This window comes from Streptomyces sp. NPDC036822 (assembly GCF_055609145.1).
Map to the genome: position 1 here is coordinate 459766 of NZ_JBVJPY010000002.1, position 57671 is coordinate 517436.

Consider the following 57671-nt stretch of genomic DNA (forward strand, 5'->3'; position numbering starts at 1 on the left):
GTCGCCCCGGCCCTCGACCTCCGGCCAGCCGTAGTTCCCGCCCGGCCGGACGAGGTTCAGCTCGTCCCAGGTCGTCTGGCCGAACTCGGCCGCCCACAGCCGTCGGTCCGCGTCCCAGGCCAGGCCCTGCACGTTGCGGTGCCCGTACGAGTAGACCACCGAGCCGGGGAAGGGGTTGCCGGGCGCGGGGTCGCCCTCGGGCGTCATCCGCAGGATCTTGCCGCCCAGCGACTCGCGGTCCTGTGCCAGGCCGGTCTCGCCGCGCTCGCCGGTGCCGGCGTACAGCATCCCGTCGGGGCCGAAGGCGATCCGCCCGCCGTTGTGCACGTTCCCCTTCGGGATGCCGGTGAGGACCTCCTCGGGCGGCCCGAGCCGGTCCCCTGCCCCGCCGCCGTACCGCATCCGGACGATGCGGTTGTCCGACTCGGCGGTGAGGTACGCGTACACGAACCCGTCCCGCACGGCCAGGCCGAGCAGCCCGCCCTCTCCACCGGGGACCACGCCCGGCACCACACCGAGCGGCGTCTTGGCACCGGACCGGCCGTCGACGCGGGTGACCGTCCGCTCGTCGCGGGAGGCGACCAGCAGATCGCCGTCCGACAGGACGGCGACGCCCCACGGTGACTCCAGGCCTTCGGTCAGCGTGCCGGCGACCGTCACCCCCGCCGGCGGAGGCGACGAGGCGGAGGGCGACGAGGCGGAGGGCGACGAGGCGGAGGGCGACGAGGGCGCCGCTTGCTGTCCGCCGCGCGCGTCCCCGCCCGAGGAGCATCCCGCCCCCGCCACCAGGGCGAGCGCGGCGGCGGCCCACAGGCTCTTCACGGTTCGGCTCATGGTCCGGCTCACGGCTCGGTCCCCTCTCGGAGCGGCATCCCCTCCACCCTTGATACACCGCCCGGCCCACACGCGTGCGCGATCGCACCTCCCGACCCGGCGGCCCGCCTCGCGACGGGAGCCGGCCGCCCCGCGCCCCGGCCGCCGGCGCGCGGGCAGGGCCCAGGGCCCCGGCCGACGCCCGGTCTCCACGACCCGGTCCGACGAGGCCCGGCCGTGCGTCCCGGCCCGGCCCCACGCGGCCCGTCCTGCCCCGCCGCGTTCGCGATCCGCCCCGCTCCCGCGCCCTCCCGCCCCGCTCCCGCGCCCCCCCGGCTCAGTCCCACGACCCCCGGGGCGGCGGCAGTCGCGCGATCTCCGCCAGGTCCGCCGGCGTCAGGACCAGCTCGGCCGCCCGCGCGTTCTCCACCGCCCAGCGCTCCCGTTTCGCGCCCGGGATCGGGACCACGTGCGGCCCCCGGCCCAGCGCCCACGCCAGTGCCACCTGCGCCGGCGTCACCTCCGCGCCGTGCCGCGCCGCCACTCGCCGCAGACCGGCCACCAGGGGCTGGTTGGCGGCCATCATCTCGGCCGTGAAGCGGGGGTGCCGGGCGCGAGGGTCGTCCGGCTCGAAGCCGCCACCGGGCGTCAGCGTCCCGGTGAGGAAGCCGTTCCCCAGCGGCATAGCGGCGAGGAAGCCCACGCCCCGCGCCTCACACCACGGCAGCAGCCGCTCCAGCGCCTCCGGCGACCACACCGACAGCTCGGCCTCCACCGCGCTCACCGGGAACACCTGCTGGACCCGCTCCAGCTGCCGAATCGTTCCCTCGTACAGATCGGCGCCCGCGCCCCGCCGTGGCGCCCGCGCGCCCACCGCACACAGGCCGAGCGCCCGCACCTTGCCCGCCGACACCAGCTCGGCCATGGCCCCCCAGGTCTCCTCGACCGGCACCTCCGGGTCCGCGCGGTGCAGCTGGTAGAGGTCGATCACATCCGTCTGCAGCCGCCGCAGCGACGCGTCGCAGGCCCGCCGTACGTACCCGGGACGGCCGTTGGCCACCACGTGCTGGTCGCCGACGAGCAGACCGCACTTCGTCGAGACGAACGCCTCGGCCCGGCGCTCCTTCAACACCCGCCCCAGCAGGAGCTCGTTGGTGAACGGCCCGTACATGTCGGCGGTGTCGAGCAGGCTCACCCCGGCGTCCAGCGCCGCGTGCACCGTGCGCAGCGAACGGTCACCCCGCTGCTGCGAGCCGCTGTAGGCCCAGTTCATCGGCATACAGCCCAGGCCCACCGCGCCCACGTCGAGCGCCGCCGCCCCGATAGTCCTGCGCTCCACCTGCCGGTACCCCTCCCTGTGCCGTCCCCCAAACTAACCAATGGGGCCCCGAGTTCTTCGCATAGCCTCGCGGTCATGACCTTCGACAAGACGACCCCTGACGTGTGGCTTCCCCTTCCGGCGCAGGAGATCGACGGACTTCCCGTACCGGGCGCGTCCGGGCCGAACTACCGCTTCTGGGACGGCGGACCCGACTTCCCCGCCGACCCGGCGCACTGTGCCTTCTACGTCGTGCCGTACATGAAGGGCTCCGAGATCGCCGTCCGGCCCCTCGCCGGGATGACCTCCCTGCGGGCCGTGCAGACGCTCTCCGCCGGGACCGACCACGTGACCCCCGGCCTCGCCTCCCTGGGGCCCGGCGTCGAGCTGTGCAACGCCAAGGGCGTGCACGAGGCCAGCACGGCCGAGCTGACGCTCGCCCTGATCCTCGCCTCGCTGCGCGGCATCCCCGGCTTCGTCCGCGGCCAGGACGCCGAGGAGTGGCGCTCCGGCTTCTACCCGGCGCTCGCGGACAGGACCGTCCTGATCGTGGGGTACGGGTCGATCGGCGCCGCCATCGAGGACCGGCTCGTGCCGTTCGAGTGCGCGCGGGTCGTGCGCGTCGCGCGCTCCGCGCGTGCCACAGAGCGCGGGCCGGTGCACCCGCTCTCCGAGTTGCCCGCCCTGCTGCCGCAGGCGGACGTGGTGGTCCTCTCCACTCCGCTCACCCCCGACACCCGGCACCTCGCCGACGCGGTCTTCCTCGGGCGGATGAAGGACGACGCCCTGCTGGTGAACGTGGCCCGGGGTCCGGTCGTGGACACGGCCGCGCTGCTCAAGGAGGTCGAGAGCGGCCGGATCACCGCGGCGCTCGACGTCACCGATCCCGAACCGCTGCCGGCCGGACACCCCCTGTGGCACGCTCCCGGTGTCCTCGTCAGCCCTCACGTCGGGGGCTCCACCTCGGCGTTCATGCCGCGCGCCAAGCGGCTGATCGCCGCCCAGCTGACCCGGTTCGCGGCGGGGGAGCCCCTGGAGAACGTGGTCCTGACGACCTGACCCCCGCGCCCGCGAGTGCCCCGGGGCGCGCCGTTCCGCGGTGCGCCCCGGCCGAGCGCCGCCCAGTCACGGAGAGTACTGCACCCCTGTCCCTGAGTGACCGTCCTGGTGTATCGTCCCGATGTGGGGGACTGCGTCGAGTACGGGCTGACGCTGGGGAGCGACGTGACGGGACATGAGATTCCGAGGGGGGTGACGGGTGACGTACGGCCGACGGACCGACGATCCGACGCGGCGGGACCGCCGTCGACGACCCTCGCACGCGACGCGGGACGACCACCCGCGCCGGCGGGCGGTCCGGACGGAGCACGGGCCACCGCCCCACGTGACGCGGGACGACCACCCGCGCCGGACGGCGGTCCGGACGGAGCACGGGCCACCGCCCCAGGCGACGCGGGACCGCTTTCCGCTCCGCGCGGACGTCCGCGCGGAGCGCGGGACACCGCCACCCTGCCGGCCCGGGCCGACCGGCGCACCGCCGAGGCGGGCGGCGGCCGCGGCGCTCTCCCGCCGGGTGCCGGCGGCACCCCCGCCGCCGTGGACCCCGCGACGCGGGAGCACGTCCGTGCCGACGAGGCGCCGGGAGCACCGATGACCACCCCCGGCGCCCTGATCGACCGCGACCACTCCAGGGGGGCGGACCACGCCCCCGCGTCCGGCTCCGCGCCCCCGGGAGCGGGCGCCCGTCCCGGGTGGCGCCGCCCCGCCCCGCCCCGGCACGGCGCCGGCGGGCTCCTCCCGCAGATCGTCCTCGGGCTGATCTGCGGGGGATACGCCACCGGCGCGGCCCTCGGCTGGGGGTCGGAGCGGCTGGCCCTCGTCATGGGGGACTTCGGACTCAGCGCCGCGGCCCTCGCCGCCGGCGTCTCCTGCTTCCTCTACGGCCGGGTCCGCGAGAGCCGCTTCCGCCCGGCCTGGCTGCTCTTCGCCTTCTCCTCCGTCATGGCCGCCGCCGGGAACGCCGTCTGGGGGTGGTACGAGGTCGTGCTCGACCAGGAAGTGCCCAGCCCCTCCATCGCCGACCTCTTCTTCCTGCTCTTCGCCCCGCCCGCCATCGTCGGCCTGCTCGTGCTCGCCAAGAAGCCCGTCACCCGGGCCGGCTGGGTCTGCCTCGCACTCGACGCCTGGCTCATCGGGGGCTCCCTGCTGACCCTCTCGTGGAGTCTCGCCCTCGCCCACACCGCGCACTTCGAGGGCGAGAGCGTCGCCCGGGCCGCGCTGACCCTGGCCTACCCCCTGCTCGACATCGTTCTCGTCAGCATGGTCCTCGTCCTCCACTTCCGGCGGGCCCACGTGAACCGCTCGGCGATCAACACCGCCATCGCGGCCCTCGCCCTCACCGTCCTGTGCGACGCCCTGTTCACGTCCCCGCTGCTGCGCGAGAACTACGCCTCGGGACAACTCCTCGACGCCGGCTGGTTCGCCGGTTCGCTGCTCCTCGCGTACGCCCCCTGGGGGGTGCGGCGGCCGCCCGACCCGGTGCCCCCTCCCCCCGCCCCGCGCGGCCAGCGCCCGCACAGCCGCCCGGTGGCCGGCTCGCTCGCCGCCCTCACGCCCTACCTCGCCGCGGCCGTCTGCACGCTCGGCATCCTGTACAACGTCGTCGAGGGACGCAGAGTGGACCGCGTGGTCGTCTTCACCGGCTGCACGGTCGTGCTCGCCCTCGTGGTGCGCCAGGGCATCATGCTGCTCGACAACATCGCCCTCACCCACGAGCTGGCCCAGAAGGAGAACCACTTCCGGTCCCTGGTGCAGGGCTCCAGCGACGTCATCATGATCGCCGCGCCCAACGGCATACTCCGCTACGTGAGCCCCGCCGCCTCGGGGGTCTACGGCCGGGAGGCCGAGGAGCTGATCGGCTCCGAGCTGGCCTCCCTCATCCACCCCGACGACCTCGGTGGCGTGGTCCACGAAGTGCGCCGGTTCCTGGCCGCGTCCCCCGCGCAGGAGCCCACGACCCGTATCGAATGCCGCTTCCGCTCCGGCCGGGGCGACTGGCTCAACGTCGAGTCCACCGTCAACCGCCACCAGGGCGGCCTGATCTTCAACAGCCGGGACGTGACCGAACGGGTCCGCCTCCAGGCCCAGCTCCAGCACAACGCCGAACACGACCCGCTCACCGACCTGCCCAACCGCGCCCTCTTCACGAAGCGGGTCAAGGGCGCCCTCAGCGGCCGGCGCTCCTCCGACCCCGGCACCGCCGTGCTCTTCATCGACCTCGACGGCTTCAAGGGCGTCAACGACCGGCTGGGCCACCAGGCCGGCGACGAACTGCTCGTCCAGGCCGCCCGGCGCCTCCAGGACTCCGTACGGGCCGGGGACACCGCCGCGCGCCTCGGGGGCGACGAGTTCGCCGCCCTGATCCTCGGCGACGGAGGGCGGGACAGGGCGGCGCGCGAGTGCCAGGTCACCGAGATCGCCGACCGGCTGCGCCTCACGCTCTCCCAGCCGTACCGCCTGGAGGGAGGTGACGACGTGCGGGTCGCCGCCTCCATCGGCGTCGCCTTCGCCGAGCCCGGCATCGGCGCCGGGGACCTGCTGCGCAACGCCGACCTCGCCATGTACCGGGCCAAGGCCGGCGGCAAGGACCGCGTGGAGCTCTACGCCCCGCAGATGCAGGCCGAGGTCGTCCGCCGGACGGAACTGGCCACCCGGCTGCGCACCGCGCTGCACGAGGGCGAGTTCGCCCTGCTCCATCAGCCGGTCGTCGACCTCACCACCGGCCGGATCGCGGCCGTCGCCGCCCAGGCCCGCTGGCGTTCCGCGCAGGGGATCCTCTTCACCCCCGCCGAGTTCCTGCGGGTCGCCGACGACGACGAGCGCACCGCCGCACTGGGCCGCTGGCTCCTCGAGGAGGCCGTCGAGCAGGCCGCCGAACGGGCCGGACTCGGCCACCGCACGCCGGTCTCCATCCGGCTCTCCGCCCGCGGACTGCTCGACCGCTCCCTGCCGCTCGGCTCCGTCGAGGCCCTGCTGACCCGCCACGGGCTGCCGTCCGGCTCCCTGATGATCGAGCTGGCCGACAGCGACCCACGCGTCTCCTTCGACGACCTCGAACAGCGCCTCGTCGCCCTGCGCCGGCTCGGCGTACGCATCGCCCTGGACGGCTTCGGCAGCGGGTACGGCGCCATCACCGCCCTGCGGCGGCTCCCCGTCGACGTCCTGAAGCTGGACAGGAGCCTGGTGGAAGGCGTGGTCGAGTCCGCCCGGCTCCGCAAGATCACCAGCGGGCTGCTTCGGATCGCCGGCGACCTCGGCCTCCAGTCCGTCGCCGACGGTGTGGACGTACCCGAGCAGGTGCTCGCCCTGCGCGGAATGGGCTGCACGCACGGCCAGGGCGTGGCCTTCTCCGGCCCGCTCGACGAGTACCGGCTGCGCCGGGCGCTGGTGCGGGACGGCTATCCGCTCCCCGGCCGCAGCGTCGAGGCGGTCCCGGTCCCCGCCGGGAATCATCCCCCGATCGGCTCACATAATGAGACGCCTGTCCCACCCACTTGACACTGACAGTGCGTCGGGGGGAGGGTCAGTGCCATGCGCACCCGAATTCTCGTACTTGGAAAGCGCGTCGGCTGAAGCAGGGCCCGTACACGGCCCGGCTTGAACGCTCCCGACGCGCTCCCCTCGCTTGCCTCCCGGCACGAGGGGTTTTTTGTTGCACCGGCTCCCCCCAAACCCTCGCAAAAACCCTCTGCTTCGAGAAGAGAATGCTGATGACCGAGCAGGCCACCGGGCACCATCCGCAGCCGCGGGCCCGTAACGGCGGACAGACCGCCACCACCGTCGAGCACGTCACGGGTGCGCAGTCCCTCATCCGTTCTCTCGAGGAAGTGGGGGCCGACACCGTCTTCGGTATTCCGGGCGGCGCCATCCTCCCCGCGTACGACCCGATGATGGACTCCAAGCGGGTCCGCCACATCCTGGTCCGCCACGAGCAGGGCGCGGGCCACGCCGCGACCGGCTACGCCCAGGCCACCGGCAAGGTCGGCGTCTGCATGGCGACCTCCGGCCCCGGCGCCACCAACCTGGTCACCCCGATCGCCGACGCCCACATGGACTCCGTCCCGCTGGTCGCGATCACCGGCCAGGTCGCCTCCAAGGCCATCGGTACGGACGCCTTCCAGGAGGCGGACATCTGCGGCATCACGATGCCGATCACCAAGCACAACTTCCTGGTCACCAAGGCCGAGGACATCCCGAGGACGATCGCCGAGGCGTTCCACATCGCCTCCACGGGACGTCCCGGCCCGGTCCTGGTCGACATCGCCAAGGACGCCCTCCAGGCGAAGACCGTCTTCAGCTGGCCGCCGCAGACCGACCTGCCGGGCTACCGCCCGGTGACCAAGCCGCACGCCAAGCAGATCCGCGAGGCCGCCAAGCTGATCACCGGCGCCAAGCGCCCGGTCCTGTACGTCGGCGGCGGCGTCCTGAAGGCCGGCGCCACCGCCGAGCTGAAGGTCCTCGCCGAGCTCACCGGCGCCCCCGTCACCACCACCCTGATGGCGCTGGGCGCGTTCCCCGACAGCCACCCGCTGCACGTGGGAATGCCGGGCATGCACGGTGCGGTCACCGCCGTCACCGCGCTGCAGAAGGCCGACCTGATCGTCGCCCTCGGAGCCCGCTTCGACGACCGTGTCACCGGCAAGCTGGACAGCTTCGCCCCCTTCGCCAAGATCGTCCACGCCGACATCGACCCGGCCGAGATCGGCAAGAACCGCACCGCCGACGTCCCGATCGTCGGTGACGCACGCGAGGTCATCGCCGACCTGGTCCAGGCCGTCCAGGCCGAGCACAGCGAGGGCAACAAGGGCGACTACACCGCCTGGTGGAGCGACCTCAACCGCTGGCGCGAGACCTACCCGCTCGGCTACGACCTGCCCGAGGACGGCAGCCTGTCGCCGCAGCAGGTCATCCAGCGCATCGGCCAGCTCGCCCCCGCCGACACCATCTACGCCGCGGGCGTCGGCCAGCACCAGATGTGGGCCGCCCACTTCATCGACTACGAGAAGCCGGCCACCTGGCTGAACTCCGGCGGCGCCGGAACGATGGGGTACGCGGTCCCGGCCGCGATGGGCGCCAAGGCCGGCATGCCGGACCGCCCGGTCTGGGCGATCGACGGCGACGGCTGCTTCCAGATGACGAACCAGGAGCTCGTCACCTGCGCGCTCAACAACATCCCGATCAAGGTCGCCATCATCAACAACGGCGCCCTCGGAATGGTCCGCCAGTGGCAGACCCTCTTCTACAACCAGCGCTACTCCAACACGGTGCTGCACTCCGGCCCGGACGCCACCGGCCTTGAGCCCTCCAAGGGCACCCGCATCCCGGACTTCGTCAAGCTGTCCGAGGCCATGGGCTGCGTCGCGCTGCGCTGCGAGGACCCGGCCGACCTGGACAAGGTCATCGCCGAGGCCAACGCGATCAATGACCGCCCCGTCGTGGTCGACTTCATCGTCCACGAGGACGCCCAGGTGTGGCCGATGGTCGCCGCCGGCACCTCCAACGACGAGGTCATGGCCGCCCGGGGCGTCCGCCCCGACTTCGGCGACAACGAAGACGACTGAGACAGAGAGCCGTAGGAAGAGGAACGACGCACATGACTAGGCACACGCTCTCCGTCCTGGTGGAGAACACCCCCGGCATCCTCGCGCGGATCGCCGCCCTGTTCTCCCGCCGCGGCTTCAACATCGACTCGCTCGCCGTCGGTGTCACCGAACACCCCGACATCTCCCGCATCACCATCGTGGTCAATGTCGAGGACCTGCCCCTGGAACAGGTGACCAAGCAGCTCAACAAGCTGGTCAACGTCCTGAAGATCGTCGAACTCGAGCCCAGCGCCGCGATCCAGCGCGAGCTCGTCCTGGTGAAGGTCCGCGCCGACAACGAGACCCGCTCCCAGATCGTCGAGATCGTCCAGCTGTTCCGCGCCAAGACCGTGGACGTCTCGCCCGAGGCCGTCACCATCGAGGCCACCGGTTCGAGTGACAAGCTCGACGCGATGCTCAAGATGCTGGAGCAGTTCGGCATCAAGGAACTCGTGCAGTCCGGCACGATCGCCATAGGGCGTGGTGCCCGGTCCATCACGGACCGCTCCCTGCGCTCCCTCGACCGCAGCGCCTGACCCCTCACGCACCGCCGGACGGTCGACCACCGGTCCGTCCGGCGGTCCGCCTGGCGAGACCCGACAACCTTCCTTCCGCCGACCGCCGTACGGTGGGAAGCAACACCAGCACTTCAAGGAGATTCCCAGTGGCCGAGCTGTTCTACGACGACGACGCCGACCTGTCCATCATCCAGGGCCGCAAGGTCGCGGTGATCGGATACGGCAGCCAGGGCCACGCCCACGCGCTGTCGCTCCGTGACTCGGGTGTCGACGTCCGCGTCGGTCTGCACGAGGGCTCCAAGTCCAAGGCGAAGGCCGAGGAGCAGGGCCTGCGCGTGGTGACGCCCGCCGAGGCGGCCGCCGAGGCCTCCGTCATCATGATCCTGATCCCGGACCCGATCCAGGCTCAGGTCTACGAGGAGTCCATCAAGGGCAACCTTCAGGACGGCGACGCCCTGTTCTTCGCCCACGGCTTCAACGTCCGCTTCGGCTTCATCAAGCCCCCGGCCAACGTGGACGTCGCCCTGGTCGCCCCCAAGGGCCCGGGCCACCTGGTCCGTCGCCAGTACGAGGAGGGCCGCGGCGTCCCCGCGATCGCCGCCGTCGAGCAGGACTCCACGGGCAACGCCTTCGCCCTGGCGCTCTCCTACGCCAAGGCCATCGGTGGCACCCGCGCCGGCGTCATCAAGACGACCTTCACCGAGGAGACCGAGACCGACCTCTTCGGCGAGCAGGCCGTCCTCTGCGGCGGTGCCTCCGCGCTGGTGAAGGCGGGCTTCGAGACCCTGGTCGAGGCCGGCTACCAGCCGGAGATCGCCTACTTCGAGTGCCTCCACGAGCTGAAGCTCATCGTCGACCTCATGTACGAGGGCGGCCTGGAGAAGATGCGCTGGTCGGTCTCCGAGACCGCCGAGTGGGGCGACTACGTCACCGGCCCCCGCATCATCACGGACGCCACCAAGGCCGAGATGAAGCAGGTCCTCACCGAGATCCAGGACGGCACGTTCGCCAAGAACTGGATGGACGAGTACCACGGCGGCCTGAAGAAGTACGACGAGTACAAGACCCAGGACGAGAAGCACCTCCTGGAGACCACCGGCAAGGAGCTGCGCAAGCTCATGAGCTGGGTGAACGACGAGGAGGCGTAAGCCTTCGGTGGGGATCCCCCCACGCCCCCGGGCGTAGGGGGAGGGGCCGGACACAGCGTCCGGCCCCTTCCCACATCGTTGGCCAGCCCGTCCAACCACGGACGGGTGATCCTTCCAACGAGGCGCATGATGCGCACCGGCGCACCACTACACTCTCAACAACATTCGCGTTCAGGCCCACAGCGTCGTGCGCTTTCACGCGGCAAGCCCCCTCCACCGCCTGCGGCCGTCGGGACGGCCGTCCGCACTGGATCTGTGAGGACTCACGTGAGCTCGAAACCTGTCGTACTCATCGCTGAAGAGCTGTCGCCCGCCACCGTGGACGCGCTGGGACCGGACTTCGAGATCCGGCACTGCAACGGCGCCGACCGCGACGAGCTGATTCCCGCCATCGCCGACGTGGACGCGATCCTGGTCCGCTCCGCGACCAAGGTCGACGCGGAGGCCATCGCCGCCGCGAACAAGCTCCGCGTCGTCGCCCGTGCCGGTGTCGGCCTGGACAACGTGGACGTCTCCGCCGCCACCAAGGCCGGCGTGATGGTCGTCAACGCCCCGACGTCCAACATCGTCACCGCCGCCGAGCTCGCCTGCGGCCTGCTCGTCGCCACCGCCCGTAACATCCCGCAGGCCAACACCGCCCTGAAGAACGGCGAGTGGAAGCGGTCGAAGTACACGGGTGTCGAGCTGAGCGAGAAGACCCTCGGTGTCGTCGGCCTCGGCCGCATCGGCGTCCTGGTCGCCCAGCGCATGTCCGCGTTCGGGATGAAGATCGTCGCCTACGACCCCTACGTGCAGCCGGCCCGCGCCGCCCAGATGGGGGTGAAGCTGCTGGCCCTGGACGAGCTCCTGGAGGTCGCCGACTTCATCACCGTCCACCTCCCGAAGACCCCCGAGACCCTCGGTCTCATCGGCGACGAGGCGCTGCACAAGGTCAAGCCCACCGTCCGCATCGTCAACGCCGCGCGCGGCGGGATCGTCGACGAGGCCGCCCTGTTCTCCGCCCTCAAGGAGGGCCGGGTCGCCGGCGCGGGTCTCGACGTGTACGCCAAGGAGCCCTGCACGGACTCCCCGCTCTTCGAGCTCGACCAGGTCGTCTGCACCCCGCACCTCGGCGCGTCCACGGACGAGGCCCAGGAGAAGGCCGGTATCGCGGTCGCCCGTTCGGTGCGCCTCGCGCTCGCCGGCGAGCTGGTGCCGGACGCGGTCAACGTCCAGGGCGGCGTCATCGCCGAGGACGTCAAGCCGGGTCTGCCGCTCGCCGAGAAGCTCGGCCGCATCTTCACCGCCCTCGCGGGCGAGGTCGCGGCGCGGCTCGACGTCGAGGTGTACGGCGAGATCACCCAGCACGACGTGAAGGTGCTCGAACTCTCCGCGCTCAAGGGCGTGTTCGAGGACGTGGTCGACGAGACCGTGTCGTACGTCAACGCCCCGCTGTTCGCGCAGGAGCGCGGTGTCGAGGTGCGGCTGACGACCTCCAGCGAGTCCCCGGACCACCGCAACGTGGTCACCGTGCGCGGCACGCTCGCGAGCGGCGAGGAGGTCTCGGTCTCCGGCACCCTGGCCGGCCCCAAGCACCTCCAGAAGATCGTCGCCGTCGGCGACTACGACGTGGACCTGGCGCTCGCCGACCACATGGTCGTGCTGCGCTACGAGGACCGTCCGGGTGTGGTCGGCACGGTCGGCCGGATTCTCGGCGAGGCCGGTCTGAACATCGCGGGCATGCAGGTCTCCCGCACGGAGGAGGGCGGCGAGGCGCTCGTCGTGCTCACCGTGGACGACACGGTTCCGGCGAACGTCATCGCGGAGATCTCCGAGGAGATCGGCGCGAACTCGGCCCGTTCGGTCAACCTGGTCTGATCGACCGCACAGCCACGCCCGCACCCGGCTTCTGGACCGTCGTCTCGGTCCGGACGCCGGGTGCGGGCGTTCGTGCGTGGCCCGTGCCGACGGGGCTCTCTAGAGGCGGGCCGACTTCAGGGACATGTGGAGCAGCAGGCGGTCCTCGCCGTCGTCCAGGTCCAGGCCCGTGAGCTGCTCGACCCTGGAGAGCCGGTAGTAGAGGGTCTGACGGTGGATGCCGAGGGCGGCCGCCGTCCGGCCCGCCTGGCCGGCGTTGTCGAGGAACACCTCCGCCGTCCGGGCCAGCTCGGCGTGCGCGGGGGCGAGCAGCGGCGCGACGACGGGGTCGATCTCGGGGTGGTACAGCGCCGCGAGGAGGCGGTACGGCCCGATCCCGGCCCAGTCGGCGACCGGCCCGAGCTTCGGCTGAGCCGCCGCGGCGCGGGCCGCCGTGCTGGCCTCCCGCCAGGCCGCCGGGAGCTCCGCGAGACCGCGCCGGGGGGTGGCGATACCGGCCGGGGCGTTCGCGCGCAGCCGTTCCGCGGCCGTACGGGCGGGGGAGAGGTCCTCGGCCGTGCGCAGCCGTACGAGGGCCGCGAGGGATCCGCCGTCCGGGAGCGCCGTGACCGCCGCCGCGCCGGGGACCGCCCGGATCGAGGGGGCCTCGCCCTGCCAGGGGGTCACGCAGACCACGGTGTGCAGACCGTCCGCGCCGGGCCCCAGAGCCGCGCGCAGCGCCGCCAGGGCCATGTCGCCCTGCCAGCCCCGACCGGCGGTCAGGACGGCGGCGAACTCGCGTGAGAGGTCGGAGCCCGCGCGCTCCTCGTCCGCGAGGAGGCCGCCGATCCGGGTGGCGACCTCCATGGCCGCCGCGAGCTGGGCGGGCGTGGGGTGCGGCTCGGCGTCGAGCAGCCAGACGTACCCGAGGACGACCCCCCGGTGCCGTACGGGAAGGCAGATGCGGTCCCGGAAGACCCCGGCGTCGGGGGCGGCGGGGATGCGGACCGGGCCCGTCGCCCGGGTGATGCCGAAGCCCTCGAACCAGGCGCGGACGGCCGGGGTCGACTTCCGCGTCAGGATCGACCGCGTCCTGACCGGGTCCATCGCGCTGTCGTCGTCGCTGTCGTGGGCGCCGAAGGCGATCAGCCCGAAGTCACGGTTCTCCAGCGTCGCCGGGGCTCCGAGCAACGCCGAGATCTCGTCCACCAGCTCCTGGTAATCGCCCTTCACGGCCCCATTCTCGCACCCTTCAGACATATGTATGAGATGCCGCGCACGGATGCGTGACAGCTGTCGATGGCAGAGGATCGGAGCGATCCTTAGGTTTCACGGTGGTTCTCCGTGCTGTTCCCGGTTCCTTACGAAAGACCGGCTACGGCACGCTTCGTCACCCTGCCCTTCTGGAGGTCCCCGTGCTGGGTCCCGTGATCCTCGCCGCGTCCCGCAGCGACAAGATGCGCCGTTTCGTGTCGGCCGCCCCGGGGACCAAGCAGGTCGTCGACCGGTTCATCGCCGGTGAGACCGTCGACCACGTCATCCCGATCGTACGGGACATCACCGGCCGCGGCCTGGAGGTCACCCTCGACGTCGTCGGCGAGGACATCACCACCGTCGAGCAGTCCCATGCCGCCCGTGACGCCTACCTGGAGCTGATCGGCCGCCTCAAGGAGCTGGGCCTGGGCGCCCGCGCCGAGATGTCGGTGAAGCTGTCGATGTTCGGACAAGCGCTGGAGATCGAGGGGGGCGAGCCTGCGGGGTTCTCGGTCGAGGGTGGTGGTGGGCGACGGGCGGGCGGGCACGAGCTGGCCCTCGCCAACGTCCGGCCCGTCGTCGAGGCCGCCGCCGAGATCGGCACCACGGTCACGCTGGACGCCGAGGACCACACCACCCTCGACTCGATGTTCGCCATCCACCAGGAGCTGCGGAAGGACTTCCCGCAGACCGGCTGCGTCATCCAGGCGTACCTCTTCCGCACGGAGGAGGACGCCCGCCGCCTCGCGGCCGACGGCTCCCGCGTCCGGATCGTGAAGGGCGCCTACAAGGAGCCCGCGTCCGTCGCCCTCCAGGACAAGTCCGAGATCGACAAGGCCTACGTCCGGATCATGAAGATCCTCATGGACGGCGAGGGCTACCCGATGATCGGCTCGCACGACCCGCGGCTCATCTCCATCGGCCAGGAGCTGGCCCGCCGCGCCGGGCGCAAACTGGACGAGTACGAGTTCCAGATGCTCTACGGCATCCGCGGCGAGGAGCAGAACCGTCTCGCCGCCGAGGGCCACCGCATGCGCGTCTACACCGCCTTCGGCACCGACTGGTACGGCTACTTCATGCGCCGCCTCGCGGAGAAGCCGGCCAACCTCCTCTTCTTCGCCCGCTCCATCCTCACCAAGGGCTGAGCCCACCTCTCACAAGGAGTAACGAGACTCATGGACGCTGTCACCCAGGTCCCCACTCCGGTCAACGAGCCGGTGCACAGCTACGCCCCCGGTTCCGCCGAGCGCGTCCGCCTCGAGGCCAAGCTCAAGGAACTGGCCGAGAACCCGCGCGAGCTTCCGATGACCATCGGCGGCGTCAAGCGCATGGGCGGCGGCGAGCGCTTCGACGTCGTCCAGCCGCACAACCACAAGGCCGTCCTCGGCACCTTCGCCGCGGCCACCGAGCAGGACGCCCAGGACGCCATCGACGCCGCCCTGGCCGCCGCCCCGGCCTGGCGCGCGATGTCCTTCGACGACCGCGCCGCGATCATCCTGCGCGCGGCGGAGCTGCTGGCCGGCCCCTGGCGCGAGACGCTCGCCGCCTCCACCATGCTCGGCCAGTCCAAGACGGCCCAGCAGGCGGAGATCGACACCCCCTGTGAGCTGGTCGACTTCTGGCGCTTCAACGTGGCCTACGCCCGCCAGATCCTCGCCGAGCAGCCGCCGGCGAACTCCCCGGGTGTGTGGAACCGCCTCGACCACCGCCCGCTGGAGGGCTTCGTCTACGCGATCACGCCGTTCAACTTCACGGCCATCGCCGGCAACCTGCCGACCGCCCCCGCCCTCATGGGCAACGTGGTGGTCTGGAAGCCGTCCCCGACGCAGACCCACTCCGCCGTGCTCCTCATGGAGCTCCTGGAGGAGGCCGGCCTGCCCAAGGGCGTCATCAACCTGGTGACGGGCGACGGCATCGCCGTCTCCGAGGTGGCCCTGAACCACCGCGACCTGGCCGGCATCCACTTCACCGGCTCGACCCGGACCTTCCAGCACCTGTGGAAGACGGTCGGCAACAACATCGAGAAGTACCGCTCCTACCCGCGGATCGTCGGCGAGACCGGCGGCAAGGACTTCGTCGTCGCCCACCCGAGTGCCGACCGTGCCGTCCTGAAGACCGCGCTGACCCGCGGCTCCTTCGAGTTCCAGGGCCAGAAGTGCTCCGCGTCCTCGCGTGCGTACGTCCCGGCCTCGATCTGGAACGACGGCTTCAAGGAGGAGTTCGCGGCCGAGGTCGACGGCATCCGGATGGGTGACGTCACCGACCTGACCAACTTCATCGGCGCCGTGATCGACGAGCGCTCCTTCGCCAAGAACAAGGCCGCGATCGACCGCGCGAAGGCCGACCCGACCTGCACCGTCATCGCCGGCGGCACCTACGACGACTCCGAGGGCTACTTCGTCCGCCCGACCGTCATCGAGTGCTCCGACCCGGCGAACGAGGTCTTCACGACCGAGTACTTCGGCCCGATCCTCGCGATCCACGTGTACGAGGACGAGAAGTACGACGAGATGCTGACCCAGATGGAGTCGGTCTCGGACTACGCCCTGACCGGCTCGGTCATCTCGGGCGACCGCGCCGCCGCCGCGTACACGATGGACAAGCTCCGCTTCGCCGCGGGCAACTTCTACATCAACGACAAGTCGACCGGCGCCGTCGTCGGCCAGCAGCCCTTCGGCGGCGGCCGCGCCTCCGGTACGAACGACAAGGCGGGCGCGCCGCAGAACCTGATGCGCTGGACGCTGACCCGCGCGATCAAGGAGACCCTGGTCCCGCCGACCGAGTACGGCTACCCCCACATGGGCTGACGCCCCTCACGGGCCGTCCGGCCCGTCCCCGACACCGCCCCCTTCCTTGGTCCCCCAACCGAGGACGGGGGCGGTTCCCCTGAGGGACCTGCCCCTCACGGTCCCGCCGCGGCACACTGGGGGCGTGACCGACTCCGTACACCTCGCCCCCACCCACGAACTGGGCCCCGAACGGACACGCGCCGTACGGGAGATGCTCGTCGCCGCGTTCGACGGCGACTTCTCCGACGAGGACTGGGACCACACCCTGGGCGGTCTCCACGCCTGGGTGGAGGACGAGCGCGGCCTCGCCGCGCACGGCAGCGTCGTGATGCGCCGTGCGCTGCACGGCGGCCGCTCGTTCCGGGTGGGGTACGTCGAGGGCGTCGCCGTGCGCGGTGACAGGCGACGCCAGGGTCTCGGCGGGATCGTGATGGCCGAGCTGGAGCGGGTCATCGACGGGGCCTACGCCTTCGGGGCGCTCTCCGCGTCCGAGGAGGGGACCGTCTTCTACCGGGGACGCGGCTGGGAGCCGTGGCGGGGCCGGATCGAGGCGACGGGCCCCGAGGGGATCGTCCCGCTGCCCGGGGAGGAGGACGCCCTCCATCTGCGGGCCGCCGGGGGCCGGGGGCTGCCGGCACCGGACGCCGCCGCGCTCGTCTTCGACTGGCGCGACGGGGACGTGATGTGACCGGCGGTCGGCCGTGAGGCGACCGGCTCAGCGGCCACGGGCGGGAAGCGCCTGCTTCGTCTCCTGGTGCGCCATGTACGTGGCGGCGGCCGCCCAGCCCATGCCGGAGAGCGGGAAGACGTACCCCGGCAGGCCGAGACCCGCGACGGCCACCACCAGGCACGCCACCACGCTGACCGCCCAGATGCCGAGGGCCACCGCGCCCCGGCGACTCAGGAACAGCCACCCGCCGGGGCGCGCAGGGCGGGCGCCCAGCTCGCCCGCCGGCCCGGCGCTCGCCGCCTTCGGGCGCTTGAAGTAGCCGTACATCATCCAGACGCCGCACAGCTCCCAGCCCTCGGGCTCCAGCTCGGCCAGGACCTGCTCGCGCCGTCTGCCCTTGATCACCTCGCGCCGGTACTCCCAGCGCAGCGCCGCCCCGGGCGCGCGGCGGCACACGAACCGGCCGAGCGCGTCGAGCGACTCCACCTCCCAGCCCTGGTCACCGTGGACCGCGAGCATCCGCCGGTCGTTGAAGAGGTCCGCGGTCCAGGTCCAGGTCTCGGCCGCCTCGTCCGGCTCGCCGGGCAGCGGTGCCAGACCGCCGAGCCGCGCCGCGAAGGCGGCGGCCGGGCCGAACTCCTCCTCGGGGCCCGCCCCCGTCTCGGCGAGGTGACCGCGCAGATCGGCGACGGTCGACTCGATCTGGTCGTCCCGCACGCCCGCGGTGCGCAGCGCGGTGGCGAGGTCGGCGAAGTAGGTGTCCGTGGTCATGGTGTCGATCCCCCTGGGTGCAGCGTGGTCCGTACGGCCCGGTGGAATTCCAGCCAGGCGGCGCTCTCGGCCGCGAGGTGTTCGCGCCCCCGCTCGGTGAGGCGGTAGTAGCGGCGTCCGGGGCCGCGTTCGGCGGCCCGGAACTCGGCGTCCAGCAGCCCCGCTTCCTCCAGCCGGTTGAGCACCGGATAGAGCGTCCCGCCCTTGATCTCCCCGAGTCCCGCCTCGGCGAGGGCCTTGGCGATCTCGTACCCGTAACTCTCGCCGCCGGTCAGGCGGGAGAGGACGAGCAGGTCGAGGACTCCCTTGAGCCAGCTGGATCTGCGGTCTGCGGCCATGGCTGTATTCCATCACTAGCTAGGTAGGAAAACAACCTAGCTAGGAAAACCGAAAGGAGGGGGCCGTCTCAGATAGTAGGAAGTCCGAGTAGTTGTGGAGACAAGTGCGCTGCCCTGCCCTAGCTTTGTAGGAGCCGAACGTCTCGCTTCATCAGCGAATGGCGGTCGAGAGCGCGACGCCCTGTGCAGGCCACCCCTGCGGCGGCGCTCCCCGCCCCCTCCGGCGCCTTCGATCATCACTGATCTCGGATCATCACTGATCTCAAGGAGTCGATCCCTCATGGCCACTCAGACCGCCCGTCGCGTCCGTCACTCCGCCTCCCGCCCCAGCGACGACGCCCGCAAGAACGCCGCCGCGGCCCTCCAGCGGGCCCTCGACCGCCGCGACAACGGCGGCGAGTCCGGCCACTGACCCCTGCCGGGCCCCGGGCCCCGCCGGTCCGGGCCCGGACCCCGCGTACGTCCGTATGGTGGACATCGCGTGTCAGCCGCTGGGACGAGGAGTAGGGTGCCGACATGTCTCACAGCATCGATCTCGCAGTCATTCCCGGCGACGGCATCGGCCAGGAGGTCGTGGCCCAGGGCCTCAAGGTCCTCGCCGCCGCGCTCCCGCAGGATGTGAAGCTGGAGACGAAGGAGTACGACTTCGGCGCCAAGCGCTACCACGCGACCGGTGAGACCCTCACCGACGCGGACGCCGAGGCGCTGAAGCAGCACGACGCCATCCTCCTCGGCGCGATCGGAGACCCGTCGGTCCCGTCCGGCGTCCTGGAGCGCGGCTTCCTGCTGAAGCTCCGCTTCCTCTTCGACCACCACGTGAACCTGCGTCCCTCGAAGCTGCTCCCCGGCGTGTCGACCCCGCTCAAGGGTCAGCCCGAGATCGACTTCGTCGTGGTCCGCGAGGGCACCGAGGGCCCGTACACCGGCAACGGCGGCTCCATCCGGACCGGCACGCCGCACGAGGTCGCCACCGAGGTCTCCGTGAACACGGCCTTCGGTGTCGAGCGCGTGGTCCGCGACGCCTTCGCCCGCGCCCAGGCCCGCCCGCGCAAGAAGCTGACGCTGGTCCACAAGAACAACGTCCTGGCGTACGCCGGTCACCTCTGGACCAACATCTTCAACAAGGTGGCCGAGGAGTTCCCCGAGGTCACCACCGACTACCTGCACGTGGACGCGGCGACGATCTTCCTCGTCACGCAGCCCGAGCGGTTCGACGTGATCGTCACCGACAACCTCTTCGGCGACATCATCACCGACCTCGCCGCGGCCGTCTCCGGCGGCATCGGCGTCGCCGCCTCGGGCAACATCAACCCGAGCGGCGAGTTCCCCTCCATGTTCGAGCCCGTCCACGGCTCCGCGCCGGACATCGCGGGCCAGGGCAAGGCGGACCCGACGGCCACCGTCCTCTCCGTCGCGCTGCTCCTGCGCCACCTCGGCTACGAGACCGAGGCCGGCCGCATCGAGGACGCCGTCGCGGCCGACCTGACCGAGCGCGGGGACTCCGTCCGCACGACGGCCGAGATCGGCGACGCGCTCGCGGTACGCGTAGCGAGCTGACCCGCCGACTGATCACTCACACAGCCGCCGGGTCGCCCTCAGCGCCCGGCGGCTGTCCCCTTTTCGCGGTCGCCGGGTGCCCCCTCTCACACTCCGGACCGCGCGCACACCGTTTCCCGCACCGCTTTCCACGGGCGATAATCGAACGTGGGGCCGCGGCATGCGGGCAAGCTCGGACGTCCTAGCAGAGCACTGGTAGCGGCGTCGGCGCGGTCCGTCACACACAACCGGTGAAGGACACGCAACGATGACGACGCCCACGATCGAGCTCAAGCCCTCCTCCAGCCCGCTGTCCGAAGCGGAGCGGGAGGCGATCCTGGCCAACCCCGGGTTCGGCCGCCACTTCACCGACCACATGGTGACGATCCGCTGGACCGAGGGCCGGGGCTGGCACGACGGCCAGCTCGTGCCGTACGGTCCGCTCTCCCTCGACCCGGCCACCAACGTCCTGCACTACGCGCAGGAGATCTTCGAAGGACTGAAGGCGTACCGCAGGCCCGACGGCTCCGTCGCCAGCTTCCGCCCCGACGCCAACGCCCGGCGCTTCCAGTCCTCCGCGCGCCGTCTGGCGATGCCGGAGCTGCCCGTCGAGACCTTCATCGAGGCCTGCGACCTGCTCGTGCAGCAGGACAAGGCGTGGGTCCCGCCGCACGGTGGTGAGGAGTCCCTCTACCTGCGCCCCTTCATGATCGCGACCGAGGTCGGGCTCGGTGTGCGGCCGGCCAACGAGTACCTCTTCGTCGTCATCGCCTCGCCCGCCGGACCGTACTTCCCCGGCGGCGTGAAGCCGGTCTCCATCTGGCTCTCCGAGGACCGTGTCCGCGCCGTCCCCGGTGGCGTCGGCGACGCCAAGACCGGCGGCAACTACGCCGCCTCCCTGCTGGCGCAGGCCGAGGCCGCGCAGAAGGGCTGCGACCAGGTCGCCTACCTCGACGCCGTGGAGCACAAGTGGGTCGAGGAGCTCGGCGGCATGAACCTGTACTTCGTGTACGGGAACAGGATCGTCACGCCCACCCTCACCGGCTCCCTGCTCGCCGGCATCACCCGTGACTCCCTCCTCCAGCTCGCGAAGGACCTCGGGTACGAGGCGGAGGAGGGCCGGGTCTCGATCGACCAGTGGCACGCCGACTCCGAGAACGGCAGCCTCACCGAGGTCTTCGCCTGTGGCACGGCCGCGGTGATCACCCCGGTCGGCACGGTGAAGGCGGCCCGTGGCGAGTGGCAGCAGTCGGGCGGACAGCCCGGCGAGGTCACGATGCGCCTGCGCGACGCGCTGCTCGCCATCCAGACCGGCAAGTCCGAGGACGTCCACGGCTGGACGCACCAGCTGGCCTGAGCCGCCGGAACGTGATCGACGGGGGCGCCCCTCGGGGCGCCCCCGTCGTCATGCCCGGGCCCAGTCCGTTGGAAGGGCCACGGCGGAAAAGCCCGTTGGAAGGGCCACGTCGGAAGAGCCGGTCGCGAGGACCCGTCGGAAGAGCCGGCCCGGAGGACCGGTCAGGAGACGGCGACCGCCTCCGCGTCCGCCTTCGCCTCGGTGTCCGTCCTCGGCGTGAGCACCGCGTAGAGCAGGGCGCCCACCACGCCCGACAGGACGAAGCTGCAGTCGACCCCGCCCGTCAGGGCCAGCAGCGGACCCTCGTAGAGCGGCGTGGAGACCGACGCGAGTCCCACGGCGGCGCCCAGCGCCCAGGAGACGACGGCCCGCGCGTGCCAGCCCCCGGCGAACCAGTACACGCCGCCGCGCGCCCGCCGGTTGTAGACCTGGAGCGCCTCCGGGTCGTACGTCCCGCCGCACCGCCTGTGCCCGATCAGCGTGATCACGGCCCAGGGCGTGCCGACCGCGGTGAGCAGCAGCACGAACGACGTCATCGCCGTCTGCGCGTCCGAGGCGAAGTGGCCGAGGAAGACGAAGGCCGTCGCCACCGCCGCGACGACCAGCGTCGCCCGCGCCCGGGTCGCGCGCGGCAGGATCGCGTCCAGGTCGAGGCCCATCGAGTACAGCATGAGGCCGGCGTTCCCGACCGAGCCCGCCGTCGCCGCGAGCAGCAGCGGGACCAGGTACCAGACGGGGGAGGCGTCGACGAGCGGCCCCGCGTAGTCCAGGCTCCCGCGCGCCGCCAGGGCCGTGTACGTACCGAAGAGCTGAGGGATCAGCAGGCCGGCGAGGAGGCCGAGACAGGTGGTGCGCCAGACGGTCTTCGAGCTGTACCGGGCGGGGGAGACGTAGCGGGTGTAGTCGCCGAGGAGCGTGATGAACGCGACGGGTCCGCTGAGTCCGGCGGCGACCGCGGACAGCGCCCACGTCGGCCAGAACGAGCCCAGGAGGTACGGCGTGTCCGGCGCCGGCGCCGCGGTGAAGTCGCCCGCGTAGGCCACCAGGCCGGCCGCGAGGAGCACGACCATGCCGATCGCGAGCGCCTTGCTGAGCTGGAGCAGCAGCCGGTAGCCGTACACGGCGGCGACGACCGTGCAGGCGGCGAGCAGGGCGTAGACGGCGGCGTGGGTGGCGTCGCCGGTCGGCAGGCCGGTCAGGCGGGCGAGCGTGCCGACCATCACGTCCCCGCCGATCCACAGCGTCAGGGCCGTGTAGCCGAGCGAGAGCAGCAGCCCCACGACCGAGCCGACCAGCCGTCCGCGTACGCCGAAGAAGGCGCCGCTGGAGGTGGAGAGGTTGGTCGCGGTGCGCAGGGACACGAGCGCGAGCGGGGCGGTGAAGGCGACTCCGACGAGGGTGCCGGCGACCACGGAGGTCACCGACGCCCACAGGCCGAGGCCGAAGGAGACCGGCAGCCAGCCGAAGACGATGACGCCGAGGCAGAGGTTCGAGCCGAGCAGGATCGACAGCAGGTCGCGGGGGCCGCTGGTGCGTTCCGCTTCGGGGATGGTGTCGACTCCGCGCTGTTCTATCGGCATGGGGGCTCCCTGCGGGGGCTAGAGTCCGGACGAGGTTTTAGAGCGACGCTCAATGTGACCCATGCCCGGCGGGTCAGTCAATGCTTGGAAGCAGCGGATTCTAGGTTTAGAGTGTCACTCAAACAGGAGGTGTTTCTGACGTGCGACTGACCCCCACGGAACGCGACCGGCTGCTGCTCTTCGGCGCCGCCGAGCTCGCCCGGGCCCGCCGGGCGCGGGGCCTGCGGCTCAATGTGCCCGAGGCGACCGCCCTCATCGCGGACACCGTCTGCGAGGCGGCCCGCGACGGAAGGCGACTCGCCGAGGCGATCGCGGCCGCCCGGTCCGTCCTCGGCCCGGACGACGTGCTGCCGGGCGTGGCCGATGTCGTCACCGAAGTACATGTCGAGGCCGTTTTCGACGACGGCTCGCGGCTCGCCGTCGTCTCCGACCCGATCGGCGGCGGCGCCCTCGGTGACGGGGCCCCCGGCGCCCTGCTGCCGGGCCCCACCCGGGAGGAGGAGCCGCCCGCGCTCACCCTGACCGTCCGCAACACCGCGGCCGTCCCCGTCAGCGTCACCTCCCACTTCCACTTCTTCGAGGCCAACCCGCGGCTCGACTTCGACCGCGCGGCGGCCTACGGCATGCGGCTCGCGGTCCCCGCCGGATCCTCGTTCCGCTTCGACCCGGGCGGCGAGGCGGAGGTGGGGCTGGTCCCCATCGGCGGCGCCCGCGTCGCCATCGGGTTCGCGGGCCTGGTCGACGGTCCGCTGGACGGACCCGGCGCGAAGGAAGAGGCCCTGCGGCGCGCGGCGGCCTGCGGCTACCTGGGAGCGGAGGCGTGATGGATCCCTACGAGTACGCGTCGGTGCACGGCCCCCGTGCGGGCGACCGGGTCGTCCTGGGCGACTCCGGTCTCGTCGTCCGGGTCGAGTCGGACTCCCAGAAGCCCGGTGACGAGTTCCTCGCCGGATTCGGCAAGACCGCCCGCGACGGGCTGCACCTCAAGGCCGCGGCCGTCCGCGAGACCTGTGACGTCGTGGTGAGCAACGTCCTTGTGATCGACGCCGTCCTGGGCATCCGCAAGGTGTCCATCGGTATCCGCGAGGGCCGCATCCACGCCATCGGACGGGCCGGCAACCCGGACACCCTCGACGGCGTCGACGTGGTCGTCGGCACCGGCACCTCCATCGTCTCCGGCGAGGGGCTCATCGCCACCGCCGGAGCCGTCGACACGCACGTCCACCTCCTGTCGCCGCGGATCATGGAGGCCTCGCTCGCCTCCGGTGTCACCACTGTCATCGGCCAGGAGTTCGGCCCGGTCTGGGGTGTGGGCGTCAACTCGCCGTGGGCCCTCCGGCACGCCTTCGGCGCCTTCGACGCCTGGCCCGTCAACATCGGCTTCCTCGCCCGCGGCTCGTCCTCCGACGCGGCCCCGCTGGTGGAGGCGCTCGCCGAGGGCGGCGCGTCCGGGTTCAAGGTCCACGAGGACATGGGCGCGCACACCCGCGCCCTGGACACCGCCCTGCGGGTCGCCGAGGAGCACGACGTCCAGGTCGCCCTGCACAGCGACGGCCTCAACGAATGCCTCTCGGTCGAGGACACGCTGCGGGTCCTGGACGGGCGTACGATCCACGCCTTCCACATCGAGGGCTGCGGCGGCGGGCACGTGCCGAACGTGCTCAAGATGGCGGGCGTGCCGAACGTCATCGGCTCCTCCACCAACCCCACGCTGCCCTTCGGCCGCGACGCGGTCGCCGAGCACTACGGGATGATCGTCTCCGTCCACGACCTGAAGACCGACCTGCCCGGCGACGCCGCCATGGCGCGCGACCGCATCCGGGCGGGGACGATGGGGGCGGAGGACGTCCTGCACGACCTCGGCGCGATCGGTATCACCTCCTCCGACGCGCAGGGGATGGGAAGGGCCGGCGAGACCGTACGCCGGACCTTCGCCATGGCCGGCAAGATGAAGGCCGAGCTGGGCCCGCTGGCGGGCGACGGCGCGCACGACGACAACGCGCGCGTGCTGCGCTACATGGCCAAGCTGACCATCAACCCGGCGATCGCCCACGGCCTCGCGCACGAGATCGGCTCCCTCGAGGTCGGCAAGATGGCCGACATCGTGCTGTGGCGGCCGGAGTACTTCGGCGCCAAGCCCCAGATGGTGCTGAAGTCCGGCTTCCCGGCGTGGGGAGTCGTGGGCGACCCGAACGCCGCCACGGACACGTGCGAACCGCTCGTCCTCGGACCGCTGTTCGGCGGCCACGGAGCGGCCCCCGCGGACATCTCGGTCGCCTTCGTCGCCCAGGCGGCCGTCGACCTCGGCTCCGACCGGATGCCGACCCGGCGCAGGCGCGTGGCGGTCCGCGGCACGCGCGGCATCGGGCCGGGCGACCTGCTCCTCAACTCCCGTATCGGAGACGTCGCGGTCGACGGCAGGACGGGTCTGGTGTCGCTGGACGGCGACCCGATCCGCTCCGAACCGGCCGAGTCCATCTCCCTCAACCGTCTCTACTTCCTCTGAGGACTCCTCTCATGACCTTCCGTATGCCGCCCGAGTGGGCCCCGCACGAGCGCACGTGGATGGCCTGGCCCGGCCCCAACCCCACCTTCACCAACGAGGAGGAGCTGGCGGAGGCGCGCGGGGCCTGGGCCTCGGTGGCCCGTGCCGTACGCCGCTTCGAGCCGGTGACGATGGTGGTCGGCCCCGGCCAGCTGGACTCCGCGCGGAAGCTGCTCGGCGACGCGGTCGAGCTGGTCGAGCGGGACCTCGACGACGCCTGGATGCGGGACATCGGCCCCACCTTCGTCACGGACGGCTCCACGCTCGCGGCCGTGGACTGGGTCTTCAACGGCTGGGGCGGCCAGGACTGGGCCCGCTGGGAGCACGACTCCAAGATCGCCCGCCATGTCGCCGATCTGGCAGCCGTCCCGGTGCTGTCCTCCCCGCTGGTGAACGAGGGCGGCGCGATCCATGTCGACGGCGAGGGAACGGTTCTGCTGACCGACACCGTGCAGCTCGGCGCGGGCCGCAATCCCGAGTGGACCCGTGAGCAGGTCGAGGCGGAGATCCACGCCAAGCTCGGCACGACCAAGGCGATCTGGCTCCCGCACGGCCTGACCGGCGACTACGGTCTCTACGGCACCCAGGGCCACGTCGACATCGTCGCCGCCTTCGCGAAGCCGGGCGTCGTGGTCGTCCACAGCCAGCAGGACCCGGCCCACCCCGACCACGAGCGCTCCCGGATGTACGTCGACCTCCTCAGCCGCCGGACGGACGCGAAGGGCCGGCGGCTGGAGGTCGTGGAGATCCCCGCCCCGACCGTCCTGAAGGACGAGGAGGGCGACTGGGTCGACTACTCCTACATCAACCACTACCTGTGCAACGGCGGCGTGGTGCTGTGCGGTTTCGACGACCCGAACGACGAGATCGCGGCGGGCATCTTCCGCCGGCTGTTCCCGGAGCGGATCGTGACGCTGGTCGACGCGCGCGCGATCTTCGCGGGCGGGGGCGGCATCCACTGCATCACGCAGCAGCAGCCGAAGGTCTGAGAGCGCCCGGTACGGGCCGCGGGCCGGGTGACGGCCCGCGGCCAGGGCGCCGATCGGGCACGAAGGCGCCGATCGGCACGGGGCGCGCCGACCGTGACCGTCGACCGGCGCGCCCCGTGCCGGGACGCCCGGTGCCGGGATGTCCGGGGCCGGGACACCGATGCCGAGCCGATCGGGTAGAACGTACGAGTGAGCAGCACCAGCCCGAACCCCGCCGCCTCCCCCCGCCGCCGCAACCAGGCGGCCCCGCCCCGCGAGCAACTCCTCGCCGCCGCCATGGACACCATCGCGGAGCGCGGGCTCGACGGGCTCACCATGGCCGGGCTCGGGCGCGAGGTCGGGATGAGCAGCGGGCACCTGCTGTACTACTTCCGCACCAAGGACGAACTGCTCCTGCAGACCCTGGAGTGGAGCGAGGGGCGGCTCGGCGCCGAGCGCAGCGCCCTGCTCTCGCGGCCCGGGACCGCACGCGAGCGGCTCGACGGGTACGTCGACGTGTACGTCCCCGACGGCCCGCGCGATCCGCACTGGACACTCTGGCTGGAGGTCTGGAACCGGTCCCAGAACGCCGACGAGGACGCCCGCGCCCGGCAGGCGGCCATCGAGGGCGCCTGGCACCGGGACCTGGTCGCGCTGGTCGCCGAGGGGGTCTCGCGGGGGGAGTTCCGGGCGGTGGACCCCGACCGGTTCGCGGCCCGGATGCGGGCGCTGCTCGACGGCTTCAGCGTCCACGTCGCCGTCGGCATCCCCGGCACCGGGCGGCAGCAGGTCCTCGCCCACGTGCGGGAGTTCGTCGAGGAGACCTTGCTCGCGCGCGCGTGACGAGGGCCCCCGCGCGCGTGACGACGGACCCCCGTGCGCGTGACGACGGACCCCTCGCGTGCGCCACGCCTGACGCGCGGCCATCGCTCGCGCGCGCGTGACGAGGAGCCCGCGCCCGCTGCCCGCCCGTCGAGCGGCGAGCGGACCGCCCGCGTGCCCGTAACGCGCCGCGTGCCCGGCTCGTTCCGTATGGTGAGATCCCTGTCCCGCGTGCGGTGTGCCTGTGGCAGACTGCGAGCGTGTCTGCTACCACCCTGATTATCGGCAGCAGCGCGCCGGTCCGCAGTGACCGCTGAACCGTGGCTCGAATCCCGCGGCAGTGGACACCGTGCCCCAGACCCGCGCGCAGACCTCTCGCACCCGCGAGGGGTTTTTTCGTTTTCCGGCCCCACCACCGCCGGACAGCGACCGCGCGCGAAAATGGGGGCAAGTGGATCCAGACCTTCCGGAGCCACATCCGACAGGAGCCATCACAGTCATGACCACGGAGACCGACGCGAGCCCGCGTCCCGACGACAGCTTCCACGTCTTCGACACGACGCTGCGCGACGGGGCGCAGCGCGAGGGCATCAACCTCACCGTCGCGGACAAGCTGACCATCGCGCGGCACCTCGACGAGTTCGGCGTGGGCTTCATCGAGGGCGGCTGGCCCGGTGCCAACCCGCGGGACACCGAGTTCTTCGCCCGCGCCCGGCAGGAGATCGAGTTCCGGAACGCGCAGCTCGTCGCCTTCGGCGCGACCCGCAGGGCGGGCGGCAGGGCCGCCGAGGACCCCCAGGTCAAGGCGCTCCTCGACTCCGGCGCTCCGGTGATCACGCTGGTCGCCAAGTCGCACGACCGGCACGTCGAACTCGCCCTGCGCACCACCCTGGACGAGAACCTGGAGATGGTCCGCGACACCGTCGCCCACCTCGTCTCCCAGGGCCGCCGGGTCTTCGTCGACTGCGAGCACTTCTTCGACGGTTACAAGGCCAACCCGGCCTACGCCAAGGCCGTCGTCCGCGCCGCCTCCGAGGCCGGCGCCGACGTCGTGATCCTCTGCGACACCAACGGCGGCATGCTCCCCGCCCAGGTCCAGGCCGTCGTCGCCACCGTGATCGCCGACACCGGCGCCCGTCTCGGCATCCACGCCCAGGACGACACCGGCTGCGCCGTCGCCAACACCCTCGCCGCCGTCGACGCGGGCGCCACCCACGTCCAGTGCACCGCCAACGGCTACGGCGAACGGGTCGGCAACGCCAACCTCTTCCCGGTCGTCGCCGCGCTGGAGCTGAAGTACGACAAGCGGGTGCTGCCCGAGGGCGCGCTGGCCGAGATGACCCGCATCTCGCACGCCATCGCCGAGGTCGTCAACCTCACCCCCTCCACCCACCAGCCCTACGTGGGCGTCTCCGCCTTCGCGCACAAGGCCGGCCTGCACGCCTCCGCCATCAAGGTGGACCCCGACCTCTACCAGCACATCGACCCCGAGCTGGTCGGCAACACCATGCGGATGCTCGTCTCCGACATGGCCGGCCGCGCCTCCATCGAGCTCAAGGGCAAGGAGCTGGGCGTCGACCTCGGCGGAGACCGCGAGCTGGTCGGCCGGGTCGTCGAGCGGGTCAAGGAGCGCGAGCTCAAGGGCTACACCTACGAAGCCGCCGACGCCTCCTTCGAGCTGCTGCTCCGCGAGGAGGCGGAGGGCCGCCAGCGGCGCTACTTCCGTACGGAGTCCTGGCGCGCGATCGTCGAGGACCGGCCCGACGGCATCCACGCCAACGAGGCGACCGTGAAGCTCTGGGCCAAGGGCGAGCGGATCGTCGCCACCGCCGAGGGCAACGGACCCGTCAACGCCCTGGACCGGGCGATGCGGGTGGGCCTGGAGCGGATCTACCCCCAGCTGGCCAAGTTCGAGCTGGTCGACTACAAGGTCCGCATCCTGGAAGGCCGCCACGGCACGGAGTCCACGACCCGCGTCCTGGTCACCACGAGCGATGGCAACGGCGAGTGGTCGACGGTGGGCGTCGGCGAGAACGTGATCGCCGCCTCGTGGCAGGCCCTGGAGGACGCGTTCACCTACGGGCTGCTGCGCCTGGGCATCGACCCCGCCGAGTAGCGGCCGCGGAGGAGCGGTCGCGGAGGAGCGGCGACGGCGCGAGCGCGTCGTAACACCCGATATGTCCGGCTACGCCCCAGCATGGGCGGCATGGGTAGGACGAACATCAGCACGCGCACGAGGAGGGCGGCGGCCGCGGCGGCCGCCGCCCTCCTGACCGGCAGCCTCACGGCCGCCGCGGCCCCCGCCGCCACCGCCACCGTCCCCGTCCGCGCGGCCCCGGCCGCCGAGGACACGCCCCGGATCACCGCCGCCCCGGTCACCACCGTGACCGAGGGCGCCACGGCCCAGGTGCGCCTCACCCTCCAAGCGGCCCGCGCCCTCGCCGAGCCCGTCTCGGTCACCTACGTGACCGGGAGCGGAACCGCCCGGCCGGGGAGCGACTACCCGGCCGCCGGCGGCCGCGTCACCTTCCCGGCGGGCGCCGCCCCCGGCCTCACCCGCACCGTCCGGATCCCCACCCACGGCGACGGCGACGCCGAGACGGCCGAGACCATCCCGGTGCGGCTCACCGTCGAGGGCGCAGGGGGCCCGGCCACGACCCCCCTGGTCGTCGTCGACGCCCACGGTCTGGGCTACCTCGACAGGACCCGGTCCGTCCGCGAGCGCGCCGCAGACCTCCTCGGGCGGATGACGCTCACGGAGAAGGCCGGCCAGATGACCCAGGCCGGCTACAACACCCTCGGCGCCGCCGAGGACATCACCACGTACGGGCTCGGCTCGGTCACCTACGAGGGCGAGGAGAACCCGACGCCCCGCACCCCCGCGGAGTGGCGGCACACGACCGACGCGCACCAGGCCCGCGCCCGCGCCACCCGGCTCCAGATCCCGCTGCTGCTGGCCTCCGACGCCGTGCACGGCCACGCCTTCGCCAAGGGCACGACCGTCTTCCCGCACAACATCGGCCTCGGCGCCGGCCGCGATCCCGGGCTCGCCGAACGCATCGCCGCCCTCACCGCCCGCGAGACCCGCGCCACCGGCGTCTCGTGGAGCTTCGCGCCCTGTGTCTGCGTCGCCCGCGACGAGCGCTGGGGACGTACCTACGAGTCGTTCGGCGAGGACCCCGAACTGGTCGGCTCCATGGCCGTCGTCGTCCGTGGCCTCCAGGGCGCCGCGGACGGCTCGGACCTCGACCGCAACGACCGGGTGCTGGCCACCGCCAAGCACTTCGTCGGCGACGGCGGCACGGTCTACGGCACCGCCGCGCCCCCCTACGTGATCGACCAGGGGGTCACCAGGATCGGCCGCGCGGAGCTGGACGACATCCACCTCCGCCCGTTCAGGAAGGCGCTCGGGTACGGCGCCGGCGCGGTCATGCCCTCGTTCTCCTCCCTCGAACTCGACGGCGACGGCGCCGTCAAGATGCACGCCCACCCCGAGATGCTGGGCGGCGTGCTCAAGGGCGACCTCGGCTTCCGCGGAATCGTCGTCAGCGACTGGGAGGCCGTGGACCAGATGCCCGGCGACGCGGTCACCAACGTGCGGGACGCCGTCAATGCCGGCATCGACATGAGCATGGCCCCCCTCACGTACAAGGAGACCGCCCGGATCATCGCCGAGGAGGCCGCCGCCGGCCGTATCGCCGGCGCGCGGATCGACGACGCGGTCCGCCGCATCCTGGAGCAGAAGTTCCGCCTCGGACTCTTCGAGCGCCCGTACGCCGACCCCGAGCACGTCGCCGGCATCGGCTCCGCCGCCCACCGCGCCGTCGCCCGCGAGGCCGTCGCCAAGTCCCAGGTGCTGCTGAAGAACACGCCGGGGGTGCTGCCGCTGAGTCCGCGCCAGCGCGTGTACGTCGCCGGTTCCAACGCCCACGACCTCGGCAACCAGTCCGGCGGCTGGACCGTGACCTGGCAGGGCTCCTCCGGCCGGCTGGTCCCCGGCACCACCATCCTGGAGGGCATCCGGGCCGCCGCCCCCGGTGCCCGCGTCACCCACTCGCCGGACGCCTCCGCCCCCCTCGACGGACACGACGTGGGCGTGGTCGTCGTCGGCGAGACCCCGTACGCCGAGGGGCTCGGCGACGTCGGCGTGGACGGTCACGACCTGGAGCTGTCGCAGGCCGACGGCAAGGCCGTGGACACCGTCTGCTCGGCGATGACCTGCGTGGTCCTGATCGTCTCCGGGCGCCCGCAGCTGGTGGGCGACCGGCTCGCGGAGATGGACGCGCTGGTGGCCTCCTGGCTGCCCGGCACCGAGGGCGCCGGAGTCGCCGACGTGCTCTACGGCAAGCGGCCCTTCACCGGACGGCTCCCGCTGAGCTGGCCGCGGAGCCTCGCGCAGGTGCCGATCAACGTCGGCGACGCGGTCTACGATCCGCAGTTCCCGTACGGCTGGGGCCTGACCACCGGGGGCGGGGCGCAGGGCGCGGCCAAGACGCCGACGGGTGGCACGCCGCGGAGCGGTGACGCCGGCCCGGCCGCCACCACGCAGCAGGCAGGCGGCACACCACCGGCCGGCACCCCGCGGCAGGCGGGCGCCGTGGCCGGGTCCGAGGACGAGCTGTCCCTGCTCCGGCGGTCCGTCCAGGACGCGGTGCGCGGCGCCGGCACGGGCGGGATGACCCCCTCCGTGGCGAAGCCGTTCGCCGAAGCCGAGCAGCGGCTCGCCCGGGGCGACCGGGCGGGCGCCCTCCGGCTTCTGCGGAGCGCGCACCAGGCCGCGGTGAGATAGTTCGGCACGTATGGCCTGGTTTTCATCCTTTCGGGTAGTTTCAAAGCATGAGGACTCGGCCGCTCCACCTTCTGTCGGCCCTCGCGGGGCTGGCACTCCTGCTGCTCCTCGCCCTGGCCCCGTCCGCGGGTGCCAGGGCGACGGGGATTCCCGACGCGGCCGCGGCCCTGAAGCAGGGCCCGGTCTACGTCGACCCGGGCGCCGCCGCCCAGCTCTCCGAGGCCGACGCGGCGGCCCTCGCCCAGAAGATCGAGGACGCGGACAAGCCGCTCTTCGTGGCCGTACTGCCGGCGAACGCCCAGTTCCCGCCGGACGACCTGCTGCGCAACCTGCGGACCGAGACCGGCGTGACCGGGCTCTACGCCGTCCGCCTCGGGGGCGGCTTCGACGCCGGCGCCGACGCCTCCGTGATGTCCCGCAACGCCGTGGACAACCTCGTGACGGCCGTGCGCCAGCCGGGCGTCGACGCGGCCACGGAGCTGAACAACTTCGTCGACCAGGCACTGCCGACCATGCGCGGCTCCGCCCCGTCCTCCTGGGGTTCGGTGGGCACGGGTGACTCCGGTGTCCCCGTCGGGGGCCTGATCACCCTCGGCGCGGTCGCCGTGGCCGGAGGCGCCGGCGCGTACGCGGTCGTCCGCCGCAACCGGCTCCGCAAGGAGGCCGCCGAGCGGGAGGCCCTCGAACGGCTCCGGGTCGTCGTCGACGAGGACATCACCGCCTTCGGCGAGGAGCTCGAACGTCTCGACTTCCATCCGGCCGAGCCGGGCTCCGACGACGCCAAGCGCGGCGACTACGAACGCGCCCTCGACTCCTACGACCGGGCCAAGTCCCTGATGGGCTCCGCGACGCACCCGCACGACGTCCGGGCGGTGACCCAGGCCCTGGAGGACGGCCGCTTCTCGCTCGCCGTCCTGGCCGCCCGCAGGGAGTCCCGGCCCCTGCCGGAGCGCCGGCCGCCCTGCTTCTTCGACCCCCGCCACGGCCCGTCCGCCACGGACCGGAGCTGGGTTCCGTCCGGGGGCGCGGCGCGCCAGGTCCCGGTCTGCGCGGCCGACGCCGCCCGCCTCGACGACGGGCGGGACCCCGAGGCCCGCACGGTCGAGACCGACGCCGGCCGCCGGCCGTACTGGGAGGCGGGACCGGCCTACGGCCCCTGGGCGGGCGGCTACTTCGGCGGCGGCATGCTCCCCGGCCTGCTGGTGGGCACCATGCTCGGCTCGATGCTCTCCACTCCGGCCTACGCCGGCGAGTACGGCGGCTCCGAGTTCGAGGGCGGCGACTTCTCCGGCGCGGACTTCAGCTCCGGGGACTTCGGCGGCAGCGGGTTCGGTGGCGGCGACTTCGGCGGAGGCGGCGGTGGATTCGACGGCGGAGGCGGCTTCTAAGCGAGATCCGCGCGGGCGCGGGAGGCTCGCCCGGCAGCCCCGCGCCGGTGCTGCACGAGCGGTTGCAAGCCCCGCGCCGGTGCTACACGAGCGGCTTCACCGACATCAGCAGATGGCGGTGCGCGCCTCCCTCTCCGTCGGTGATCAGGGCCCGCTGGCCCGGGCCGAGCAGATGGAACCGCACGGAATCGACGGTGAAGGAGCCGAGCGCGTCCAGGAGGTACCCGGGGTTGAAGGCGACCGTCAGTGACCGCTCCCCGTCCAGGACCGCCGGAAGCCGCTGGGAGGCGGTGTCGTCCTCGTACCCGGCCTGGAGGTGGACGGCGTCGCCGGTGAAGGACAGCTGGACCGGGCCGTCGCCCTCCGCGACCACCGCGACCCGCTTCACGGCCTCCACCAGGGGAGCCCGGTCGGTCACGGCGACGGCGTGCTCGCCCAGCGAGAACAGCTTGTCGTGGCGGGGGAGCCGGCCGTCGAGCAGGCGGGTCGTGGTGCGGACGCCGTCGCTCTCGAAGCCGATCGAGCCTCCGTCCAGAGCCAGCCGCACCAGACCGGCGCCGGAGAGGGCGCGGGCGATCTCGGTCAGCCGTCGCGCGGGCACCACGATGTCGGTGTCCCCGGCCGCGTCGGCGCCGTCCAGGGGCTTCCACTCCAGCGTGCGGACGGCGTAGCGGTACCGGTCGGTCGCGGCCAGTGTCATCTCCGTACCGTCCAGGGCGAGGCGTATCCCCGTCAAGACGGGCAGCGAGTCGTCCCGGCCCGCGGCCACCGCCACCTGGCCGACCGCCGCCGCGAAAGCGTCGGCGTCCACCATGCCCCGGAACGGAGGAAGCTCCGGCTGCGCCGGATAGTCCTCCAGGGGCAGCAGGGACAGCCCGAACCGGGCGCCCCCACCGGACACCGCGAGCCGGGCCCCCTCGCTCGCGCAGTCCACCGGCCCCCGGGGCAGGACCTTGCAGATGTCCAGCAGGCGCCGCCCCAGGACCAGCGCCCGGCCCTCGGCGGTCGTGTCCGCCTCCACCTCGATCCGTGCCGACGCCTCGTGGTCGAGGCCGCAGACGCGCAGCCGGCCCTCGCGCGCCTCCAGGAGGAGGCCGCCGAGGACGGGCACGGGGGAGCGGGCGGGCAGGACCCGCGCGGCCCAGGCCACGGCGTCGGTCAACTCGCCGCTGTCGATACGGAATTCCATACGGGCGACGCTAGCGGCCGCCACTGACAACGGGCCCGGACCGCTCGCGCCGGGGGCCGCGCGCGGGGCGGGAAACGCCGAGCGCCCGCCCTCCGCGGTCGCGGAGAGGCGGGCGCGCTCGTGTCGCCGGGTGTGCCGGAGGGGCCAAGCCGAGGGGTCAGGCGGCGTTCTTGATCGCGGAGATGTCGAAGGTCAGCTTCACCTTGTCGCTGACCATGACGCCACCGGTCTCCAGGGCCGCGTTCCAGGTGAGGCCCCACTCGGAGCGGAGGATCTCGGCCGAGCCCTCGAAGCCGACGCGCTCGTTGCCGTAGACGTCGGTGGCCGCGCCGTTGAACTCCAGGTCGATGGAGAGCGGGCGGGTGACGTCCTTGATCGTGAGGTCACCGGTGATCCGGTACAGGTCGCCGCCCAGCTGCTCGGCCTCGCTGGAGCGGAAGGTCATCAGCGGGAAGGTCTCGGCGTCGAAGAAGTCCCCGCTGCGGAGGTGGCCGTCGCGGTCGGCGATGCCGGTGTCGATGGAGGCGATCGTGACGTCGATGGAGGCGGAGGAGGCGCCCGGGTCGGAGCCGTCCAGCCGCAGTGCGCCCTCGTAGGCGGCGAACGAGCCGCGGACGTTGGTGACCATGGCGTGCCGGACGGTGAACCCGATGCTGCTGTGGGCCGGGTCGATGGTGTAGTCGCCGGTCAGCGCGGCCAGGGCCGGGTCGACGGGGAGGGTGGCGACGGCGGTCGCGGTGGCGGTGTCGTTCTTGCGGCCGAAGATGCCCATGACGTGCTCCTTGGGGACGGTGCGCGGGGTGGCGCGGAGGGGTGACGCATTTCGTTGAACCTTCAACGAGAACGACCGTACCTCGATTCAGTTCAATATTCAACATCACGCGCCGATGTCCACCCGCTTGGACTCACCGCAGGGTGTTCTTGGGCCGGCGGAGGCCCCGGGTCGGGGTGACGCGCCAACCGGCCGGGGGGAGCGTCCGCTTCGGTGTCCTCGCCGACGGCGTGGGAAGGTGGACTCCCCGGCCCTCAAGGCCACGGACCCGGCCTGGACGCCGGCCGCCGACCTCGCCGGCACCTTCTGCGTCGACCCGGTCGTCGAGGGCGGCGGGGACGGGAACGGCGACGGTCACGCCGGCTGGGGCGGCGCCAGGCTCTCCCGCGCGCCCGGCTCGTGAAGCGTCGCAAGCGCCCGCACCGTCGAGCCGCAGGAGCCCGTCGTGCTCGTCGACGGCGGCGTGCTCATGTAAGAATCCTACAAACGGGAGGGGTCCTCTGCTGTGGACTCGCGCCCACGGCGGCATGGTTCTGTCCAGCCCCACCAGGATTCGACACGGGAGACTGTACGGAGTCGACGGCGGGTTTTGCTTGGTCGACTTCGTAGGGTCGGTACATGACCGTTGTGGACCAGATCCCGAGCGAGCCGACTGACGCCCGTGGCCGTGTGGCCGAGCTGCACGCCCTGCGCGAGGAGGCCCGGCGCGGCCCGAGCGACCGGGCGACCGAAGCCCAGCACGCCAAGGGCAAGCTGACCGCTCGCGAGCGCATCGAGCTGCTGCTCGACCCTGGTTCCTTCAGCGAGGTCGAGCAGCTGCGCCGCCACCGTGCCAGCGGCTTCGGGCTGGAGGCCAGGAAGCCCTACACCGACGGTGTCATCACCGGCTGGGGCACGGTCGAGGGCCGCACGGTCTTCGTCTACGCGCACGACTTCCGCATCTTCGGCGGCGCGCTGGGCGAGGCCCACGCCACCAAGATCCACAAGATCATGGACATGGCCATCGCGGCCGGCGCCCCGCTGGTCTCGCTGAACGACGGCGCCGGCGCCCGGATCCAGGAGGGCGTCTCCGCCCTCGCCGGATACGGCGGCATCTTCCAGCGCAACACCCGCGCCTCCGGTGTCATCCCGCAGATCAGCGTGATGCTCGGCCCCTGCGCGGGCGGCGCGGCCTACAGCCCGGCGCTCACCGACTTCGTCTTCATGGTCCGCGAGACCTCGCAGATGTTCATCACGGGCCCGGACGTCGTCAAGGCGGTCACCGGCGAGGAGATCACCCAGAACGGCCTCGGCGGCGCGGACGTGCACGCCGAGACCAGCGGCGTCGCGCACTTCGCGTACGACGACGAGGAGACCTGCATCGCCGAGGTGCGCTACCTCCTGTCGATGCTCCCGCAGAACAACCGCGAGAACCCGCCGACCGTGGCCTCCGAGGACCCGGCCGACCGGCGCTCGGACGTCCTGCTCGACCTGGTGCCGGCCGACGGCAACCGTCCTTACGACATGCACAAGGTCATCGAGGAGCTCGTCGACGACGGCGACTACCTGGAGATCCACGAGCGCTGGGCCCGCAACATCATCTGCGCGCTGGCCCGGCTCGACGGCCAGGTCGTGGGCATCGTCGCCAACCAGCCGCAGTCGCTGGCCGGTGTCCTGGACATCGAGGCGTCCGAGAAGGCCGCACGATTCGTCCAGATGTGCGACGCTTTCAACATCCCCATCGTCACCCTTCTGGACGTACCCGGCTTCCTGCCGGGCGTCGATCAGGAGCACGGTGGAATCATCCGTCACGGCGCGAAGCTCCTGTACGCCTACTGCAACGCGACCGTGCCCCGGATCTCGCTGATCCTGCGCAAGGCGTACGGCGGGGCCTACATCGTCATGGACTCCCAGTCCATCGGTGCCGACCTGACGTACGCCTGGCCCACCAACGAAATCGCGGTGATGGGCGCCGAAGGTGCCGCCAACGTCATCTTCCGCAAGCAGATCGCCGAGGCCGAGGACTCCGAGGCCATGCGGGCCCGCATGGTCAAGGAGTACAAGGCGGAGCTGATGCATCCCTACTACGCGGCGGAGCGCGGCCTGGTCGACGACGTGATCGACCCCGCCGAGACGCGCGAGGTCCTCATCCGGTCCCTCGCCATGCTCCGCACCAAGCACGCCGACCTGCCGTCCCGCAAGCACGGCAACCCGCCTCAGTAAGAGGAGTCCTCCGTGACCACGCCCGCCAACCTTCTCCGTGTCGAGAAGGGCCACGCCGACCCCGAGGAGCTGGCCGCCATCACCGCGGTCCTGCTCGCCCGCGCGGCCGCCCAGCCCGCCGAGGCGTCCCACGACGGCCGCTCCACGGCCGGCTGGCGCCGCCTGGAGCGCCAGTCGGGCTTCCGCCCCTCCCACTCCTGGCAGGGCTGAGCCCGTCGGCTCCGTTCCCACCGGCATCCAAGGCCCCCCGCTCCACCCGGAGCGGGGGGCCTTCGCCGTCGTATCCGGCCAGGACCGGCCCCCCGGCGGCCGCCCCCCGGGGGGACGCAGAGGGCCCCTGCCGCCCCCGCCTTCGGGTACGAAAAAAGCCCCGCCCACCGGTCCGGTGGGCGGGGCTCCTTCGTGCCGTGTCCGGTGGGACTACCGGAGGCGGGCCATCAGAGCGTGCTCCACGAGCGTGATCAGCGCGCTCTTGGCGTCCGCGCGGTGGCGGGCGTCGGTGGTGATGATCGGCGTGTCCGGGCCGATCTGGAGGGCCTCGCGGACCTCCTCCGGGTTGTACGGCTGGTGGCCGTCGAAGCCGTTCAGGGCGATGACGAAGGGGAGACCGCTGTTCTCGAAGTAGTCGACCGCGGGGAAGCAGTCGGCGAGACGGCGGGTGTCCACGAGCACGACGGCGCCGATGGCGCCGCGGACCAGGTCGTCCCACATGAACCAGAACCGGTCCTGCCCCGGCGTACCGAAGAGGTACAGGATCAGGTCCTGGTCCAGGGTGATGCGGCCGAAGTCCATCGCGACAGTCGTCGTCGTCTTGTCGCCGGTGTGCGTGAGGTCGTCGATGCCCGCGGACGCAGACGTCATCACGGCCTCGGTACGCAGCGGGTTGATCTCCGAGACGGCGCCGACGAACGTGGTCTTGCCCACGCCGAAGCCACCCGCCACCACGATCTTCGCGCTGGTGGTTGAACGGGCCGCGCCGCCGCTAGAGCTTGCGAAGTCCACTGAGCACCCTTTCGAGCAGTGTCACGTCTGGCTGACCGCCGGCGGCCTCGTCGCCGCCGGGCTGGTGGATGGCGACAAGTCCGGCCTCGGCCAGGTCGGCGACGAGAATCCGGGCAACGCCGAGGGGGATCGAGAGAAGGGCCGAGATCTCGGCGACCGACTTGATCTCGAAGCAGAGCCGGCAGATCCGCTGGTGCTCGGGCAACTGCCCCTGCAGCCGGGACGGATCGGCCGTCGTACTGACCAGCGCCTCGATGGCGAGCTGGTAACGCGGCCGGGTCCGGCCGCCGGTCATCGCGTACGGACGCACCAGCGGGTTGTGACCGCCCGAAGCGCCCGAACCGCCCGCGTTGCGCTGGGCACGCGGCGCGCTCGGCGCACTCACGGGCGAAGGCTGGGCCTGAGGCTGCTGATAGGGCTGCTGTACGCCCTGTCTGCTCGGTGTGGAGGGAAAGTTGAACCGGTTCTGCGCGGTGTCACCGTGCGGCTGCTGCGCGTCAAAACCGTTGTAAGGGCGTCCGCCCGGGGGTGTTCCCACGTCTCCTCCTCCGACTGCCTCGCGGTCCATGTCCCTGTGGAGCCGCGCCACCGCACCTTACGGTGCGGTGGCGAGATACGCACTGTCTGTCTATTAGTTGAGCAGACTTCCCTGAAGCTCCGCCCGCAGGTCGGGCGTCAGGACGCTGCCCGCACGGTCGACGAGCAGCGCCATCTCGTAGCCCACGAGGCCGATGTCGGCCTCGGGGTGCGACAGCACGGCCAGCGAGGAACCGTCCGAGATCGACATGATGAAGAGGAAGCCGCGCTCCATCTCCACGACGGTCTGGTTGACCGCACCGCCCTCGAAGATCCGGGACGCGCCCGCGGTCAGCGAGGTCAGTCCGGAGGCGACGGCCGCAAGCTGGTCGGCTCGGTCCCGGGGGAAACCCTCGGACATCGCCAGCAGGAGTCCGTCGGCGGAGACCACCACCGTGTGGGACACCCCGGGGGTGTTGTCCACGAAGTTGGTGATCAACCAGTTCAGATTCTGCGCCGCCTGGCTCATGCTCACACTAACGCTCCTGGTTGTAGGTACTGCCCGGGCCGAGGCCCGATCCGTTCGTGTCCGTTCCCGCGCTGCGTCCCTGCTGGACACCGCGGCGCAGGTTGCTCAACCTGCCCCGGACGTCCTCAGGGGTGCGGGAGACCTGTGGGCCGCCCTGCGGGGTCTGCTCCGCCGTGCCCTCGACCAGGTTGGCCTTCGGGACCCGCCGCGGAAGTCCGGAGGAGGTGACCCCGCCCGCCTTCGGCTCGCGGAGCTTCTCGGCCCGCATCCAGCGCTCGTCGTTGGTCGAGCGCCAGTCGTCGGTGCCGTCGGCTTCGTTCTGCTGCGCCGGCTGCTGCTGCGCGGGCTGCTGAACCGTCCGCGTGGGCAGCGGCTGCTGCGCGGGCTGGGGAGCCTGCGCGGCGGCGCCGCCCCGGCGCGGCAGACCGGCGTCGGTCAGCGCGTGGCCGGCGTCCGGGGCGGGAGTCGCCGTGGGGCCCGGACGGTCGAAGCCTACGCGCTCGGAGGGCTGCGCGGGGGCGCTGGGGGCAGATTCCGCTTCCGGCCGGTACTGCTGGTCGTAGCCGCCCTGGTACCCCCCCTGAGAGGCCCAGTCAGCCTGCTGGGGCTGGGCGTCGTAGGAGTTGTCGTACTGCGCCTGGCCGTTGCCCTGACCCTGATAGGGGGCTTCCGCATAGCCGTTCTCGGCGGACTGGCCGTAGCCGTCCGCAGGGCGGCCGTACTCGTCGTAGGACTGCTGCGGGTAGTCGTACCCGGCGTGCTGATGAGCCTGCTGACCGAAGTCGGACGCGTACTCCTGCCCGTACTCCTGCTCGGGTGCGTACTCCTGCTCCTGCTCCTGCTGTACGTAGCCCTGCTGCGGGGAGTCGAGCTCGTCACGGTACAGCGGGCGTTCGCCGCCCTGCGTCGACTGCGCCTCGAGCGCCGCCCGGCGCTCCTCGCGCTGGAGCGAACGGTTCACCGGGTCGAGCTGGCGCTCCTCCCCGGGCTCGTCGTAGCGGGAGTCGTCGAAGCCGAGCTCCGCCGCGGTCCGCATCGGCTGCTGCACGGGCTCGAAGGCGTGCGTCTGCTGCTGCGGGATGATCTGCGAGACGGTGAAGTCGTCCTGCGGCAGCGCCTCGCCGCCACCACCGTGGGTGATCGCGTCCGGCAGCATGACCAGCGAGGTCGTGCCCGCCTGCTCGCCCGAGGGGCGCAGCTGGACGCGGATGCCGTGCCGGTCGGCCAGCCGGCCGACCACGAACAGGCCCATGCGCTGCGAGACGGCGGCGTCGACGGTGGGCGGGTTCGCCAGCTTGTGGTTGATGTCCGCGAAGTCCTCGGCCGTGAGGCCGATGCCCTTGTCGTGGATCTCGACCATGACCCGGCCGTCGGGCAGACGGGTCGCGGTGACGCGGACCTTGGTCTGCGGCGAGGAGAACGTGGTGGCGTTCTCCAGCAGCTCGGCGAGCAGGTGGACGAGGTCGGTCACGGCCTGGCCGTGGATCTCGGCCTCCGGGACGCCGGCGAGCTCGATGCGCTCGTACTGCTCCACCTCGGAGGAGGCGGCGCGCATCACGTCCACCAGCGGCACCGGCTGGTCCCAGCGGCGGCCCGGCTCCTCGCCGGCGAGGACGAGGAGGTTCTCGCCGTTGCGGCGCATACGGGTGGCCAGGTGGTCCAGCTTGAAGAGGTTCTCCAGCTGGTCCGGGTCCGCCTCGTTGTTCTCCAGGTCGGTGATGAGGGTCAGCTGGCCCTCGATCAGCGACTGGTTGCGGCGCGAGAGGTTGGTGAAGATCGCGTTGACGTTGCCCCGGAGCATGGCCTGCTCGGCGGCGAGCCGGACGGCCTCGCGGTGGACCTGGTCGAAGGCCCGGGCGACCTCGCCGATCTCGTCCTGGGAGTCGATCGGGATGGGCTGCACACGGGTGTCGACGCGGCCCGGCTCGGTGCGGGAGAGCTGGTCGACCAGCATCGGCAGACGCTGCTCGGCGATCGCGAAGGCGGCGGTGCGCAGCTCACGCATCGAGCGGCTCATCTGGCGCGCCATCATCCCGGCCAGGATGAAGGCGGCGAGCAGCGCGATGACGACGATGCCACCGTTGACGAACGCGTCCGTCTTGGCGTCGTCGGAGATCGCGGCGGCCTCGGTCACGGCCTTGTCGACGAGCTCCCGCTCGACCTCGGTGTAGCCGTCGAACTTGGCGGTGGCCGCACCCATCCAGGTCTCGGGAGTGACGGCCTTCTTGCGGAGGTCCGCGATGCCGTCGGCGTCCTTGGCCGAGCCGATGGCCTCCGCCATGCCGGTGTAGACCGAGCCGTCCTGCTTGCCCTTGGGCGGGTTCAGGCCGGCTGCCTCGAGCTTCCGGGCGCCCTCGGTGGCCTTCTCCTTCATGACCTGCTTCAGACGGTCCACGTCCGCCTGTGTGCCACCGGACTGGTACTCGCCGAGGGCGATCTGCTCCAGGTAGTTGTACGAGTTGAACGCCACCGACTGCTGGGCGAAGACCTCGTCCTTCTGGCTGGGGCGCACCAGGAGCTGCGTGCCGATCGAGCGCTGGAGCGACTCGGCGGCCTGCGCGAGCTGGATGGCGTAGACGGTACGGCCGTAGCTGGTGATGTTGCCCGTACCGAGCCCGAGCTCGTTGGAGAACTCCATCAGGTAGTGCTGGACGGCGACGTACCCGAGCTGGGTCTGCACCGGGTCCATGGCCTTGGTGTACGCGACCTCACGCAGCTTCTTGAGGTCGGGCTCCTTGTCCTTGAACAGCTTCAGGCGGCGCTCGAGGCCCTCGCCCTCCGGCATGTTCCCGGTGGCCTGCTGGAACTTCACGGCGGCCGCGTCGGTGGCGGCGTACACCTGCGTGACCTCGTCGCTCTCGCGGTCCTTCGCGGAGGTGGCCTTGAGGAGAGGGGCCGCGGTGAGGTCACGCTCGTTGAGCAGGGCCTGGCTGTACTCCGAGGCGGCGCGGATGATCAGCGCCGTCTTCTCGGCGTTCTGCGCCTCCTGCCAGGTGTCGATCGACCCCTTCACCTGGAAGCCGCCCATGACGAGGCCGACCAGCACGGGTATCAGGAGAATGGCGTTCAGCCTGGTGGGCACGCGCCAGTTACGGGGGGACAGCTTGCTGGAGCTGCCCTGGGCGGCCGGGGGCGGGACAGGCACCTCCGCGGGCGGTGCCACCGCACGCGTCGGCGGCGTGAAGTTGCCTCGCGCATGCTGCTCCGCGGAGCTTTCCTTGCTTCGCCTCACTCGACCAACAACCTCTCGGCGTCGGCACCTACGTTGTGCCGGTGTTTCGTTCAGGGCCGTACTACTCGGGAGTTCATGAATTGCAGCACGTGAAGGGGGTCCCATCCAAACAGCTCTGAGCGGGCGCTTTCACCACTTCAGGCCGAAGATAAAACGGACATAAGGAGCGAGCCCCGGCAATTTGCGGGGCTCATGTGAGCGCAGTGGCACCGAACGGATGCGTCGGGTGTCCGCCGCGCACCAATTCTCTGTCGAAACGTTATGAACGCGGGGGCGGACCGTGTCAGACGACACAGACCGCCCCCAGAGCGGCATACGGCAACTGCCGTAGGCGAACGACTACTTGAGTCGTGCCATCAGCGCATGCTCGACAAGCGTGATCAGCGCGCTCTTGGCGTCCGCGCGATGGCGGGCGTCGGTGGTGATGATCGGAGTCCCCGGACCGATCTGCAGGGCCTCGCGGACCTCGTCCGGAGTGTAGGGCTGATGACCCTCGAAACCGTTCAGGGCGATGACGAACGGCAGACCGCTGTTCTCGAAGTAGTCGACCGCGGGGAAGCAGTCGGCGAGACGGCGGGTGTCGACCAGGACGACGGCGCCGATGGCGCCGCGGACCAGGTCGTCCCACATGAACCAGAACCGGTCCTGGCCCGGCGTACCGAAGAGGTACAGGATCAGGTCCTGGTCCAGGGTGATGCGGCCGAAGTCCATCGCCACCGTCGTGGTGGTCTTGTCCCCGGTGTGGGTCAGGTCGTCGATACCGGCCGAGGCCGAGGTCATCACGGCCTCGGTACGCAGCGGGTCGATCTCCGAGACGGCGCCGACGAACGTGGTCTTGCCCACGCCGAAGCCACCCGCCACCACGATCTTCGCGCTGGTGGTCGACCGGGCCGCACCGCCGCTAGAGCTTGCGAAGTCCACTGAGCACCCTTTCGAGCAGTGTCACGTCCGGCGTGCCGCCGGCCTCTCCGTTGCCCGGCTGGTGGATCGCCACCATGCCCGCCTCCGCCAGGTCGGCGACCAGGATCCGGGCCACACCGAGCGGCATGGACAGCAGGGCCGAGACCTCGGCCACCGACTTGACCTCACGGCACAGGTGGCAGATCCGCTGGTGCTCGGGGAGCAGGCTGGACAGGTGCGCCGGGTCGGCCGTGGTGCTGACCAGCGCCTCGATGGCGAGCTGGTAGCGCGGCCGGGTCCGGCCGCCGGTCATCGCGTACGGACGCACCAGCGGCTGGTCGCCTTCATATCCGTACGACTCATCGAGTGAGGAGCCGTACGGATCGTGAGAGGCGGGGGGCGGGGTCATGAATCCTCCGGGCGTGACAGCAAGAACTCTGCCGTCTGATGGGGCCGGTGGGGGGCCGAATGGGGCGGCCGGACGGGGTGTGTGCCCAGTGCGGTACGGAGGGGCGTACCGCACTGTCGGTCATGGCTAGTGGAGCAGACTGCCCTGGAGCTCCGCACGGAGATCCGGGGTGAGAACGCTGCCGGCCCGGTCGACCAGCAGGGTCATCTCGTAGCCCACGAGGCCGATGTCGCACTCCGGGTGCGCGAGCACGGCCAGCGAGGAGCCGTCGGACACGGACATCAGGAAGAGGAAGCCGCGCTCCATCTCCACGACGGTCTGCGCGACGGCACCCCCCTCGAAGATCCGGGACGCACCCGCGGTCAGCGAGGTCAGTCCGGACGCGACCGCCGCCAGCTGGTCGGCGCGGTCGCGGGGGAACCCTTCCGACATGGCCAGCAGCAGGCCGTCGGCGGAGACCACCACCGTGTGGGACACCCCGGGGGTGTTGTCCACGAAATTGGTGATCAACCAGTTCAGATTCTGCGCGGCCTGGCTCATCGCACTCAACTAACGCTCCTGCTGGTGGGTGGGGCCTACGTGGAAGGAGCCGGTGGTCGAGTTGCCCGCCTGGCGGCCCTGCTGGATGCCGCGGCGCAGGTTGGTGAGCCGGCCGCGGACGTCGTCGGGTGCACGCGAGACCTGAGGGCCGGCCGTGTGGGCCTGCTCCTGGGCGGTCCCGGGTACGAGGTTGGCGCGCGGCACCCGCCGCGGCAGCCCCGAGGTGGTGACACCGCCGGCCGCGGGCTTGCGGACCCGCTCGGCCTGGCGCACCAGCTCGTCATTGGGGGAGGTCCGCCAGGAGGCGGGCCCGGCGGCCTGCTGACCGCCGTCGCCGCCACCCTGCGGGGCGGCGGGGCGCCGCGGAGCCGGGGGAGCGGACGGCTGCTGCTGCGGTACGACCGGCGTCTGCATGGTCTGCTCGGCGTCCGGGATCCGGCCGCCGTCCTGCCGGCCCTGGGCCTGACCCTGCTGAGGGTCCTGGCCCTGGCCCTGGGACTGACCGTGGAACCAGTTGGTCTCCAGCGTGTCGTACAGCGGGGTACGGCCGTCTCCCGCACCGCTCGCCGGAGGCAGTGCCTCCGGCTGACGGGGCTGCGGCGGCCGCTGCTGAGCCTGCTGGGGCTGCTGGGGCAGGTTTCCGGCCGGGCGCGGGGCGCCGTAGCCGGAACCGCCGTGCTGGCCGGGGGCCGGCGCCTGCGGCTGGTAGCCCTGGGGCGCCTGCTGCTGTCCGCCGAAGTCGGGACGCGGGAACTGGGCGGTGGACGCGGGGTCCTGTGCCGGGGGCTGGTAGCCCTGGGGCGCCTGCTGTCCGCCGAGATCCGGCCGCGGGAACTGACCGGTGCCGCCGGGGCCCTGAGGCGCCTGCGGACGGGCGTACTGGCCCGTGGTGTCCGGCTCCTCGTGGCCGCGCGGGGCGTCCAACGGGGACATCTCCTGCTGCGGGCGCCGGACCGGCTGGGCCGGGTCGTTGCCCCAGCTCGCGGCTTGCGGCCGCTGCTGCTGGGGGCCGCCGGGGAGCTCGGCGCGGGCGAAGCCGTTCTGGCCCTCGCGGTGGCCGCCCTGCGGGGCCTGGCCCTGCTGGGGCTGCTGCGGCTGGCCCTGCTGCTGGCCGCCCTGGTTGCCCTGGCCGCCGCCCCACACGTCCGTACGGGACGGGATGGCGCGCTGGGCACCGCCGGCGAACCCGCCGGCGACGGGCCCCGGACGCTGCGGCTCCGGAGAGACCTGCGGCATCTGGGAGGTCTGCGCCGACTGAGGGGCCGGAGCCGGGCGCTGGCCCTGGCCCTGGCCCTGGTTCGGACCCTGACCCGGGCCCTGAGGGCCGCCGTCACGGCCGGGCAGCGCGGCCCGCGGACCGTTGCCGGCACCGACCTGGCCACGCGGGGAGGGGGGACCGCCGAGACCCGGACGACCGCCGCCACCGGCGTTGCCGGGGGCGCCCGGACCGCCGGGCAGCCGGCCGCCGGGAGCGCCGGCGCCCTGCGGCATCGCACCCTGACCACCCGCGCCGGGCTTGGGCGCGGGCTTCTTGCCGCCCTGGGCGACGTCGACGGGCAGCATGACCAGCGCGGTGGTGCCGCCGGAGTCCGACGGGCGCAGCTGGATACGGATGCCGTGTCGCAGGGACAGGCGGCCGACCACGAACAGACCCATGCGGCGGGAGACGGAGACGTCCACGGTGGGCGGCGAGGCGAGCCGCTCGTTGATCGCGGCGAGGTCCTCGGGGGAGAGGCCGATGCCGGTGTCGTGGATCTCGACGAGCACGCGGCCGTCGGGCAGCGCGTGACCGGTGACCCGGACCTTCGTCTGCGGCGAGGAGAACGACGTGGCGTTCTCCAGCAGCTCGGCGAGGAGGTGCACGAGGTCGTTGACGACCCGGCCGGCGACCTCGGTCGCCGGGACGGCGGCCAGTTCGATGCGCTCGTACTGCTCCACCTCGGAGGCGGCGGCACGGAGCACGTCGACCAGCGGGACCGGGCGGGTCCAGCGGCGGCCGGGCTCCTCGCCCGCGAGGACGAGGAGGTTCTCACCGTTACGCCGCATGCGGGTGGCGAGGTGGTCGAGCTTGAAGAGCGAGGAGAGCTGGTCCGGGTCGGCCTCGCGGGACTCCAGCTCGGAGATGAGCGACAGCTGGCGCTGGATCAGACCCTGGGAGCGGCGCGAGAGGTTGGTGAACATCGCGTTGACGTTGCCTCGCAGCAGGGCCTGCTCGGCGGCGAGGCGGACCGCCTCGCGGTGCACGTCGTCGAAGGCCGCGGCCACCTGGCCGATCTCGTCCCGGGAGTGCACACCGACGGACTCGACGGAGGTGTCGACGTCCTGCGGGTCGGCCTCGGAGAGCTGCTTGACCAGCTCGGGCAGGCGGTCCTGGGCGACCTTGGTCGCGGTGTCCTGGAGCCGGCGCAGCGAGCGGATCATGGAGCGGGCCACGACGAACGCGCCGATGAGGGAGACGCCGAGGACGAGGAGGATCAGCGCACCGTTGATGATCGCGTCGCGCTGCGACTCCGCGCGCAGCTCACGGGCCTTGGTGTCCATCTGTCCGAGGAGGGTCTCCTCGATGACGTTCATGGCCGTGATCTTGGTGGCGTACTCGTCCGTGAAGTTCAGGTGGCCGCGGGGCGTGCGGCCGTCCATGCCGGTGGTGTTGCTGAGCACGCGGTCGGCGTACTTGCTGGCGGCGTCGATGGACGGGTTGCCGGTGGTCAGCGGGGCGGTCAGGTCGTCCGCGTCGCCGCCGGCCGACTCGTAGATGGAGGCGAAGGACTTGAGCTCGACCTTCTCACCACGCTGCGCGGCGTAGCCGTACAGGCGGTCGCCCTGCTCCAGCTTTCCGGGCCGGCTGTCGCTGGCGGGAAGCGCGGAGGCGATGATCGCCTGCTGGATGGAGGCGTACTCCTTGGCGGAGGAGAACGCGGCGAGCGCCCGGGTCCGCTTGATCATCTCCGGGTTGCTGGTCGCCTGGGCCATGTCCTGGGAGAGGCTCAGCAGCGATCGGATCAGACGGCTGTACGCCTCGACCGTCACCGAGTGGGCGACGCCGGGCTTGTAGGCGTCCTGCCGGATGCCGCCGATCTCGACGACCTGCGAGGCGATCTGGCTGATGTTCTGGCGGATGCTCTGCAGCGCCTCGTCGCCCTCGGTCGCCGGCAGCTCCGTGGTGGCGTCCATGAACGCCTTCTGCTCACGGTCCGTGTTCGCGCGCGGCTGGGCGACCTGGTAGTCGTTGGCCGACTTGCCGTTGGCCAGGGGACCGGCGGACAGGTCGCGCTCGGTCTGGAGGGCCTGGGCGAGGTCCGTGGCCTCCTTGGTCAGCTCGGTGAGCAGCTGCATGTGCTCGAGCTGCTCCATGTCCTGGAGCGACTCGCTGATGCGGATGCCGCCGAGGCTGGTGGCGGCGACGACGGGCAGGGTCAGCAGAGCGACCAGACGCGTCGAGATGCGCCAGTTGCGCAGGGCTATTCGCGGCCCGGCGTCGACCTCGGCCTTGAGCGGGGGTACGACCCCGGGCTCGGCAGTGCCCTTGGCCTTCCCCTTCGCGGAGCCCTTGGGCTTCACGGCGTCCTTGCGCGCGGTCCCGTCACCACCGTCGCCGGCCGGGCCCTGCGCCTGGTTCTGGGCGTGCTGGGCCGAGGAACCGCGGTCGGTCCCGGCAGCGCGCTCCTGCTCCGCCGCAGCTTCCCCTCGGCCCTGACGGGCCTGGGGAGACCCCATGCCATCCCTCTTGAAACGTCCCTGCACTAGCGTCGCAACCTCTGGACCAGGCGTCTTCCCGCGTGAACGGAGCAGACGGTGTCGGCGTCGTGGGACGCGAATGCGTCCCATGGTGGTCGTCTGTGACCGGCGCAGATCCCCCTTCCCCACCGCTCATCCGGCGCTGCGTTGCGCCCCCTGCGCGCCGGCTTGAAACCCGCGGCGGTGCGTGGAATTCCAGCACAGTGCAGGATCTCCAACAAGAGCCGTGCCGAGGGCCACGAGGGGGATGACAACCCGTGAACATCAGGTCACCCCATGTAGAACATGATCACGGAAGAATCGGACTTATTACCCCCAAAGGCTTACCCGGCCCGAGTGTCCCAGTCGCGATGATCAGGAGCGGAATGCAGCATTCAGTGGTGCAATGTCCGTTTCCGTGACCCCTGAGTGCGGTCCGTAATGCCGGGTTTATCCGCGCTTTGGTGAGCAAACTCACACCCGGGTGGTTGTCTGAGCCATGCATTCGAAGGGAATGGGGCGTCTAGCCTGACGCTTTACACCCACCCGCACTCTGTAGAGGTCTGACACTCGCCATGAAGACGACGATGCTGCTCCGCTCCACGGCCAACCCCCGCCGCACCACGCTCGCGCACCTCGAGGACGCCGAGCGCCTCGGCCGCGGCGCGCAGCCGGAGCACGCGGTCGACCTCCCCAACCAGACGGCCAACCCCCGTCGCACCATCCTCATGACCGCTCCGCAGGCCCTCCAGCCCGCAGAGTAATACCCCGGGACGCCCTCCCGCCCCGGCTCGCGCCGCCCCTCACCGCGCTAGCCTGGAGCGTCAGACTCCAGCCAGTAGCAAGTGAGGGGCGACAGCACTCGTGCGCATCGCCAGATTCTCCATCGACGGCAATGTCGCCTTCGGCGCCGTCGAGGGCGAGGGAACCGTCGAGTCGGGCGGCCTGGTCCTCGACATCATCAGGGGCATCCCGTACACCGACTTCGAACTCAGCGGCACCAAGGTCCCGCTGAGCAAGGTACGGCTCCTGCCGCCCGTGCTGCCGAACAAGGTCGTGGGCATCGGGCGCAACTACGCCGAGCACGCCGCCGAGCTGGGCAACGAGGTCCCCGACGTGCCCGTCGCCTTCTTCAAGCCCACCACCTCGGTGATCGGCCCCGGCGACGCCATCGAGTACCCCTCCTTCTCCAGCGAGCTGCACCACGAGGCCGAACTGGCCGTGGTGATCGGCCGCATGTGCCGCGAGGTCCCGCGCGAGCGCGTCAAGGACGTCGTCTTCGGCTTCACCTGTGCCAACGACGTGACCGCCCGCGACGTCCAGCGGCGTGAGAAGCAGTGGGCCCGCGCCAAGGGATTCGACACCAGCTGCCCGCTCGGCCCCTGGGTGGAGACGGGCCTCGACCCGGCCGCGGCCGGCGACCTCACCATCCAGGCCACCGTCAACGGCGAGCAGCGCCAGCTCGGTCGTACGAGCGACATGATCCGCTCCGTCGAGGACCTGGTCGTCCACATCACCGAGGCCATGACGCTGCTCCCCGGCGACGTCATCCTCACCGGCACTCCCGCGGGGGTCGGCCCCCTCAACGTCGGCGACGAGGTCGCCGTCACCATCGAAGGCATCGGCACTCTCACCAACAAGGTGATCAAGCGTGGCTAACGCGAACGTCCGCGTACGTTTCTGTCCCTCTCCGACCGGCAACCCCCACGTGGGCCTGGTCCGCACCGCCCTCTTCAACTGGGCCTTCGCCCGCCACCACGGCGGCACGTTCGTCTTCCGCATCGAGGACACCGACGCCGCGCGCGACTCCGAGGAGTCGTACCAGCAGCTGCTCGACTCGCTGCGCTGGCTCGGCTTCACCTGGGACGAGGGCCCCGACGAGGTCGGCGGCCCGCACGCCCCGTACCGCCAGTCCCAGCGGATGGACATCTACCGCGACGTCGCCGAGAAGCTGCTGGCCGGCGGCTACGCCTACCACTGCTTCTGCACCGCCGTGGAGCTGGAGGCCCGTCGCGACGCCGCCCGCCTGGCCGGCAAGCCCTCCGGTTACGACGGCACCTGCCGCAACCTGAGCGCCGACCGCATCGAGCGCTACCGCGCCGAGGGCCGTGAGTCGATCGTCCGCTTCCGGATGCCCGACGAGCCGATCACGTTCACCGACCTGGTCCGCGGGGAGCTCACCTTCACCCCGGACAACGTCCCGGACTACGGCATCGTCCGCGCCAACGGCGCCCCGCTGTACACCCTGGTCAACCCGGTCGACGACGCGCTGATGGAGATCACCCACGTGCTGCGCGGCGAGGACCTGCTGTCCTCCACCCCGCGCCAGATCGCGCTCTACAAGGCGCTGATCGAGCTGGGCGTCGCCCAGGAGATCCCCGCCTTCGGCCACCTGCCGTACGTCATGGGCGAGGGCAACAAGAAGCTCTCCAAGCGGGACCCGCAGGCTTCCCTCAACCTCTACCGGGAGCGCGGCTTCCTCCCCGAGGGCCTGCTGAACTACCTCTCCCTCCTCGGCTGGTCGTTCTCGGCGGACCAGGACATCTTCACCATCGAGCAGATGGTCGAGAAGTTCGACATCGCCGACGTCAACGCCAACCCGGCGCGCTTCGACCTCAAGAAGGCCGAGTCGATCAACGCCGACCACATCCGCATGCTGGACGTGAAGGCGTTCGCCGCCGCCTGCGAGCCCTGGCTCCAGGCCCCGCACGCCAACTGGGCGCCCGAGGCCTTCGACCGCGCGGCCTGGGAGGCCATCGCCCCCCACGCCCAGACGCGCCTGACCGTCCTCTCGGACATCACGGCCAACGTCGACTTCCTCTTCCTCGACGAGCCGGTCTTCGACCAGCCCTCCTGGGACAAGGCCATGAAGGGGGAGCCGGCCGCGCTGCTCACCACCGCGCGCGAGAAGCTCCAGGACGCCGACTGGAACGACCCAGAGTCGCTCAAGAACGCCGTCCTGGCCGCAGGCGAGGCCCACGGCCTGAAGCTCGGCAAGGCGCAGGCGCCGGTCCGCGTCGCCGTCACCGGCCGCACGGTGGGCCTGCCGCTCTTCGAGTCCCTGGAGATCCTCGGCCGGGAGAAGACCCTGGCCCGAATCGACGCGGCGCTGGCGAAGCTGGCGGCGTAGTCTCGGCCCATGCCGATCCGCGCGGTCCTGTGGGACATCGACGACACGATCTTCGACTACGCCCGCGCCGACCTGACCGGCATGCGCGACCACCTCACGGCCGAGGGCCTGGTGGACGGATTCGCCTCCGTCGACCAGGCCCTTCGCCGTTGGCAGGAGCTGACCGTCGTCCACTGGCGGCGCTTCGAGGCGGGCGGGGTGGACTTCCAGGAGCAGCGCCGCGAGCGCGTGCGGGACTTCCTCGGCACGCCCGCCCTGACCGCCGCCGAGGCCGACGGCTGGTTCGGGCGGTACGTCACGCACTACGAATCTGCCTGGGAGCTGTTCCCCGACACCGTGCCCGTCCTGGACGTGCTGGCGCGTGACTACCGTCACGCCGTCCTGTCGAACTCGAGCATCCACAACCAGGACCGCAAGCTCCGGGTGCTCGGCGTGCGGGACCGCTTCGAGGCAGTCGTCTGCGCCGCCGAACTCGGCTTCGCGAAGCCGGCCGCCGAGGCCTTCCACGCAGCCTGCGAGGCCCTCGGGCTCGCCCCGCACGAGGTGGCGTACGTCGGCGACCAGCCGGACATCGACGCCCGCGGGGCGGTCGAGGCGGGTCTCACGGGCATCTGGCTGGACCGCGCGGGCACCGGCGGCCGGCCCGAGCTGACCCGCATCACCGACCTCCACCAGCTCCCCGCGCTGCTGCGGCGCGATACCCGTTTTGGAGCGTCGGACACCTTCGGGTAATGTTCTTCCTGCGCCGAGGGGAGCAAGCCGAAAGGCAGAGGCCCCCGGAGCACAACCCGAACAAGATCCCCGCAAAGGATTGTGTTTTGGTGGCCTATGGTGTAATTGGCAGCACGACTGATTCTGGTTCAGTTAGTCTAGGTTCGAGTCCTGGTAGGCCAGCTCGCAGAGCTCATCTGCATCCGCGGATCATGATCCGCAAAGCCCCCGTTGTGTAGCGGCCTAGCACGCTGCCCTCTCAAGGCAGTAGCGCCGGTTCGAATCCGGTCGGGGGTACAGATCCATCCTGCGCATCACCAGGGTCGCTCCCGGTGAACACGTGGTGACATCGCTCGGCACTCCGGTGCCGAGCGGGATCGCTAGGGCCCCCGTTGTGTAGCGGCCTAGCACGCCGCCCTCTCAAGGCGGTAGCGCCGGTTCGAATCCGGTCGGGGGTACTGGTTTAAACCAGGTTTAAACCACCATGGCCTATGGTGTAATTGGCAACACTACGGTTTCTGGTACCGTCATTCTAGGTTCGAGTCCTGGTAGGCCAGCTCGCAGAGCTCATCTGCACCCGCGGATCACGATCCGCAAGGCCCCCGTTGTGTAGCGGCCTAGCACGCCGCCCTCTCAAGGCGGTAGCGCCGGTTCGAATCCGGTCGGGGGTACGCATCGAGGAAGCCCTTCCCTTCGGGGGAGGGCTTCTTCGCGTCATGGCATCGATGGACACAAGTCCGGCCCACCGCTGCGGCGTTGAAGCGGTGGGCCGGGAAGTACGGGAAGGAAGGCGGAGCCGGTCAGCCGTTGCGGCGCAGCGCCTCGGAGAGGCGGGCGGCCGCGTCGATGACCGCCTGGGCGTGCATGCGGCCCGGGTGGCGGGTCAGGCGCTCGATCGGCCCGGAGACCGACACGGCGGCCACCACGCGGTTCGACGGGCCGCGGACGGGCGCGGAGACGGACGCCACGCCCGGCTCCCGCTCGCCGATCGACTGGGCCCAGCCGCGGCGCCGTACGCCCGACAGGGCGGTCGCGGTGAAGCGGGCGCCCTGAAGACCGCGGTGGAGGCGCTCCGGCTCCTCCCAGGCCATCAGGATCTGCGCGGAGGAGCCGGCCTTCATCGTCAGCGTCGAGCCGACCGGGACGGTGTCCCGCAGGCCGGACAGCCGCTCGGCCGCCGCCACGCAGATGCGCATGTCTCCCTGCCGGCGGTAGAGCTGGGCGCTCTCCCCGGTGACATCGCGCAGATGCGTCAGTACGGGGCCCGCGGTGGCGAGCAGGCGGTCCTCACCGGCCGCGGCGGCGAGCTCCGCCAGGCGCGGTCCGAGGATGAACCGGCCCTGCATGTCGCGGGCCACCATCCGGTGGTGTTCCAGTGCCACGGCGAGACGATGTGCCGTGGGTCGTGCGAGTCCCGTCGCCGCGACCAGACCTGCGAGGGTGGCCGGACCGGACTCCAGGGCGCTCAGGACAAGGGCTGCCTTGTCGAGAACGCCCACGCCGCTAGAGTTGTCCATGCAACGATATTCACGTCTCACTCTGTGAAACGCAAGTTCAATTTCTCCCCGAACCTGTGACCCTGGTGAGGCGGCCGCACAACGGCCCGCGAAACGGGTCTCTAGTTGTGCCGGCGTAGACGTCGGCCGGAGGGAAAGCGATGGGTAGGACACTCGCGGAGAAGGTCTGGGACGACCACGTCGTCCGGCGCGCCGAGGGCGAGCCCGACCTCCTCTTCATCGATCTGCACCTGCTGCACGAGGTGACCAGCCCCCAGGCGTTCGACGGTCTGCGTCAGAACGGCCGCCCGGTGCGCCGCCTCGACCTCACCATCGCCACCGAGGACCACAACACCCCGACCCTCGACATCGACAAGCCGATCGCCGACCCGGTCTCCCGCGCGCAGCTGGAGACCCTGCGCAAGAACTGTGCCGAGTTCGGTGTACGGCTGCACCCGCTGGGCGATGTCGAGCAGGGCGTCGTCCACGTGGTGGGACCCCAGCTGGGCCTGACCCAGCCCGGCACCACCGTGGTCTGCGGCGACTCGCACACCTCCACGCACGGCGCCTTCGGCGCGCTGGCGTTCGGCATCGGCACCAGCCAGGTCGAGCACGTGCTGGCCACCCAGACGCTGCCGCTGGCCCGCCCCAAGACCATGGCGATCACGGTCGACGGCGAGCTGCCCCACGACGTCACGGCCAAGGACCTGATCCTGGCGATCATCGCCAAGATCGGCACCGGTGGCGGCCAGGGCTACATCCTGGAGTACCGCGGCTCCGCCATCGAGAAGCTGTCGATGGAAGCCCGGATGACCATCTGCAACATGTCGATCGAGGCCGGCGCCCGCGCGGGCATGATCGCCCCCGACGAGACCACCTTCGCGTACCTGAAGGGCCGCGCTCACGCCCCCGAGGGCGAGGAGTGGGACGCCGCCGTCGCGTACTGGAAGACCCTGAGGAGCGACGAGGACGCCGTCTTCGACGCCGAGGTCGTCATCGACGCCGCCTCGCTGGCGCCGTTCGTCACCTGGGGCACCAACCCCGGCCAGGGAGCGCCGCTTTCGGCGAACGTCCCCGACCCCGCTTCGTACGAAGACGCTTCGGAGCGCCTGGCCGCCGAGAAGGCCCTGGAGTACATGGGGTTGAGCGCCGGACAGCCGCTGCGCGACATCAAGGTCGACACCGTCTTCGTAGGGTCCTGCACCAACGGCCGCATCGAGGACCTGCGCAACGCCGCCGGCCTGCTGCGCGGCCGCAAGGTCGCCGACGGCGTCCGGATGCTGGTCGTCCCCGGCTCGGTCCGGGTCGCCCTGCAGGCCGTCGAGGAGGGCCTGGACAAGGTCTTCAAGGAGTCCGGCGCCGAATGGCGGCACGCGGGCTGCTCGATGTGCCTGGGCATGAACCCCGACCAACTGGCTCCCGGCGAGCGCTCCGCGTCCACCTCCAACCGCAACTTCGAAGGCCGGCAGGGCAAGGGCGGCCGGACCCACCTGGTCTCGCCCCAGGTCGCCGCCGCCACCGCCGTACTGGGCCATCTGGCCTCCCCGGCCGATCTGTCCGACGTCGCTACGCCCGCGGGGGTCTGAGGAACCATGGAAGCTTTCACCACGCACACCGGCCGGGCCGTCCCGCTGCGCCGCAGCAACGTCGACACCGACCAGATCATCCCCGCGCACTGGCTGAAGAAGGTCACCCGCGACGGCTTCGAGGACGGACTCTTCGAGGCCTGGCGCAAGGACGGTGCCTTCGTGCTCAACCGCCCCGAGCGGCAGGGCGCCTCGGTCCTGGTCGCCGGCCCCGACTTCGGCACCGGCTCCTCCCGCGAGCACGCCGTCTGGGCGCTGCAGAACTACGGCTTCAAGACCGTGATCTCCTCCCGGTTCGCCGACATCTTCCGCGGCAACTCCCTGAAGAACGGTCTGCTGACCGTGGTCCTGGACCAGCAGGTCGTGGACCGGCTCTGGGAGCTGACCGAGGCCGACCCGACGGCCGAAATCACCGTTGACTTGGAGCGGCGGAAGGTGCTCGCGGACGGGATCGACGCCGACTTCGAGCTCGACGAGAACGCCCGCTGGCGTCTGCTCAACGGCCTGGACGACATCAGCCTCACCCTTCAGAACGAAGCCGACATCGCGGCTTACGAGGCGACGCGGCCGGCCCACAAACCCCGTACAATTACCGTCTGAGCAGCGCTTTTCCACGACTGCGCCCCCCACCTTCCGGTGGGGGGCGCAGTCGCTTGTTGAGACCCCGTCGGGCGACAACTCGCCCTAGATGGCACAATCTGTGCATGGAACGCGACAGCCAACTCGAGCTCTATGAGGCAGTCGCCGCCCGATTGAAGGAAGCGCACAGAAGGGTGCGCGAACTGCAAGTCCCGGAGGGCGTAAGGATGGCGCTGTCCCGGAAGCTGCTGGTCGTCACGGCCGCGGCGAAGCACGATCTCGCGGACGCGGCGACGCGTCTGGACCGGTTGATGAAGGACCTCGACGAGGGCCGATTCCCTGAAGACGACTGACGCCAGAACTCCGCAACGGAACTACCACGTTGCGGCACTAGGGTGATTAGCCCGTTTCGTGTTTGATTTGCGGTATATACATGCCTAACGTGCGAAAAAGCTTGAACACTTTCGTTCTGGCAATGTCTCCGAAGGGGAAGACGTGAACAAGGCGCAGCTCGTAGAAGCGATTGCCGACAAGCTCGGCGGCCGTCAGCAGGCCGCGGACGCTGTCGACGCGGTGCTGGACGCGATCGTGCGTGCCGTGGTCGGCGGGGACCGGGTTTCGGTCACCGGCTTCGGTTCGTTCGAGAAGGTCGACCGCCCCGCCCGGTACGCGCGTAACCCGCAGACGGGTGAGCGCGTGCGGGTCAAGAAGACCTCGGTTCCGCGTTTCCGCGCGGGCCAGGGCTTCAAGGACCTGGTCAGCGGCTCGAAGAAGCTCCCCAAGGGAGGCGAGGTCTCCGTCAAGAAGGCGCCCAAGGGCAGCCTTTCCGGCCCCTCGGCCACCATCTCCAAGACCGCCGGCAAGAAGGCCGCCGCCAAGAAGACCTCCGCCGCCGCGGCGAAGAAGGCGGCCGCGGCCAAGAAGACCACCCCGGCGAAGAAGACCACCGCCACCGCGGCGAAGAAGACCACCGCCACCAAGACCGCGAGCGCCGCCAAGAAGACGGCGACCGCGAAGAAGGCGACGCCGGCGAAGACCACCACCGCCGCCGCGAAGAAGACCACCGCGACGAAGACCGCCCCGGCGAAGAAGGCCACGGCGAAGAAGGCGCCGGCGAAGAAGACCACCGCGCGCAAGACCACCCCCGCCAAGAAGACCACCACCGCCCGCAAGAAGTAAGCGGCGCAGGGTCATAGGGCCACTCACACGCCGGGCCGGGCTCCCCTGGGGGAGCCCGGCCCGCGGCGTTGAGCCGGTCGTCAGAAGGTCTGCAGCGTCACCAGGGTGATCCGCGGCCCGCCGGACCCGGCCTCCGTCTCGATCCGTACCCGCTGCCCCGGGCGCAGCAGCCGCAGCCCGCCCGCGTCGAAGGCGTCCGCCGCGAACTCCAGCGGCGTGCCGTCGTCGAGCAGCACACTTCCGCTGCGGGTATCGGGGTCGTAGGTGTACGCGGTCGCCTGCATGGCCGCAGCCTATCCGGCCGCGCGATCCCAGTGGGCCGCCGTCCGCGGACCGACCCCCAGCGCGAGCGCGGCCGCCAGATCCTCGCCGGTGTCCACGTCCCGGCGTACGGAATCCACCCCGGCCAGCCGTATTTCCACCGCCCCCGACGACAAATGCCGTCGCCGTGAGGCCCCGCCGAAAGCGGGGGACAATTCCACGCCCGCCCCCGCCGAGAGGAATGTCGTACCGATTTCCGCGGCGTCCGCCAGAAATGTGCGCGGGAATTCACCGGCCTCCTGGAGCACCCGGGCCAGCTCCGCCGGACGCAACGCCGGAAGGTCCGCGTTCAGGGCCGCCACCCGGGCCCGCGCCCGCTCCTCGCGCACGATGCGAGCCCCGTGGGCGAGGGCCGCGTTGAGACCGGCGGCGGGGGAGTCCGGCACGATCCGCGCGCCCAGCGCCGCGAGCGCCGCCGCCGCCTCCTGATCGTCCGTGACGACCGCCACATCCCGCACCCGCGGACATTCCAGCGCCGCCGCCACCGTGTCCTGCGCGAACGCCAGCGCGAGCCGCGGCCGCAGCCGCGCACCCGCCGCCGCGGCGAGCCGGCTCTTCGCCCGCGCCAGGGGCTTCAGGG

Annotated in this window: 49 protein-coding genes and 5 tRNA genes (2 of these 54 only partly in view); 35 read left to right on the forward strand and 19 right to left on the reverse strand. The window is 71.6% G+C overall.

Annotation, left to right across the window (positions count from 1 at the left end; all coding sequences use genetic code 11):
• Both ACZ68P_RS06415 and ACZ68P_RS06420 read right to left on the reverse strand, forming a co-directional pair.
• Positions 1–834: the 5' portion of a PQQ-dependent sugar dehydrogenase gene (locus ACZ68P_RS06415; protein ID WP_471003428.1), read on the reverse strand. 303 nt of this gene lie to the left of the window's left edge; only the first 834 of its 1137 coding nucleotides appear in the window; it begins with the start codon at positions 832–834; the stop codon falls past the left edge of the window.
• A gap of 316 nt (positions 835–1150) precedes the next feature.
• Positions 1151–2152 carry an aldo/keto reductase gene (locus ACZ68P_RS06420; protein WP_471003431.1) on the reverse strand — a complete coding sequence of 334 codons (1002 nt, stop codon included), beginning with the start codon at positions 2150–2152 and terminating at the stop codon, positions 1151–1153.
• A 102-nt stretch (positions 2153–2254) separates the two neighbouring features.
• On the opposite strand from ACZ68P_RS06420, the gene ACZ68P_RS06425 reads away from it, so the two are divergent.
• The 6 genes from ACZ68P_RS06425 to serA all read left to right on the forward strand — a co-directional run bounded on the left by ACZ68P_RS06425 (position 2255) and on the right by serA (position 12295).
• Complete coding sequence (locus tag ACZ68P_RS06425; protein ID WP_471003889.1) at positions 2255–3190, forward strand: 2-hydroxyacid dehydrogenase; 936 nt, start codon at positions 2255–2257, stop codon at positions 3188–3190.
• Between the two features lie 591 nt (positions 3191–3781).
• Positions 3782–6688 (forward strand): putative bifunctional diguanylate cyclase/phosphodiesterase, encoded by a 2907-nt coding sequence (locus ACZ68P_RS06430; protein ID WP_471003434.1) that lies wholly within the window; start codon positions 3782–3784, stop codon positions 6686–6688.
• A gap of 212 nt (positions 6689–6900) precedes the next feature.
• Positions 6901–8751 (forward strand): acetolactate synthase large subunit, encoded by a 1851-nt coding sequence (locus ACZ68P_RS06435; RefSeq protein ID WP_471003437.1) that lies wholly within the window; start codon positions 6901–6903, stop codon positions 8749–8751.
• A gap of 32 nt (positions 8752–8783) precedes the next feature.
• Positions 8784–9308, forward strand: a complete 525-nt coding sequence (gene ilvN / locus ACZ68P_RS06440; RefSeq protein WP_158990801.1) for an acetolactate synthase small subunit — start codon at positions 8784–8786, stop codon at positions 9306–9308.
• 128 nt (positions 9309–9436) lie between these two features.
• A complete protein-coding gene (gene ilvC, locus ACZ68P_RS06445; RefSeq protein WP_471003441.1) occupies positions 9437–10438 on the forward strand; it encodes a ketol-acid reductoisomerase in 1002 nt (333 codons plus the stop codon).
• A 267-nt stretch (positions 10439–10705) separates the two neighbouring features.
• Complete coding sequence (serA, locus tag ACZ68P_RS06450; RefSeq protein ID WP_471003444.1) at positions 10706–12295, forward strand: phosphoglycerate dehydrogenase; 1590 nt, start codon at positions 10706–10708, stop codon at positions 12293–12295.
• 99 nt (positions 12296–12394) lie between these two features.
• Here serA and ACZ68P_RS06455 read toward each other — a convergent pair whose 3' ends face one another.
• A complete protein-coding gene (locus ACZ68P_RS06455) occupies positions 12395–13507 on the reverse strand; it encodes a PucR family transcriptional regulator (protein ID WP_471003447.1) in 1113 nt (370 codons plus the stop codon).
• Between the two features lie 182 nt (positions 13508–13689).
• Here ACZ68P_RS06455 and ACZ68P_RS06460 point away from each other — a divergent pair, with 182 nt between their 5' ends.
• The 3 genes from ACZ68P_RS06460 to ACZ68P_RS06470 all read left to right on the forward strand — a co-directional run bounded on the left by ACZ68P_RS06460 (position 13690) and on the right by ACZ68P_RS06470 (position 17005).
• Entirely contained in the window at positions 13690–14673 is a 984-nt protein-coding gene (locus ACZ68P_RS06460; RefSeq protein ID WP_471003450.1) for a proline dehydrogenase family protein, read from the forward strand.
• A gap of 30 nt (positions 14674–14703) precedes the next feature.
• Positions 14704–16335: an L-glutamate gamma-semialdehyde dehydrogenase gene (pruA, locus tag ACZ68P_RS06465; RefSeq protein ID WP_471003452.1), complete on the forward strand. Its 1632-nt coding sequence runs from the start codon at positions 14704–14706 to the stop codon at positions 16333–16335.
• Positions 16336–16459: 124 nt separating this feature from the next.
• A complete protein-coding gene (locus tag ACZ68P_RS06470) occupies positions 16460–17005 on the forward strand; it encodes a GNAT family N-acetyltransferase (RefSeq protein WP_471003455.1) in 546 nt (181 codons plus the stop codon).
• A 27-nt stretch (positions 17006–17032) separates the two neighbouring features.
• Here ACZ68P_RS06470 and ACZ68P_RS06475 read toward each other — a convergent pair whose 3' ends face one another.
• Positions 17033–17758: a hypothetical protein gene (locus ACZ68P_RS06475; RefSeq protein WP_471003457.1), complete on the reverse strand. Its 726-nt coding sequence runs from the start codon at positions 17756–17758 to the stop codon at positions 17033–17035.
• On the reverse strand, positions 17755–18096 hold the full coding sequence (locus ACZ68P_RS06480) for a PadR family transcriptional regulator (RefSeq protein ID WP_471003460.1): 342 nt from the start codon (positions 18094–18096) through the stop codon (positions 17755–17757). Before ACZ68P_RS06480 ends, ACZ68P_RS06475 begins: the two co-directional genes overlap by 4 nt.
• A 280-nt stretch (positions 18097–18376) precedes the next feature.
• Between ACZ68P_RS06480 and ACZ68P_RS06485 the strand changes: the two genes are divergently transcribed.
• The 3 genes from ACZ68P_RS06485 (at position 18377) to ACZ68P_RS06495 (ending at position 20989) form a co-directional block, all read left to right on the forward strand.
• On the forward strand, positions 18377–18508 hold the full coding sequence (locus tag ACZ68P_RS06485; RefSeq protein WP_365718345.1) for a hypothetical protein: 132 nt from the start codon (positions 18377–18379) through the stop codon (positions 18506–18508).
• Positions 18509–18612: 104 nt separating this feature from the next.
• Positions 18613–19653 (forward strand): 3-isopropylmalate dehydrogenase, encoded by a 1041-nt coding sequence (locus tag ACZ68P_RS06490; RefSeq protein WP_471003463.1) that lies wholly within the window; start codon positions 18613–18615, stop codon positions 19651–19653.
• 247 nt (positions 19654–19900) lie between these two features.
• Positions 19901–20989, forward strand: a complete 1089-nt coding sequence (locus tag ACZ68P_RS06495; protein WP_471003466.1) for a branched-chain amino acid aminotransferase — start codon at positions 19901–19903, stop codon at positions 20987–20989.
• A 161-nt stretch (positions 20990–21150) separates the two neighbouring features.
• Here the strand turns inward: ACZ68P_RS06495 and ACZ68P_RS06500 are convergent, their stop codons facing one another.
• Positions 21151–22569: a cytosine permease gene (locus tag ACZ68P_RS06500; RefSeq protein WP_471003469.1), complete on the reverse strand. Its 1419-nt coding sequence runs from the start codon at positions 22567–22569 to the stop codon at positions 21151–21153.
• 140 nt (positions 22570–22709) lie between these two features.
• On the opposite strand from ACZ68P_RS06500, the gene ureA reads away from it, so the two are divergent.
• The 7 genes from ureA (at position 22710) to ACZ68P_RS06535 (ending at position 33081) form a co-directional block, all read left to right on the forward strand.
• Entirely contained in the window at positions 22710–23393 is a 684-nt protein-coding gene (ureA, locus tag ACZ68P_RS06505) for an urease subunit gamma (RefSeq protein WP_471003471.1), read from the forward strand.
• On the forward strand, positions 23393–25075 hold the full coding sequence (locus tag ACZ68P_RS06510) for an urease subunit alpha (RefSeq protein ID WP_471003474.1): 1683 nt from the start codon (positions 23393–23395) through the stop codon (positions 25073–25075). The genes ureA and ACZ68P_RS06510 overlap by 1 nt, the downstream gene beginning before the upstream one ends.
• 11 nt (positions 25076–25086) lie before the next feature.
• Positions 25087–26103, forward strand: coding sequence for an agmatine deiminase family protein (locus ACZ68P_RS06515; RefSeq protein WP_471003477.1), 1017 nt, complete (start codon positions 25087–25089; stop codon positions 26101–26103).
• Positions 26104–26292: 189 nt separating this feature from the next.
• Positions 26293–26925 carry a TetR/AcrR family transcriptional regulator gene (locus ACZ68P_RS06520; RefSeq protein ID WP_471003480.1) on the forward strand — a complete coding sequence of 211 codons (633 nt, stop codon included), beginning with the start codon at positions 26293–26295 and terminating at the stop codon, positions 26923–26925.
• Positions 26926–27403: 478 nt separating this feature from the next.
• Positions 27404–29020, forward strand: coding sequence for a citramalate synthase (gene cimA, locus ACZ68P_RS06525; protein ID WP_471003482.1), 1617 nt, complete (start codon positions 27404–27406; stop codon positions 29018–29020).
• Positions 29021–29110: 90 nt separating this feature from the next.
• Entirely contained in the window at positions 29111–31693 is a 2583-nt protein-coding gene (locus tag ACZ68P_RS06530) for a glycoside hydrolase family 3 N-terminal domain-containing protein (RefSeq protein ID WP_471003485.1), read from the forward strand.
• Positions 31694–31740: 47 nt separating this feature from the next.
• A complete protein-coding gene (locus ACZ68P_RS06535; RefSeq protein WP_471003488.1) occupies positions 31741–33081 on the forward strand; it encodes a hypothetical protein in 1341 nt (446 codons plus the stop codon).
• Positions 33082–33163: 82 nt separating this feature from the next.
• Here ACZ68P_RS06535 and dnaN read toward each other — a convergent pair whose 3' ends face one another.
• Both dnaN and ACZ68P_RS06545 read right to left on the reverse strand, forming a co-directional pair.
• Complete coding sequence (gene dnaN / locus ACZ68P_RS06540) at positions 33164–34270, reverse strand: DNA polymerase III subunit beta (protein WP_471003491.1); 1107 nt, start codon at positions 34268–34270, stop codon at positions 33164–33166.
• 157 nt (positions 34271–34427) lie between these two features.
• Complete coding sequence (locus ACZ68P_RS06545; RefSeq protein WP_471003494.1) at positions 34428–35042, reverse strand: YceI family protein; 615 nt, start codon at positions 35040–35042, stop codon at positions 34428–34430.
• Between the two features lie 238 nt (positions 35043–35280).
• Between ACZ68P_RS06545 and ACZ68P_RS06550 the strand changes: the two genes are divergently transcribed.
• The 3 genes from ACZ68P_RS06550 (at position 35281) to ACZ68P_RS06560 (ending at position 37454) form a co-directional block, all read left to right on the forward strand.
• Positions 35281–35445: a hypothetical protein gene (locus ACZ68P_RS06550; protein WP_471003497.1), complete on the forward strand. Its 165-nt coding sequence runs from the start codon at positions 35281–35283 to the stop codon at positions 35443–35445.
• A gap of 215 nt (positions 35446–35660) precedes the next feature.
• A complete protein-coding gene (locus ACZ68P_RS06555) occupies positions 35661–37244 on the forward strand; it encodes an acyl-CoA carboxylase subunit beta (protein WP_471003500.1) in 1584 nt (527 codons plus the stop codon).
• Between the two features lie 12 nt (positions 37245–37256).
• Positions 37257–37454: an acyl-CoA carboxylase subunit epsilon gene (locus tag ACZ68P_RS06560; protein ID WP_365718371.1), complete on the forward strand. Its 198-nt coding sequence runs from the start codon at positions 37257–37259 to the stop codon at positions 37452–37454.
• Between the two features lie 210 nt (positions 37455–37664).
• Here ACZ68P_RS06560 and ACZ68P_RS06565 read toward each other — a convergent pair whose 3' ends face one another.
• The 8 genes from ACZ68P_RS06565 to ACZ68P_RS06600 all read right to left on the reverse strand — a co-directional run bounded on the left by ACZ68P_RS06565 (position 37665) and on the right by ACZ68P_RS06600 (position 48089).
• Positions 37665–38246 (reverse strand): GTP-binding protein, encoded by a 582-nt coding sequence (locus ACZ68P_RS06565; protein WP_050791473.1) that lies wholly within the window; start codon positions 38244–38246, stop codon positions 37665–37667.
• On the reverse strand, positions 38227–38784 hold the full coding sequence (locus ACZ68P_RS06570; protein WP_365718373.1) for a DUF742 domain-containing protein: 558 nt from the start codon (positions 38782–38784) through the stop codon (positions 38227–38229). The genes ACZ68P_RS06565 and ACZ68P_RS06570 overlap by 20 nt, the downstream gene beginning before the upstream one ends.
• 93 nt (positions 38785–38877) lie before the next feature.
• Positions 38878–39291, reverse strand: a complete 414-nt coding sequence (locus tag ACZ68P_RS06575) for a roadblock/LC7 domain-containing protein (protein WP_147980024.1) — start codon at positions 39289–39291, stop codon at positions 38878–38880.
• Positions 39292–39298: 7 nt separating this feature from the next.
• Positions 39299–42523, reverse strand: a complete 3225-nt coding sequence (locus ACZ68P_RS06580) for a nitrate- and nitrite sensing domain-containing protein (RefSeq protein WP_471003504.1) — start codon at positions 42521–42523, stop codon at positions 39299–39301.
• Positions 42524–42862: 339 nt separating this feature from the next.
• On the reverse strand, positions 42863–43444 hold the full coding sequence (locus ACZ68P_RS06585; protein ID WP_158990864.1) for a GTP-binding protein: 582 nt from the start codon (positions 43442–43444) through the stop codon (positions 42863–42865).
• Complete coding sequence (locus tag ACZ68P_RS06590) at positions 43425–43832, reverse strand: DUF742 domain-containing protein (protein ID WP_365718378.1); 408 nt, start codon at positions 43830–43832, stop codon at positions 43425–43427. The genes ACZ68P_RS06585 and ACZ68P_RS06590 overlap by 20 nt, the downstream gene beginning before the upstream one ends.
• 126 nt (positions 43833–43958) lie before the next feature.
• The gene (locus ACZ68P_RS06595) at positions 43959–44372 is read right to left on the reverse strand and encodes a roadblock/LC7 domain-containing protein (RefSeq protein WP_315895653.1); all 414 of its coding nucleotides are present in this window, start codon (positions 44370–44372) and stop codon (positions 43959–43961) included.
• 9 nt (positions 44373–44381) lie between these two features.
• On the reverse strand, positions 44382–48089 hold the full coding sequence (locus ACZ68P_RS06600) for a sensor histidine kinase (protein WP_471003508.1): 3708 nt from the start codon (positions 48087–48089) through the stop codon (positions 44382–44384).
• Positions 48090–48664: 575 nt separating this feature from the next.
• On the opposite strand from ACZ68P_RS06600, the gene ACZ68P_RS06605 reads away from it, so the two are divergent.
• The 9 genes from ACZ68P_RS06605 to ACZ68P_RS06645 all read left to right on the forward strand — a co-directional run bounded on the left by ACZ68P_RS06605 (position 48665) and on the right by ACZ68P_RS06645 (position 52601).
• Positions 48665–48853: a hypothetical protein gene (locus ACZ68P_RS06605; RefSeq protein WP_365718382.1), complete on the forward strand. Its 189-nt coding sequence runs from the start codon at positions 48665–48667 to the stop codon at positions 48851–48853.
• A gap of 100 nt (positions 48854–48953) precedes the next feature.
• Positions 48954–49748 carry a fumarylacetoacetate hydrolase family protein gene (locus ACZ68P_RS06610; protein WP_471003511.1) on the forward strand — a complete coding sequence of 265 codons (795 nt, stop codon included), beginning with the start codon at positions 48954–48956 and terminating at the stop codon, positions 49746–49748.
• Positions 49741–51219 carry a glutamate--tRNA ligase gene (gene gltX / locus ACZ68P_RS06615; RefSeq protein ID WP_471003514.1) on the forward strand — a complete coding sequence of 493 codons (1479 nt, stop codon included), beginning with the start codon at positions 49741–49743 and terminating at the stop codon, positions 51217–51219. The genes ACZ68P_RS06610 and gltX overlap by 8 nt, the downstream gene beginning before the upstream one ends.
• A gap of 9 nt (positions 51220–51228) precedes the next feature.
• Positions 51229–51951: an HAD family hydrolase gene (locus tag ACZ68P_RS06620; protein ID WP_471003516.1), complete on the forward strand. Its 723-nt coding sequence runs from the start codon at positions 51229–51231 to the stop codon at positions 51949–51951.
• A gap of 90 nt (positions 51952–52041) precedes the next feature.
• Positions 52042–52113: transfer RNA gene (locus ACZ68P_RS06625), tRNA-Gln, on the forward strand.
• A gap of 41 nt (positions 52114–52154) precedes the next feature.
• Positions 52155–52227 (forward strand) — tRNA-Glu (locus ACZ68P_RS06630).
• 88 nt (positions 52228–52315) lie between these two features.
• Positions 52316–52388, forward strand: a tRNA-Glu gene (locus ACZ68P_RS06635).
• A 27-nt stretch (positions 52389–52415) separates the two neighbouring features.
• Positions 52416–52487 (forward strand) — tRNA-Gln (locus tag ACZ68P_RS06640).
• Positions 52488–52528: 41 nt separating this feature from the next.
• Positions 52529–52601: transfer RNA gene (locus tag ACZ68P_RS06645), tRNA-Glu, on the forward strand.
• Positions 52602–52730: 129 nt separating this feature from the next.
• On the opposite strand, the gene ndgR is transcribed toward ACZ68P_RS06645, so the two are convergent.
• Positions 52731–53447 carry an IclR family transcriptional regulator NdgR gene (gene ndgR, locus ACZ68P_RS06650; RefSeq protein ID WP_005311436.1) on the reverse strand — a complete coding sequence of 239 codons (717 nt, stop codon included), beginning with the start codon at positions 53445–53447 and terminating at the stop codon, positions 52731–52733.
• 140 nt (positions 53448–53587) lie between these two features.
• Between ndgR and leuC the strand changes: the two genes are divergently transcribed.
• The 4 genes from leuC (at position 53588) to ACZ68P_RS06670 (ending at position 56770) form a co-directional block, all read left to right on the forward strand.
• Positions 53588–55012 (forward strand): 3-isopropylmalate dehydratase large subunit, encoded by a 1425-nt coding sequence (gene leuC, locus ACZ68P_RS06655; protein WP_471003519.1) that lies wholly within the window; start codon positions 53588–53590, stop codon positions 55010–55012.
• A 6-nt stretch (positions 55013–55018) separates the two neighbouring features.
• The gene (gene leuD / locus ACZ68P_RS06660; RefSeq protein WP_471003522.1) at positions 55019–55612 is read left to right on the forward strand and encodes a 3-isopropylmalate dehydratase small subunit; all 594 of its coding nucleotides are present in this window, start codon (positions 55019–55021) and stop codon (positions 55610–55612) included.
• Between the two features lie 104 nt (positions 55613–55716).
• Positions 55717–55944 (forward strand): SCO5555 family protein, encoded by a 228-nt coding sequence (locus tag ACZ68P_RS06665; protein WP_365718394.1) that lies wholly within the window; start codon positions 55717–55719, stop codon positions 55942–55944.
• 142 nt (positions 55945–56086) lie between these two features.
• Positions 56087–56770: an HU family DNA-binding protein gene (locus ACZ68P_RS06670; RefSeq protein ID WP_471003526.1), complete on the forward strand. Its 684-nt coding sequence runs from the start codon at positions 56087–56089 to the stop codon at positions 56768–56770.
• 80 nt (positions 56771–56850) lie between these two features.
• Here the strand turns inward: ACZ68P_RS06670 and ACZ68P_RS06675 are convergent, their stop codons facing one another.
• A complete protein-coding gene (locus ACZ68P_RS06675; protein WP_471003529.1) occupies positions 56851–57054 on the reverse strand; it encodes a cold-shock protein in 204 nt (67 codons plus the stop codon).
• A 9-nt stretch (positions 57055–57063) separates the two neighbouring features.
• Positions 57064–57671, reverse strand: partial view of a 2-phospho-L-lactate guanylyltransferase gene (cofC, locus tag ACZ68P_RS06680; protein ID WP_471003532.1) — the 3' portion only. The gene runs 40 nt beyond the window's last position; only the last 608 of its 648 coding nucleotides appear in the window; its start codon lies off the right edge, out of view — the gene reads right to left on this strand; the stop codon is at positions 57064–57066.

Bases quoted from the DNA above. Each gene is read 5' to 3' on its own strand.
- leuC (WP_471003519.1), top strand. From the start codon at position 53,588: ATGGGTAGGACACTCGCGGAGAAGGTCTGGGACGACCACGTCGTCCGG.
- ACZ68P_RS06515 (WP_471003477.1), top strand. From the start codon at position 25,087: ATGACCTTCCGTATGCCGCCCGAGTGGGCCCCGCACGAGCGCACGTGG.
- ACZ68P_RS06605 (WP_365718382.1), top strand. From the start codon at position 48,665: ATGAAGACGACGATGCTGCTCCGCTCCACGGCCAACCCCCGCCGCACC.
- ACZ68P_RS06490 (WP_471003463.1), top strand. From the start codon at position 18,613: ATGTCTCACAGCATCGATCTCGCAGTCATTCCCGGCGACGGCATCGGC.
- cimA (WP_471003482.1), top strand. From the start codon at position 27,404: ATGACCACGGAGACCGACGCGAGCCCGCGTCCCGACGACAGCTTCCAC.
- ACZ68P_RS06590 (WP_365718378.1), bottom strand. From the start codon at position 43,832: ATGACCCCGCCCCCCGCCTCTCACGATCCGTACGGCTCCTCACTCGAT.
- pruA (WP_471003452.1), top strand. From the start codon at position 14,704: ATGGACGCTGTCACCCAGGTCCCCACTCCGGTCAACGAGCCGGTGCAC.
- ACZ68P_RS06535 (WP_471003488.1), top strand. From the start codon at position 31,741: ATGAGGACTCGGCCGCTCCACCTTCTGTCGGCCCTCGCGGGGCTGGCA.
- ACZ68P_RS06510 (WP_471003474.1), top strand. From the start codon at position 23,393: ATGGATCCCTACGAGTACGCGTCGGTGCACGGCCCCCGTGCGGGCGAC.
- ACZ68P_RS06595 (WP_315895653.1), bottom strand. From the start codon at position 44,372: ATGAGCCAGGCCGCGCAGAATCTGAACTGGTTGATCACCAATTTCGTG.
- ACZ68P_RS06485 (WP_365718345.1), top strand. From the start codon at position 18,377: ATGGCCACTCAGACCGCCCGTCGCGTCCGTCACTCCGCCTCCCGCCCC.
- ACZ68P_RS06435 (WP_471003437.1), top strand. From the start codon at position 6,901: ATGACCGAGCAGGCCACCGGGCACCATCCGCAGCCGCGGGCCCGTAAC.
- leuD (WP_471003522.1), top strand. From the start codon at position 55,019: ATGGAAGCTTTCACCACGCACACCGGCCGGGCCGTCCCGCTGCGCCGC.
- ACZ68P_RS06545 (WP_471003494.1), bottom strand. From the start codon at position 35,042: ATGGGCATCTTCGGCCGCAAGAACGACACCGCCACCGCGACCGCCGTC.
- ACZ68P_RS06675 (WP_471003529.1), bottom strand. From the start codon at position 57,054: ATGCAGGCGACCGCGTACACCTACGACCCCGATACCCGCAGCGGAAGT.
- ACZ68P_RS06430 (WP_471003434.1), top strand. From the start codon at position 3,782: ATGACCACCCCCGGCGCCCTGATCGACCGCGACCACTCCAGGGGGGCG.
- ACZ68P_RS06620 (WP_471003516.1), top strand. From the start codon at position 51,229: ATGCCGATCCGCGCGGTCCTGTGGGACATCGACGACACGATCTTCGAC.
- ACZ68P_RS06495 (WP_471003466.1), top strand. From the start codon at position 19,901: ATGACGACGCCCACGATCGAGCTCAAGCCCTCCTCCAGCCCGCTGTCC.
- ACZ68P_RS06665 (WP_365718394.1), top strand. From the start codon at position 55,717: ATGGAACGCGACAGCCAACTCGAGCTCTATGAGGCAGTCGCCGCCCGA.
- ACZ68P_RS06475 (WP_471003457.1), bottom strand. From the start codon at position 17,758: ATGACCACGGACACCTACTTCGCCGACCTCGCCACCGCGCTGCGCACC.
- ACZ68P_RS06480 (WP_471003460.1), bottom strand. From the start codon at position 18,096: ATGGCCGCAGACCGCAGATCCAGCTGGCTCAAGGGAGTCCTCGACCTG.
- ACZ68P_RS06555 (WP_471003500.1), top strand. From the start codon at position 35,661: ATGACCGTTGTGGACCAGATCCCGAGCGAGCCGACTGACGCCCGTGGC.
- ACZ68P_RS06575 (WP_147980024.1), bottom strand. From the start codon at position 39,291: ATGAGCCAGGCGGCGCAGAATCTGAACTGGTTGATCACCAACTTCGTG.
- ndgR (WP_005311436.1), bottom strand. From the start codon at position 53,447: ATGGACAACTCTAGCGGCGTGGGCGTTCTCGACAAGGCAGCCCTTGTC.
- dnaN (WP_471003491.1), bottom strand. From the start codon at position 34,270: ATGGAATTCCGTATCGACAGCGGCGAGTTGACCGACGCCGTGGCCTGG.
- ACZ68P_RS06600 (WP_471003508.1), bottom strand. From the start codon at position 48,089: ATGGGGTCTCCCCAGGCCCGTCAGGGCCGAGGGGAAGCTGCGGCGGAG.
- ilvN (WP_158990801.1), top strand. From the start codon at position 8,784: ATGACTAGGCACACGCTCTCCGTCCTGGTGGAGAACACCCCCGGCATC.
- ACZ68P_RS06530 (WP_471003485.1), top strand. From the start codon at position 29,111: ATGGGTAGGACGAACATCAGCACGCGCACGAGGAGGGCGGCGGCCGCG.
- ACZ68P_RS06500 (WP_471003469.1), bottom strand. From the start codon at position 22,569: ATGCCGATAGAACAGCGCGGAGTCGACACCATCCCCGAAGCGGAACGC.